Origin of the sequence: Orientia tsutsugamushi (assembly GCF_900327275.1) — a bacterium.
Lineage (GTDB): Bacteria > Pseudomonadota > Alphaproteobacteria > Rickettsiales > Rickettsiaceae > Orientia > Orientia tsutsugamushi.
The window spans coordinates 1384113-1441783 of sequence record NZ_LS398548.1; the positions used below are offsets into that span (position 1 = coordinate 1384113).

44 protein-coding genes and 19 pseudogenes (1 of these 63 only partly in view) are annotated in these 57671 nt (G+C 30.9%); 28 read left to right on the forward strand and 35 right to left on the reverse strand.

The genetic code is table 11. From position 1 onward, the window contains the following. Positions 1-582, reverse strand: the 5' portion of a protein-coding gene (gene ccmA, locus DK405_RS07305) for a heme ABC exporter ATP-binding protein CcmA (protein ID WP_045912587.1). The gene continues 24 nt to the left of window position 1, outside the view; 582 of the gene's 606 nt are visible here — the first part of the coding sequence; its start codon is at positions 580-582; the stop codon falls past the left edge of the window. Between the two features lie 338 nt (positions 583-920). Between ccmA and DK405_RS07310 the strand changes: the two genes are divergently transcribed. Then, positions 921-1781 (forward strand): aconitase family protein, encoded by an 861-nt coding sequence (locus DK405_RS07310; protein WP_064612842.1) that lies wholly within the window; start codon positions 921-923, stop codon positions 1779-1781. A 296-nt stretch (positions 1782-2077) separates the two neighbouring features. Here DK405_RS07310 and DK405_RS15805 read toward each other — a convergent pair whose 3' ends face one another. From DK405_RS15805 to DK405_RS07330, 6 genes and pseudogenes are all read right to left on the reverse strand, one after another. Continuing rightward, positions 2078-2173 (reverse strand): reverse transcriptase N-terminal domain-containing protein, encoded by a 96-nt coding sequence (locus DK405_RS15805; RefSeq protein ID WP_080946459.1) that lies wholly within the window; start codon positions 2171-2173, stop codon positions 2078-2080. 102 nt (positions 2174-2275) lie between these two features. Continuing rightward, a pseudogene (locus DK405_RS14220) lies at positions 2276-2440 on the reverse strand (DNA adenine methylase); the annotation flags it as partial. A 1-nt stretch (position 2441) separates the two neighbouring features. After that, positions 2442-2687 (reverse strand): annotated as a pseudogene (locus DK405_RS07320) (transposase); the annotation flags it as partial. Positions 2688-2692: 5 nt separating this feature from the next. Continuing rightward, on the reverse strand, positions 2693-3229 hold the full coding sequence (locus tag DK405_RS14225; RefSeq protein ID WP_064612841.1) for an IS630 family transposase: 537 nt from the start codon (positions 3227-3229) through the stop codon (positions 2693-2695). Between the two features lie 18 nt (positions 3230-3247). Then, the gene (locus DK405_RS14230; protein WP_045913000.1) at positions 3248-3559 is read right to left on the reverse strand and encodes an IS630 transposase-related protein; all 312 of its coding nucleotides are present in this window, start codon (positions 3557-3559) and stop codon (positions 3248-3250) included. Between the two features lie 49 nt (positions 3560-3608). Then, positions 3609-3778, reverse strand: a pseudogene (locus tag DK405_RS07330) (transposase); the annotation flags it as partial. A gap of 175 nt (positions 3779-3953) precedes the next feature. On the opposite strand from DK405_RS07330, the gene DK405_RS14235 reads away from it, so the two are divergent. The 5 genes and pseudogenes from DK405_RS14235 (at position 3954) to DK405_RS07350 (ending at position 8391) form a co-directional block, all read left to right on the forward strand. Further along, complete coding sequence (locus tag DK405_RS14235; RefSeq protein ID WP_231967696.1) at positions 3954-4754, forward strand: hypothetical protein; 801 nt, start codon at positions 3954-3956, stop codon at positions 4752-4754. Between the two features lie 19 nt (positions 4755-4773). Then, complete coding sequence (locus tag DK405_RS14240; RefSeq protein WP_231967698.1) at positions 4774-5514, forward strand: DnaA N-terminal domain-containing protein; 741 nt, start codon at positions 4774-4776, stop codon at positions 5512-5514. An 8-nt stretch (positions 5515-5522) separates the two neighbouring features. Beyond that, positions 5523-6971 (forward strand): annotated as a pseudogene (locus DK405_RS07340) (replicative DNA helicase). A gap of 239 nt (positions 6972-7210) precedes the next feature. Further along, entirely contained in the window at positions 7211-7840 is a 630-nt protein-coding gene (locus DK405_RS07345; protein WP_109510644.1) for an ankyrin repeat domain-containing protein, read from the forward strand. Between the two features lie 47 nt (positions 7841-7887). Then, on the forward strand, positions 7888-8391 hold the full coding sequence (locus tag DK405_RS07350) for a hypothetical protein (protein ID WP_064612591.1): 504 nt from the start codon (positions 7888-7890) through the stop codon (positions 8389-8391). Positions 8392-8504: 113 nt separating this feature from the next. On the opposite strand, the pseudogene DK405_RS07355 reads toward DK405_RS07350, so the two are convergent. Continuing rightward, positions 8505-8734: pseudogene (locus DK405_RS07355) on the reverse strand (DNA adenine methylase); the annotation flags it as partial. A 337-nt stretch (positions 8735-9071) separates the two neighbouring features. On the opposite strand from DK405_RS07355, the gene DK405_RS07360 reads away from it, so the two are divergent. The 5 genes and pseudogenes from DK405_RS07360 to DK405_RS15810 form a co-directional block, all read left to right on the forward strand. Continuing rightward, positions 9072-9854, forward strand: coding sequence for a sensor histidine kinase (locus DK405_RS07360; RefSeq protein WP_109510531.1), 783 nt, complete (start codon positions 9072-9074; stop codon positions 9852-9854). A 100-nt stretch (positions 9855-9954) separates the two neighbouring features. Next, positions 9955-10533 carry an HD domain-containing protein gene (locus DK405_RS07365; protein WP_109510645.1) on the forward strand — a complete coding sequence of 193 codons (579 nt, stop codon included), beginning with the start codon at positions 9955-9957 and terminating at the stop codon, positions 10531-10533. Positions 10534-10651: 118 nt separating this feature from the next. Further along, a complete protein-coding gene (locus tag DK405_RS07370; protein ID WP_064612593.1) occupies positions 10652-11602 on the forward strand; it encodes an Rpn family recombination-promoting nuclease/putative transposase in 951 nt (316 codons plus the stop codon). 122 nt (positions 11603-11724) lie between these two features. Then, positions 11725-12247, forward strand: a pseudogene (locus DK405_RS07375) (transposase family protein); the annotation flags it as partial. Continuing rightward, positions 12193-12456: pseudogene (locus DK405_RS15810) on the forward strand (transposase); the annotation flags it as partial. The pseudogenes DK405_RS07375 and DK405_RS15810, both read left to right, overlap by 55 nt. 311 nt (positions 12457-12767) lie before the next feature. On the opposite strand, the gene DK405_RS07385 reads toward DK405_RS15810, so the two are convergent. Then, on the reverse strand, positions 12768-16202 hold the full coding sequence (locus DK405_RS07385; protein WP_064612600.1) for a hybrid sensor histidine kinase/response regulator: 3435 nt from the start codon (positions 16200-16202) through the stop codon (positions 12768-12770). 419 nt (positions 16203-16621) lie between these two features. Between DK405_RS07385 and DK405_RS07390 the strand changes: the two are divergent. Continuing rightward, positions 16622-16819: pseudogene (locus DK405_RS07390) on the forward strand (IS5/IS1182 family transposase); the annotation flags it as partial. A 424-nt stretch (positions 16820-17243) separates the two neighbouring features. Here DK405_RS07390 and DK405_RS07395 read toward each other — a convergent pair. From DK405_RS07395 to DK405_RS15080, 5 genes are all read right to left on the reverse strand, one after another. Continuing rightward, the gene (locus DK405_RS07395) at positions 17244-18269 is read right to left on the reverse strand and encodes a tetratricopeptide repeat protein (RefSeq protein WP_052691731.1); all 1026 of its coding nucleotides are present in this window, start codon (positions 18267-18269) and stop codon (positions 17244-17246) included. 301 nt (positions 18270-18570) lie between these two features. Next, positions 18571-19026: a conjugal transfer protein TraD gene (locus tag DK405_RS07400; RefSeq protein WP_064612603.1), complete on the reverse strand. Its 456-nt coding sequence runs from the start codon at positions 19024-19026 to the stop codon at positions 18571-18573. A 210-nt stretch (positions 19027-19236) separates the two neighbouring features. Then, entirely contained in the window at positions 19237-19614 is a 378-nt protein-coding gene (locus DK405_RS13345) for an HNH endonuclease (RefSeq protein ID WP_052691740.1), read from the reverse strand. 102 nt (positions 19615-19716) lie between these two features. After that, positions 19717-20952 (reverse strand): group II intron reverse transcriptase/maturase, encoded by a 1236-nt coding sequence (ltrA, locus tag DK405_RS07405; RefSeq protein WP_197709764.1) that lies wholly within the window; start codon positions 20950-20952, stop codon positions 19717-19719. Between the two features lie 235 nt (positions 20953-21187). Then, positions 21188-21313, reverse strand: coding sequence for a hypothetical protein (locus DK405_RS15080; protein ID WP_269459331.1), 126 nt, complete (start codon positions 21311-21313; stop codon positions 21188-21190). A 339-nt stretch (positions 21314-21652) separates the two neighbouring features. Here DK405_RS15080 and DK405_RS16190 point away from each other — a divergent pair. From DK405_RS16190 to DK405_RS07415, 3 genes and pseudogenes are all read left to right on the forward strand, one after another. Continuing rightward, positions 21653-23173, forward strand: a pseudogene (locus DK405_RS16190) (AAA family ATPase); the annotation flags it as partial. Between the two features lie 243 nt (positions 23174-23416). Then, positions 23417-24079, forward strand: a pseudogene (locus DK405_RS16195) (conjugal transfer protein TraA); the annotation flags it as partial. Positions 24080-24347: 268 nt separating this feature from the next. Then, positions 24348-25247 carry a hypothetical protein gene (locus DK405_RS07415; protein ID WP_064613337.1) on the forward strand — a complete coding sequence of 300 codons (900 nt, stop codon included), beginning with the start codon at positions 24348-24350 and terminating at the stop codon, positions 25245-25247. 13 nt (positions 25248-25260) lie between these two features. Here DK405_RS07415 and DK405_RS07420 read toward each other — a convergent pair. Continuing rightward, a pseudogene (locus tag DK405_RS07420) lies at positions 25261-25804 on the reverse strand (IS630 family transposase). 64 nt (positions 25805-25868) lie between these two features. Here DK405_RS07420 and DK405_RS14245 point away from each other — a divergent pair. From DK405_RS14245 to DK405_RS07430, 4 genes are all read left to right on the forward strand, one after another. Continuing rightward, positions 25869-26264, forward strand: a complete 396-nt coding sequence (locus tag DK405_RS14245) for a toprim domain-containing protein (protein WP_231967700.1) — start codon at positions 25869-25871, stop codon at positions 26262-26264. Between the two features lie 129 nt (positions 26265-26393). Continuing rightward, entirely contained in the window at positions 26394-26525 is a 132-nt protein-coding gene (locus DK405_RS15085) for a hypothetical protein (protein WP_269459346.1), read from the forward strand. A gap of 13 nt (positions 26526-26538) precedes the next feature. Next, a complete protein-coding gene (locus DK405_RS14250) occupies positions 26539-27090 on the forward strand; it encodes a hypothetical protein (RefSeq protein ID WP_064613344.1) in 552 nt (183 codons plus the stop codon). Then, positions 27075-28079 (forward strand): Rpn family recombination-promoting nuclease/putative transposase, encoded by a 1005-nt coding sequence (locus DK405_RS07430; RefSeq protein ID WP_064613346.1) that lies wholly within the window; start codon positions 27075-27077, stop codon positions 28077-28079. Before DK405_RS14250 ends, DK405_RS07430 begins: the two co-directional genes overlap by 16 nt. A 9-nt stretch (positions 28080-28088) precedes the next feature. On the opposite strand, the pseudogene DK405_RS07435 reads toward DK405_RS07430, so the two are convergent. Then, positions 28089-29087, reverse strand: a pseudogene (locus tag DK405_RS07435) (type IV secretion system DNA-binding domain-containing protein); the annotation flags it as partial. A 64-nt stretch (positions 29088-29151) separates the two neighbouring features. Here DK405_RS07435 and DK405_RS07440 point away from each other — a divergent pair. Continuing rightward, positions 29152-29976: pseudogene (locus DK405_RS07440) on the forward strand (IS5 family transposase). Between the two features lie 19 nt (positions 29977-29995). On the opposite strand, the pseudogene DK405_RS15465 reads toward DK405_RS07440, so the two are convergent. From DK405_RS15465 to DK405_RS07495, 10 genes and pseudogenes are all read right to left on the reverse strand, one after another. Next, positions 29996-30605: pseudogene (locus tag DK405_RS15465) on the reverse strand (type IV secretion system DNA-binding domain-containing protein); the annotation flags it as partial. Next, positions 30598-31636: pseudogene (locus DK405_RS12805) on the reverse strand (conjugal transfer protein TraH); the annotation flags it as partial. The pseudogenes DK405_RS12805 and DK405_RS15465, both read right to left, overlap by 8 nt. After that, positions 31633-32349, reverse strand: coding sequence for a conjugal transfer protein TraF (locus tag DK405_RS07465; protein WP_109510747.1), 717 nt, complete (start codon positions 32347-32349; stop codon positions 31633-31635). The pseudogene DK405_RS12805 and the gene DK405_RS07465, both read right to left, overlap by 4 nt. A 4-nt stretch (positions 32350-32353) precedes the next feature. Further along, positions 32354-32617 (reverse strand): Panacea domain-containing protein, encoded by a 264-nt coding sequence (locus DK405_RS14255; RefSeq protein WP_231967701.1) that lies wholly within the window; start codon positions 32615-32617, stop codon positions 32354-32356. A gap of 39 nt (positions 32618-32656) precedes the next feature. Further along, on the reverse strand, positions 32657-32920 hold the full coding sequence (locus tag DK405_RS14260; protein WP_081420611.1) for a Panacea domain-containing protein: 264 nt from the start codon (positions 32918-32920) through the stop codon (positions 32657-32659). Between the two features lie 96 nt (positions 32921-33016). Further along, the gene (locus DK405_RS07475) at positions 33017-33925 is read right to left on the reverse strand and encodes a tetratricopeptide repeat protein (RefSeq protein WP_081420610.1); all 909 of its coding nucleotides are present in this window, start codon (positions 33923-33925) and stop codon (positions 33017-33019) included. 306 nt (positions 33926-34231) lie between these two features. Then, complete coding sequence (locus tag DK405_RS07480; protein WP_081420588.1) at positions 34232-35200, reverse strand: IS110-like element ISOt5 family transposase; 969 nt, start codon at positions 35198-35200, stop codon at positions 34232-34234. Positions 35201-35414: 214 nt separating this feature from the next. Then, complete coding sequence (locus DK405_RS07485) at positions 35415-35819, reverse strand: FoF1 ATP synthase subunit delta/epsilon (RefSeq protein WP_045912186.1); 405 nt, start codon at positions 35817-35819, stop codon at positions 35415-35417. Further along, positions 35816-37252, reverse strand: a complete 1437-nt coding sequence (gene atpD / locus DK405_RS07490; RefSeq protein WP_045912187.1) for a F0F1 ATP synthase subunit beta — start codon at positions 37250-37252, stop codon at positions 35816-35818. The genes DK405_RS07485 and atpD overlap by 4 nt, the downstream gene beginning before the upstream one ends. Positions 37253-37597: 345 nt before the next feature. Next, complete coding sequence (locus DK405_RS07495; RefSeq protein ID WP_052691625.1) at positions 37598-38737, reverse strand: glycosyltransferase family 4 protein; 1140 nt, start codon at positions 38735-38737, stop codon at positions 37598-37600. 35 nt (positions 38738-38772) lie between these two features. Between DK405_RS07495 and DK405_RS07500 the strand changes: the two genes are divergently transcribed. Both DK405_RS07500 and DK405_RS15815 read left to right on the forward strand, forming a co-directional pair. After that, entirely contained in the window at positions 38773-39546 is a 774-nt protein-coding gene (locus tag DK405_RS07500) for an alpha/beta hydrolase (protein ID WP_045912189.1), read from the forward strand. Between the two features lie 10 nt (positions 39547-39556). After that, positions 39557-39773: pseudogene (locus tag DK405_RS15815) on the forward strand (hypothetical protein); the annotation flags it as partial. A 152-nt stretch (positions 39774-39925) separates the two neighbouring features. Here DK405_RS15815 and DK405_RS07510 read toward each other — a convergent pair. Next, a complete protein-coding gene (locus tag DK405_RS07510; RefSeq protein WP_231967708.1) occupies positions 39926-41791 on the reverse strand; it encodes a lytic transglycosylase domain-containing protein in 1866 nt (621 codons plus the stop codon). A gap of 173 nt (positions 41792-41964) precedes the next feature. Here DK405_RS07510 and DK405_RS07515 point away from each other — a divergent pair, with 173 nt between their 5' ends. The 3 genes from DK405_RS07515 (at position 41965) to pheT (ending at position 47194) form a co-directional block, all read left to right on the forward strand. Continuing rightward, the gene (locus DK405_RS07515; RefSeq protein WP_045912191.1) at positions 41965-42903 is read left to right on the forward strand and encodes an ACP S-malonyltransferase; all 939 of its coding nucleotides are present in this window, start codon (positions 41965-41967) and stop codon (positions 42901-42903) included. 821 nt (positions 42904-43724) lie between these two features. Then, on the forward strand, positions 43725-44759 hold the full coding sequence (gene pheS / locus DK405_RS07520) for a phenylalanine--tRNA ligase subunit alpha (protein ID WP_045912192.1): 1035 nt from the start codon (positions 43725-43727) through the stop codon (positions 44757-44759). Next, a complete protein-coding gene (gene pheT / locus DK405_RS07525; protein WP_045912193.1) occupies positions 44756-47194 on the forward strand; it encodes a phenylalanine--tRNA ligase subunit beta in 2439 nt (812 codons plus the stop codon). Before pheS ends, pheT begins: the two co-directional genes overlap by 4 nt. A gap of 85 nt (positions 47195-47279) precedes the next feature. Here the strand turns inward: pheT and tsf are convergent, their stop codons facing one another. The 5 genes and pseudogenes from tsf to DK405_RS14265 all read right to left on the reverse strand — a co-directional run. Beyond that, positions 47280-48191, reverse strand: coding sequence for a translation elongation factor Ts (gene tsf / locus DK405_RS07530; RefSeq protein WP_231967710.1), 912 nt, complete (start codon positions 48189-48191; stop codon positions 47280-47282). Between the two features lie 14 nt (positions 48192-48205). Next, a complete protein-coding gene (gene rpsB, locus DK405_RS07535) occupies positions 48206-49066 on the reverse strand; it encodes a 30S ribosomal protein S2 (RefSeq protein WP_045912209.1) in 861 nt (286 codons plus the stop codon). Between the two features lie 342 nt (positions 49067-49408). After that, entirely contained in the window at positions 49409-50260 is an 852-nt protein-coding gene (locus DK405_RS07540) for a division plane positioning ATPase MipZ (protein WP_045912195.1), read from the reverse strand. Beyond that, complete coding sequence (locus tag DK405_RS07545) at positions 50244-51896, reverse strand: leucyl aminopeptidase (RefSeq protein WP_045912196.1); 1653 nt, start codon at positions 51894-51896, stop codon at positions 50244-50246. The genes DK405_RS07540 and DK405_RS07545 overlap by 17 nt, the downstream gene beginning before the upstream one ends. A gap of 195 nt (positions 51897-52091) precedes the next feature. Further along, positions 52092-52339 (reverse strand): annotated as a pseudogene (locus DK405_RS14265) (transposase); the annotation flags it as partial. 141 nt (positions 52340-52480) lie between these two features. Here DK405_RS14265 and DK405_RS15820 point away from each other — a divergent pair. Then, positions 52481-52603 carry a hypothetical protein gene (locus tag DK405_RS15820; RefSeq protein ID WP_410522057.1) on the forward strand — a complete coding sequence of 41 codons (123 nt, stop codon included), beginning with the start codon at positions 52481-52483 and terminating at the stop codon, positions 52601-52603. Between the two features lie 97 nt (positions 52604-52700). On the opposite strand, the gene DK405_RS07555 is transcribed toward DK405_RS15820, so the two are convergent. The 3 genes and pseudogenes from DK405_RS07555 to DK405_RS07565 all read right to left on the reverse strand — a co-directional run. Further along, positions 52701-54188, reverse strand: coding sequence for an ankyrin repeat domain-containing protein (locus DK405_RS07555; protein ID WP_045912197.1), 1488 nt, complete (start codon positions 54186-54188; stop codon positions 52701-52703). Between the two features lie 437 nt (positions 54189-54625). Next, positions 54626-54811: pseudogene (locus DK405_RS07560) on the reverse strand (IS5/IS1182 family transposase); the annotation flags it as partial. Positions 54812-54848: 37 nt separating this feature from the next. Continuing rightward, positions 54849-54950 (reverse strand): annotated as a pseudogene (locus DK405_RS07565) (IS110 family transposase); the annotation flags it as partial. A gap of 403 nt (positions 54951-55353) precedes the next feature. Between DK405_RS07565 and DK405_RS07570 the strand changes: the two are divergent. Together DK405_RS07570 and DK405_RS07575 are read left to right on the forward strand one after the other, a co-directional pair. Next, positions 55354-56865 carry a YifB family Mg chelatase-like AAA ATPase gene (locus DK405_RS07570; protein WP_045912198.1) on the forward strand — a complete coding sequence of 504 codons (1512 nt, stop codon included), beginning with the start codon at positions 55354-55356 and terminating at the stop codon, positions 56863-56865. A gap of 332 nt (positions 56866-57197) precedes the next feature. Next, positions 57198-57461: a hypothetical protein gene (locus DK405_RS07575; RefSeq protein ID WP_080946433.1), complete on the forward strand. Its 264-nt coding sequence runs from the start codon at positions 57198-57200 to the stop codon at positions 57459-57461. Positions 57462-57671: the final 210 nt, after the last annotated feature.

Consider the following 57671-nt stretch of genomic DNA (forward strand, 5'->3'; position numbering starts at 1 on the left):
AACTTCCAGTACATTTGACCATGGTGATGGAGAATGCGAAGCCCACAAGACTATACCACCAGAATTAGTATGTATAGCTATCAAGTTGTAAACTAATTTACGATTTTCTTCATCTAAATTAGTTTCTACCTCGTCAAGAAGCCATATTTTAGAGTAACATGCCATTAGGCGTGCTAGTGCTACTTTTTTCTTCATACCGCTAGACAATTTATATACTTTTTCTGATAAGAAATCTGTTAATCGAAAATATGTTACGGCCGCTGGAATTAAAGTTACAGAATCATAAAATTTTGCCCACATAACTAAATTGTCTTCCACAGTTAAGTCAAGCTTTAACCCTAGTTGATGCCCTATGTACCCTAAAAAAGGCTTTTGTAATTTATTAGTTTGAATATTATGAATATATACTTCGCCTGCTGTTGGAGATTGTATGTTACCTATTATCTTTAATAATGAACTTTTGCCAGCACCATTTTTCCCTCTTATTATTGCTATAGCTCCAGGTAATAAAGTAATGCTTAGATTGGCAAATATTACTGTATTATTGGATGATATAAGTGATATATTTTGACAAGTGAACACTATAAGCTATATTGATTAGTTTTTAATTCATTCAAAACACTAGTAATTTTATAATATTAAGGTTTTAAAACTTGTGAATTTACTAAATTATATGAAAATCATTTACAAAAATAAATTGAATTTAGATATTGTAAAGAAATTAAAGATTAATAATAAAACATATTCTTTCTTCAGTTTAGTACAAGCTGCTAAAAATTTTAACATCTCTCTTAAGCAAATGCCTTATAGCTTAAGAATTCTTTTGGAAAATATCTTAAGACACAGCCATAATAATAACAATGTAATAGAAACTATTAACAGTTTTTCAAATTGGATAGCGAACCCTAAAGCAGTTAAAAATGAAATTGAATTTATGCCAGGTAGAATTAATGCAGGATTATACAGGTGCTCAATCATTAGTAGACTTAGGTTCTATGCGTGATACTGTAGCACATACTGGTGGAGATATAAATAAAATTAATCCGTTAATTCCAATTGATTTGATTATTGATCACTCTATACAAGTAGATGTTTATTGTACAAACTATGCTAAACAAAAAAACACTGAATTAAAAATTAAACGCAACATTGAAAGATATGAATTTTTAAGATGGAGAGCTAATGCGTTTCAAAATTTTTGTCTATTTCCACCTGGAACTGGTATTTGTCATCAAGTTAACCTAGAATATCTTAGCAAAGTAGTATGGACTAACAATATTAATGGTCAGCTTTATGCTTATCCTGATACCATAGTTGGTCTAGGTAGTCATACAACTATGGCTAATGGATTAGGTGCGCTTTGGTTGGGGATAGGTAGCATTGAAGCAGAAGCTGCTATGCTAGGACAAATGATACTACTTGTCCTACCTGAGATCATAGGAGTAAAGCTAACCAACTCTCTAAGAGAAGGAGTTAATGCTACAGATTTGGTACTTACAGTTACTAAAATACTGCGTGAAAAAGTCGTAGTAGGTAAATTTATTGAGCTCTTTGGAACAGGAGTAGATAATTTATCTTTGCATAATAGAGCTATTATTAGTAATATGTGTCCTGAATTTGGAGCAACTTGTGCTTATTTTCCAATCGATCAAGAAATAATAAAATACCTTACTTTAACTGGTAGAAAGAGCGATGATATTGAATTAGTTGAAAAATATGCAAAAAAGCAATTATTGTGGCATAAAACTAACGATGAAATTATTTTTCAGAAATTATTATAATAGTTGTAATGTTCAAATTAAGTCATTACCATATTTTGTAACAACAAGAATAGAATAAGCAAAAAGAAGAGTAGATAAAATTTGAATTAAGTTTGGAGATAAGAATAACTTGCGAAAGAAGCAATTACATGAACAAAGAAATGTTGCTATTATCTTCTCTACACTAGGAACTCTGTACATGATGGTCTCCAATATACAGCTTAAGGATCTTTAAGGCTAATTTTTATTGTTCAGGTTTCAAACTTTAGTATTGGAATATGAAATTTGCCTAAAGCAATTAGCTCCAATATTCTTTTTCATAGTTTTTTCGTTACTCTTCTAACTGCAATTACTTTACAGCTAAAAGAATTGATAAGCAAACGTTGCAAAGCTTTTACTTTGTCATATCTTATTTACCTGTATTATCTCTTTACGATACGCGTTTGATGACTTCTAACAACTTTAATAAAGTCAGATTATGAGAAGAAACAGATATATAGTCATCTATAATGAGGATTGATCTCATTAGGATTATTTTTAACAGTATTATAGCTAGTAATTAAATCGAGATTGATGTCAGAAAAAACATTTTAAATAAAAAATAAAGTACATCCACCAAGGAATGGCTCATAGTAATTATAGTGTGGACCTTGAAGAAGATGTTCTATTAATTTATTAACGTTAGGATAAGGAGTCAGGAGAAGAAGAAGAGATAAGATGGGGATTAAGTTTAGAGATAGAATAACTAGCAAGAGAATCAATTATATGAACAAAAAAATTAAGAGGAGAAGGGTGTCTAGTATGCTCTAAAAGCATATGTTTTTTTAGTACATTAAAGACAGACTCAATTAAAGAACGTTTATTTAATAACCGATTATCTTGTATGTCCAATAAATATGTTTTCATATCTTTACGAAGATTAGTATAGTCATTTACAATGAAGTTTGAGCATAGAAAAAAGAGATAATAGAATCATAAGATTTAGCAAATTGAGTAATTTGATGTCTAATCCACCGCTTCATATTAGCCGAAAACTTTTCTATCGGATTTAAATCTGGAGAATAAGGTGGAAGAAAAATAACTTTACAACCAACAGATTCTATTAACTCTTTAGTTTTTTTAGACTTATGAAACGCAGCATTATCTATTACTACAAACTGAGCAGGCTTTAACTCATTAATTAATACCTGCTGCACCCAAGCTTCAAATAATCTTGTATTACATGCACCATTAAATATCATAGGTGCGATTGATTTATTATTAACATAACCAGCTATAATATTTGTGCGATCGTAATATTTACCACTCTTTTTGCTGCTTACATGAGTTCCTTTTTTGCTCCACCATCTATCATTGCATATAGACATTTCAATTTCAATGCCACTTTCATCTATGTATGCCAAGTTTTCCTTAGGTATAGAACCTATTACTTGTTGATATTTTTCTCTTATTTCTGGTTTTGCTTCCATGTAGGTAAACGTTTTTTTTTAACTATAGCCGAATTTTTTCATGTAATAACTCGCTACTCTTATTAAAATTCCAAAATGTTTTCCTGTTTGTGCCAGAGTTAGATTTTGATTTAGCGAAATGTATTTTTCAAATTCTATCTTATATATTTTTTCTTTTTTACCAAGACGATCTCTTTCTTTATAATGACCTTCTGATTTATATCTTTTATACCAATTTCTTACTGTGTTTGCTGCTATATCAAATTTTACTGAGGCATCATTACAACTTTTTCCTTGATTAACACATTTTATTACTTCCTGCCGAAAGTCTTGGCTATATGATTTTGGCATTTTCTTTTCAGAATACTATACTCAAACTTCCTTCATTGTAAATGACTATAAATAAATGTAGACCATTGGTCAGCAGTTGATGAAATAACTCTTTAGATATGTAAGCTTTATCACCAAACAATTTACCAGATAAGCCTTTAGAAAACTGAAGCTACAGATAAGGTCGCTTTTATTGCCTTTAGTAATTTTAACTGACATTATTTCGCCTTTATTATTGATTTAAAGATGTTCTATAGGAAAAATTAGTCTTCTAAGGCAGATAGTATCAGTATGAAGATTTATATAGGTTTGGCATAATGATTTTTGTCAACCTTTTGAACAAAAATTTGATGGTAATTTGTAAAAAAATTATTTTCTAAAACACCTACTATAGCTGTATTTTTGGAGATGAAAAATGCGACCTGTAGTATTCGATTTTTTAACTAATAGTTGTAATATTATTAAAAAAAATAGTAACAATAATGACACAATATTTTATAACTTTATTGGAAATATCATTCCACCAGAATGGAGAAAGCTAACTGGAGATAATGGAAAAGCATTAAGTAAAACATCTAAACAGCTTTTATCATTCATAGTATTTAGACTACATATCTATTACAACAAAGATATAGATGAATTACAGGAAAGTTATCAGCTTTATGAAGATAAGCTGAATGTTGGTCAAAGAAGAGTTAGGCAATGCTTAGTAGAATTAAGAGATGCAGGTTTTATTGAAATTGAAAATAGGACAATCATTAAAGACAATGTGAAGTTACGTAATGTCCCTTGCATAAAAATTCTGAAAAATTTTCAGCACTATAGTGAAAAAGGGAAAGAAGAAAATATAGCCTTACCAGAAAAAAAATTTCGTCCCAACATGAAAGAAATTTCAGGTCAACCTGAAACTTTTTTCATGGACATATATAGATATATAAAAAAATCTAAAATATCTAGATCTACTGAAGGTGAGTTAGTAGAGAATAAAAAAAATGAAAATGAAGAACAAAATTTTCAAAATGTTGATGATTTTGAAAATGATATACGAACTTCAACTAAAAATTGTAATCAAGACATTAAATCACTAATAACAAAGATTCTCAAGTCTTCGAATGGTAAAAAAGAATGGTTCAAAAAGTACAGGCTAAAAGAGTTTTACCCACTAACACCAGAAGATGCAGTTGCACTGCAACACAAGTCTGATAAAGGTTTTTAACATATACTTTATCAACAAATTGCTATTAAAGCTAGCAGGTCGATATTCGAATTATCATTTTGGCTGTAAAGCATCAGTTCTAAACTATATAGCAAAAGTGTTAGCGAATGAATTACGAACTACTGATCAGGCAAATAGAGACAACTGTGGATTTGATAACGAATTTAATAAGGAAAAATATCTTACTCAAATTGAAACAAGCGCAAATCTTAGTAAGGAAAGTCAGTTGAAGCATAAAATTGCTGGTTCTTTTGAAGCAGCTATGGCTTATCAAATTTTGACTTCTTGTAGTTTTGGGCCAGCGGTTCGAACTAGGTTTTTTGTTAAGTTGCTTAAAAATATCACACTAACAGAATGTGATGAATCAAAGATATTACAAGCTGTACAAGATGTATATGGATACGAAATTCAAGAATTGCAAGTTACACCATTTGAGCAACCTACAACTGTTTCACAGAAACAAATCAATGAAGAAGAGTATCTCTTGAATCTCAGTAAACAACTGGGCTCTAACTCGACTTGGTACAAAGTACGAGAATCTTTAGTTACATGTTATGGTCAAGCTATCGATAAAGAATGGTTTAGTTCATTAAAAGTTGTAAATGAAGATAGTGTTAATAAAAAAATATTCATCAAAGCAAAAACAGAATTTGAAGATAGTTACATCAGAGAGAACTATCTGAAAGATCTTGAGTCCTCTTTTAAAGATCAGGGATTTTCTTTTGAGTTAGTTAAGTTTAGTAATTTTAATAAAATTTAAAGGGTGATATGGAAAAAGATCTTGCAAAGATTGCTCCAAGTAATATTCAGGCAGAGCAAATGATACTTGTGGCAATTCTGATTAACAATCGTGCGCTATATAACATTAACGAATTTTTACTGCCGGAACATTTTTATGAACCATTACATGGCAAAATATACAAGTCAATTAATCTCATTATTAGTAAAGGAATTAGTGCTACTGTAATTTCGCTCAAAAATATGCTAGGCAATGAACTCGCATTTGAGAAAATAGGTGGAGTGGATTATCTAGCTAAACTTACAACTTTAGCATTAAGTATAGTTAATGTTAATGAGTACGGCAAAATAGTATATGATCTTGCGCTGAGGTGTTATTTAATTGAAATTGGAGAAAAAATAGTAACAAATGCGTATTCTTCTACTTTAGCAGATTTAGCTATAAGTCAGATCGAAACTGCTGAATCTCAATTATATGATCTAGGTTCAAGATGAACTTTAAGTAAAGGATTTACAAAATTACAAACTTCAATTGAAGAATCATGGACATCAATTTCATCTGCTATTAAAAATAAAAACTCTATTAACGGTATTAGTAGTGGACTACTTGACCTTGATTCAAAGCTTGGAGGATTTAAAAATTCTGACCTAATAATATTAGCTGGCAGGCCATCAATGGGTAAAACTGCTTTAGGAGTTAACTTAGCAATAAATGCTTGTAAATATTTTTTATCATCATCTACTCAACAAAATAGCAAAGTTTCTAATATAACACCATCAGTTGGATTCTTTTCTTTAGAAATGTCATCTCAGCAAATCTCAACTCGAATTCTTTCTATAGAATCAGAAATTAATAGCTCTGCATTATTTAACGGTAAAATAGGTGAACAAGATGTTGATAAGTTAAAGACTGTACAAGACGAAATACAAAAGTGGAATTTTTTTATAGATGATGCTCCAGCAATCTCGATATCTGCAATTAGATCTCGAGCTCGTAGACTTAAACGTACTCATAATTTAGCAATATTATTTATTGATTATTTACAGCTAATAAAAATTGATAACAGAGGAAGTCAGTATAATCGAGTGCAGGAGATTTCTGAAATTACACAGAGCTTAAAAGCTCTTGCTAAAGAGCTCAATATTTCAATCATTGCGTTATCTCAATTGTCTAGAGCTGTAGAACAAAGGTCAGATAAAAAGCCTATTCTCTCAGATCTGAGAGAATCAGGCTCAATTGAACAGGACGTCGATATTGTAATGCTTATATATCGGGACGAATATTACTTGTCTAGATCAGAACCGAATCCAGGTACTCCAGAATACACAGAATGGGTTACAAAACAAAATAAATGTTATAACACTGCTGAAATAATTGTTGCTAAACACCGTAATGGTCAGGTTGGTACAGTGAAGTTGTACTATAATAGTAGGTATTCTAAATTTGGCAATATTGTTAAAAACTCTCAGCAATGTTAATAAACGCTAGATTATGCATAAGATGAAAAAATGCTGGTCCAAAAAAAAAATTACAGCAAAATTTTACTCATTAACACCAGAGATATGCAACTCAAGATTAGTTTTTTTTGGCATCGTGATAACTGAATTCAAAAAATTTATAATTTAATTTGCTTCTTTTCCAGTTTTTATCTGGGATTGGAGTATACAAAAAGTTTAAATTATGGTATAATTTATTAATAACCATTTAGAGGTGGCCAATGATAGATTTTTATAGTGAGAGCTTAATAAATAAGCTGTTCAGAAGCAAAGTACAGCAGCTTATTAATAAGGATAGTACACTTGTCAATTCAAAATATAAAGACGGTACTACAGCTTTATCTGTTGCTTTGAAATATAAGAATCTACCTATTGCCGAGATTTTACTAAGCAATGGAGCTAACATAAACGCACAAGATAATGATGGGCACACCGCTTTACATCTTGTTGTGGATACAATTCAAGTATATTATGAATTTTTCGAAAAATATCCTACCTATTGCAATGATCATATAGCATTACTGCTAAAATATAATGCTGATGTAAATATCGAGAATAATCAAGGTAATACACCTTTATCTGATGCTGTTGAATGCAAATGTGTAGAACCTTTAGCAATTATGCTAAAACATAATTCTACTGGTATTAATAAAAAATATGATGAAGGAGAAACACTACTACATATTGCTGTTCGTAATAAAATCATAGATATTATAGAGCTTTTGATTGATTATGGAGCAGATATTGATGCAAAAGATGATAACGGCATGACTACTATAGATTATGCTGCTAAAAGCGGTAATGCAGATATATTCAACTTTCTAACGGAACAATGGGTCCCATGGTATTAGGTTTCAACAGATAGCTAATATGTTAATGCTAATAAAGAGAAGTTAATATGAATGTTTTGAAATCACTTTTACAACCGTGTTATGCTGTTATATTAGCATTCGTTGTATTATCTTCACCATCGATATGTACAGCGAATAATAATGTAAACTTCAATGCTTTCAAAGATAGTATTGATACTTCACAATTCTATATAAAATTTTCAACTGGTATTGCTACTAACTACGACACATTAGAAGCTGGAATTGGTTATAGATTAGATCGGCACAGAATGGATGTAAGATTAGGATTTATGTGTCATCACAAGTGTAGAGATAACTTTATTCAAGGAAATTATTATTACAATATAATTGAAGGTAACAAAGCATCAATTTTTGTTACAGGTGGCCTAGTATCAGCTTTCAATAGTGATAGCGGTACTGGTATAGACTTAGGAGTTGGTACAACAATAAACTTATCAAGAGATACATATTTGGACATTGAATGTAGCACAATGGCTAACTATAGACCACTTCCTATTCATATACGATTTGGATTGCGGGTTCATCTTTAATTGCTAAGCTCAGGTCAAGTAGTTAGTTCGAATAGTTAGTAATGATTAGCTCATTAACAGGATTGCGTTGTTCATTGATTGAGTATATAATCCAATATGAGTAATGAAGAAGTCTTTTTTACAGCGTGATAACTAGTAATTAAGTCGAGATTAATATCAGAAAAAAACATTGTTTAAACAGATGCCTAACTTGAAAAAATAAAGCCCCACCTCCAAGGAATGGTTCATAGTAATTATAGTATGGCCCTGAAGGAAGATGCTCTATTAATCTATTAACAATTCTCCTTTTGCCTCCAACTCAATGGAGAAAAGGCTTTGGTTCATTAGAAATTGCTATTGACACAAGAATTTTTGATTAATTAAATCTCTACTATGAATTATAGCAGAAAATAAGCCTTAAAGCCAGTAATAATAACTGCTACAGAACTTTTTTATAAATCTTTTTTGAATGATATTTTTGTAGCTAGAGATACAATGTGATAATTTCGCATCTATTTTAAAAATTTCATAATTATGACAAAAAGTCATGTACTGATAAAAATCTAAATGATACTGTATACCTGATATTATCTGAGATTCAAGATTTAGATAATGTTCGGATAGAGATTAAAAGCGTAAACGATCAAAATTTATTCTTTAATCTCTAGCTGCTATATAAACTAATACAGCAGGAGGATTCTATGCCTATTGAAGACGAAGGTCAAAATAAAATCAATAAATTAACCGAAAAATTATCCACAGAGGGAATTAATAGCACAACAATAAAACAGATAGATACTGAAATGCAAAAACTATACTTTCAGCTAGAGGAATCTGAGCAAGTAAGCATAAAACTCATAGATTGGATACAATATTTTAGGCTAATAGTAAATAACTACGACAGAAAAAAAGTAAATATAATAGCTTCTCTAAATGGAATGATTTTTTTATTTAGACAATACATAGCATCAACGAATGTAAGACATGAAAATTTATGTTTAAAAAAATTTAGCATACAAAAGCTAGTAAAAAATGCCGTCAGGAGACTAGAAGACATTGCAAAAGAGAAAGATATAAAAATCAATTACAATTTTCAGTACAAAATGAAGGATATTGTGATTGGAAATAGTGATCACTTACAAGCTATATTAAGTCAATTAATAGGAAGCGTCATTAGATTTAATCACAGCTGCCAGGTTATAATTACAGTTCATTTGTTTACTATAAAAAATTATATAAAAAGCGATAACATACTACAATTTAGAATACATGATACAGGAAGCGGTATTTCAAAAGAAAAATTAGGGAATATAAAAGCTAAATTAGCTGATTTTGAGTTGGTAAGAGACTATCCGCTAATGCTTGAATCAGGATTATGGTTTGTAAATTACCTTATTAATCAACTTAATGGAGAAATGGAAATAGAAAGCGAAAAAGACAAGTTTACAACCATTACTTGCAATATTCCAGTACAACTTTTTTAATCAAATTAATTCGCTTCTTTCACACTTTTTATCTGAGACTGAAGTATATAAAAAGTTTAATTTATTGTATAATTTATTAAAGATTATTTAGAGATGAAAAATGATAGACTTTTATAGCGAAAGCTTACTAAATAAGCTGTTTGAAACCAACGTAAGATTTGACACTAAAATTGATCTTGATAAAGTTGAAAAAGCAATATTTTATGCCCAAAAATATCATGGTCAGCAAAAGAGAGATACAGGAGAACTATACTACACACATCCATTAGAAGTAGCTTATATGGTATCAGACTACAGCTTTGAAACAGATACGATTATTACAGCAATACTACATGATACTATCGAAGACACAACACTAACCAAAGAAAAGATTGTTAAGGTATTCGGTAGAAAAATTGCGGAACAGGTTTCAGATCTCACCAGGATTAAGGATAATAAAAAAATCAGTTCTAGAGAGATGATTCAAACATTTTATAGACAAAATAAAACAGAACTATTATTAATTAAGCTTTTCGACCGATTCCATAATATTCAGACTGTTTCAATAAAACCTTATGAAAAAAGACAAGAAATCATACTAGAAACGCAGCAAGAATTTATACCTCTTGCTGAATATCTTAAATTACCAGAAATTGCTATAGAGCTAAATAAATACTGTGAGCTTTATACTACCAAATAAGCTAAAGTTTAATAGGTGGTTAATGTAGTGAATTGCAGAAATTAAAATTCAATAAGAGAATGTTCATGTAAGTTATTTTGTTGTATAATTTAAAAAGAATAGAAAATATGAAAAATATATGCATTTATCAAGATTTTTAGATCCAAAGAATGATGTAGCATTTAAAAAGATATTTGGATCAGAAAAAAACAAGGACATACTAATACATTTTCTGAACGATATATTGTTGTTTGAAGGGAATAGAGAAATAACAGAAGTAGAGTTTTTAGGAACGATATTAGATGCAGACATAGCGTCAAAAAAAGAATCAATAGTAGATGTTTTGTGTAAAGATAAAAATGGAACGCAATATATAATAGAAATGCAAGTAGATCCTACACAAGGATTTGAAAAAAGAGCACAGTATTATGCAGCAAAAGCATATGGCAGGCAACCAAATAGAGGAAAGGAAGGAAAATACTCAGACCTAAAGGAAGTTATATTTATAGCTATAGCAGATTATAAATTGTTTCCAAACAAAGAAGACTATATATCAAGGCATGTAATACTGGATAAAAAGACATATGAGCATGATCTAAAGGACTTTTCATTTACCTTTATAGAATTACCAAAATTTAAAAAAAATAGAGTGGAAGAGTTAAATGATATAACAGAGAAGTGGTGCTATTTTTTTAAACATGCAAAAGAAACAACATTAGATGGATATAATAAAATAATAGGTAAAGATTTAATAATAAAAAAAGCGTATGAGGCATTAGATCAGTTTAATTGGAGTGAAGACGAACTAATAACCTATGAACAAGAGTTAAAGCGTATATGGGATAATAAAGCAGTAGAAGATTATAAACTCGAACGCGCTAAAGCTGAAGGTAAAGCTGAAGGTAAAGCTGAAGGCATAAAGCTCGGTGAAGCTAAAGGTAAAGCTGAAGGTAAAGCTGAAGGTAAAGCTGAAGCAAAAAAAGATTTTGCAATAAAATTATTGAAATCTGAATTATCAGTTGAGACAATTGCTGAATATACGGATTTATCAATACAAGAAGTATTAAATTTAAAAAATAGTGTAAAATAATAATATACTTCTTTCGAAACTATAGTCATTTACAATGAAGTTTGCGTATAAAATATCCTGTTGATAAATCTTATGATGCTATTGTCGCTTTTTTCTATACTCAAACTTCATTGTAAATGACTATAGGTGAAAACTATGGTTAGTGAAAGTTCAGCATATAAAGCTGTAAAATGGATAGAAGGTCCCCTAGTTAACCACGCAAATTTTGCTCTTCCAGATCGTAAAGCTCTAATGAAGAGTGATATGAATTATGTGGTAGACAAGAAAACACACAAAGTAATATGTACAGATTTTTCTAACGGTAAAAAACATGACTTTAGATTATTTAAGAAATCCAAAATTCTTATCCATCCTAAGGTTAAAGCGATTACTGATACAAGATATCAAGGTATACAAAAAATTCACAATAATTCTAAATTACCAAAGAAAAAAAGCAAAAAAAATCCTTTAACCAAAAATGATAAAAAGAATAATCTTAGGTTAGTAGGAGAATGAGTTGTGAATAAAAACGTTATTGGTATGCTAAAACGCTTCAAAATTATTGCTAACAAATATCGAAATAGACGTAAAAGATTCGGTCTTAGATTTAAAATGGTCTACTTTTATTCACTAATCTTCGTAAAGATATGCAAACATATTTATTAGATATAGATGATAAGCATTTATTAAATAAACGTTCATTAATTGAGTCTGTCTTTTAATGTACTAAAAAACATATGCTTTTAGAGCATACTCAACATCGCTCTCCTCTTAATTTTTTTGTTCATATAATTGATTCTCTTGCTAGTTATTCTAGCTCCAAACTTAATTCCTATCTTATCTCATCTTTTTTCTACTCTAATCCATTATCCTAATCTAGCATTATAAAAACTATTAATGGTAAGCTAAAACATCTTTTCCATATTGATCAATAACTCATCACGAAGGAGATATGTTATGTATTTTCAAACTAATGCACTTACCACATTGCTTACTTATGTTTTTTAACCTAACGAAATTTCTGTTTCTTTTTAAGTTTGAATTATTTCTCTATTTCTTTGCTTCATCTCTGTTCTATTAATTATATCCAACTTATGTTACTTGTGTTATCAGAACTTAGACTTTGCATTACTGCTATAATTTATAACTGTGAACTCTAATAGTTAACATAAAAGATGGATATAACCTAAGGGAGATAAGAATAAGGAAGTGGAATAATTGTTTGCTTGAGGTAGTTGTTGATGACATTACGAAGCTGATTATAGGTATAAGGTTTTTCAATGAAGGCTACTACTCCCATGGAATAAAGTAGGTTTTTAGTTTCATAGGTTTGTCTATAACCTGAAATAATAATAGGAATGCCATACATTTTTGTTACTGTATAAATTTCCTGCACAACTTGCTCTCCGGTTTTTTCAGGCATCATCATATCAAGTAACACCAAAGAGTACTGTAATGGATTTTCCTTAATCAACCTCACAGCTTCAAAAGCATTATTAACTGGTTCTGGAGTATATTGTTCAGCATATATATCTAAAGATATTGCATCCAAAACATTTTGATCATCATCAACTATCAAAATGCGTTTATTAACTCTAATATGATTCTCAAGCTCCTTGAGAGAATTAATAGAGTTGCATTCATAACCAAATCCTTTTAATAATTTAGCTATTCTGTCTTTATATATTTTACCAAAAACCTCACTTTTACTATAAACAGCTTTATTGAAGCCGCCTTCTGGCTGTCGTAATGGTAATCTAAAAGTAAATTTGCTACCTCTATTATTAGGTCGATTCTCTGCCCAGATTTCACCATGATGTGCTAATATAATTTCTTTAGCGAGTGTTAGTCCTAATCCACGGCCACAAGCCTTAGATTTAGTTCTGCTACTTTCCTCAAATGGTACAAAGATTGCTTCTAGCTCATTTTCTGGTATTCCAACTCCCTCATCTTCAATTGATACTTCTACTCCTGATCTATATGGCTTTACTGTAATTAGAATCAAACCAGACTGAGAATATTGAATCGCATTTGAAATAAGATTTAGCATCACCGTTTTAATTCTAGTATGATCAAATTCAAACATTGTCTCAGCTTGAGGAACATAGTTTAAACTAATTATATGTTTTTCAGCTACATTTACTTTGTTGCACTCAGCAATTATTTCTTTTAGCATTAATTGAAAGTTATTAAGCTCTATGTCAAATATCATCTGCCCTTGTGCAAATTTTGACAAATCAAACAAATTATTGCTGTACGCTACTAATCTCTCGATACCAGAATTTGCTAATGTCACCATAGTTAATACTCTTTCTTTTTCTTTGAGAATCATCTCGGTGTCCTTATAGTATTTTGGTAAAAATTTGCTTAGTAAATTAATAGTAGTGCGAACGACTGATAATGGTGACTTTATTTCATGACTTAAATTATTAAGTATATGTTTTTGGGTATTAAGAAGTATTTCCATTTTTTGGCTTTTAGTATTTAAACGCAGATTAAGAACATCAACATCATTTTTTAGCTCTAGCATAGATCTAGTGTTATCTACAAATTGATTTTGTCTTAATCTAATGAACAATAGTATAGCGCCCAATAATGCTAATGCCCATATGACATACATTCCTAAATTATTATCAATTTCATTGTAATCAGCTAAGTAACCTCGCCAACTAGCTAGTATGTTAAATACTCTAGCCCCAACTGGCACACCTAACAATATCATAAATAAAGCTGTATGCCATTGTAATAATATTCCTGCTACAACTAGGTTAGATATAAAACACATTAGTAATATTGGAGATGAACCACCAATCATAGTTAATAAAGTATTGCTAAATACTAAAGTATAAAATATCGTAACATGCCAAATCAGCCCTAAATATTTAGTTCTAAAATCCGCATTCCATTTATTGTTATATAGCAAAGCTGTAGTCATCACTAATCCTAAAAGTATAACTGACACTTTTGTAACTAACCAAGCTGAAGCTACATTATGCTCTACCTGTCCACATAATGACATAACCATTAATGATGCAGCTGTAATAACGGAGTACTCAATATAATAATGCCTACCACGGAATGTTTCATTATTGCAGTAAGCACAAATATTATTCCAGCTAAAACTATGATATAAAGACTTAAAGAAGCTTGAAATAGAATTAATCTGTTGCTTGCGTTTTTCTTTAAGAACATTTAGTGGCCTACGATCACTAGGCCCAACCCATCCTCCTGGCTCCCCAAGACAGTAGTGCATTATCATCATTACAATAAAATTTGCGATAGTTGCTGGCATTAGATCACCTATTGGTAATGCTGCATTAAAAAATTTGTTCCAAATAAATGTAGTTGATATTCCAGCAATCATACCTGATACTATAACTCTAGTAGTAGTTCTAAATCCTAAAATTGTAAACATTAATGGTATTCCTACTATTGGAGTATAAAAACTAGCTCCAAATAATAATATACCTATCAAATTTTTTTGTAAAATAGCAATATATAACCCCAATACACCAATAAATATTGCAAATATTCTAACTGCTATGCTCTCTAATTTTGCATTATTTTGAAATAATCCTAAAGGCTTACACAAATCATTAACAAAGATTACAGAAGCTGAATTAATAAATGAATCAACAGTTGACATAATCATTGCTGATATTCCAATTACTACTAATCCCTTAAATCCAGGATATGCATAGCTATCTATTATATATGGTACTAAACTGCTTGCCTCTATATTCTGGTTTGATGATAGCAGTGTTAATCCTATAAATCCAGCAAAAATGCAAAACAATAAATACATAGGTATCATAATTTTAAAAGCTTTAGCTGCTTGTACTGTATTACGAGCTATTAAAACCCTATGAAATAGGGCTGGATTAAAGCAAGGCATTATGCAATAAAAAAATACACCATAATATTGTAGTGTATTGATATTATGATAGTCTAGCAATATTTTAGGATCAAATATAGGATTTGTAGTTAAAGTATTTGCTATAGATTCCCAACTACCTAATATTCCCCAAATAAGTATTGCTAAAGTTGGAATAAATGCTCCAAAAGCTAAAGATTGAAAAATATCAGTAAATACTACAGCCTTAATTCCTCCAAATGCTGAATATATAATAACTACCATACTGCTAATTATAGTTGCATATACACTATCTATTCCTAAAAAATGATTAAACATTGTAGAAAAAACTTTAATTTGCATAGCAATTGTTGTTGCTGATACAATGATAGAACAAACAGCTACAATTACTCTAACATGCATGCCATAAAGATCACCAATTACTTCTGCAGCTGATAACTTACCAAAAAATTCCTGCATTCTTGGAATTAAGATATAAGGATAACAAAATAATCCTAGTATTTGGCCTATAATAGCAAGCAGCGCGAGTATTCCAACTGAATATATTTGGGACACTCTAAAACTAAAAGTACTACCACCAATCCAGGTAGCTATAAGAGTTGAGACAAGAGATGCTGTACTGAAATTTCTTCCCCCAAGAGCATAATCTTTTGTAGACTTCACGTCTTTCCCATACCATAACCCTATAGCTAGATTAGCTATCAAGAATAATCCTACTAAAATTAGGTCTATATTCAATGTAGGCATTTAAAACTTACTCCTTTCCTATATTGCATTTGCAACTAACATAACTAACATACGATCCATATAATCAACTTGACACTGTTGTTTTATGATTTTCTTATCTTATATAAATCTTCTTTAATTAATTATTATATTTTATTAATTTATTAATTTAATTAGTGATATAATGTATTTGCATTGTCAATATCATACTTTTAGTAGAAAGGCTTCCATATCTTAGTATAAACAAGTAGTATAGATAGCTTTACTGGTCCGCAACATAATGAAGCAAATAATTCAAAGACTGCAGAAAGCGTAAAAATATTTCATTTAACTTAATTAGCAAGTATAGCTTTATTCTGAAAGGCAGTTACACATTAGATTTCTTTCTAAACTAGACAATGATGTAGAATGGTGTTATAAAAATCTGATTTGAAGTAATAATGAAATTAGATCATATTAAAGAGTTAGGTGATGAAAAATTTCGTCGATTAACAGGAGTAAGGAAGGAAACATTTTCAAAGATGGTGGATATTTTAAGGAAAGCTGATGGTCTTAAGTAATCAAAAGGTGTGCGTAAAAATAAGCTCAATTTGGAGGAACAGTTGCTGATGGTCTTAGAATACTTTAGAGAATACCGTTAACCCTTTTATCTGATCGAATTTCATTATTACTTTAAAATCAGATTTTTATAACACCATTCTATATCATTCTCTAGTTTCGAAAGAAGTCTAATGAATATACAACACAAAATCTTACCTTTGATGTGTTGTATGCTACTAATTCTGAACATTTGGATGTAAAGATAGCTGGTTCAAAAAAAAGTAGCATTATTTTTTGAACTCTAAGATTTAGCACTATATCTCTTAATATTTAGGAATATTTTTTGATATATAGTCATTTACAATGAAGTTTGCGTATAAAATATCCTGTTAGTAAATCTTATGATACTATTGTCGCTTTTTTTATGCTCAAACCTCATTGTAAATGACTATAGTCTATAATCTAGAATAATAAAACATTCTTAACTTATGAACATGTGACTCTGTACCTTGATTCTAAAAATTAATCAGTTATGATGCGGAGATTGCTTTTTTTAATTTTTTGTGCAAGTTCATTTGCTAACTGGTATGCGTACACATTATCAGAATCATATTTGATAGCCAGGTTACAACTTTCAATTGCTTCTTGATGTCGCCCCAATTCATTCAAAGCAATTCCTTTATTATAGTAAGCGTCTGGAAAATCTGGTTGATACTTAATAGCCAAATCAAAATTCTCTATTGCCTCTTGATATTGTTCCAGTATACATAAAGCAGCTCCTTTATTATTGTAAGAGTCTGCATAATTTGGTCTATATCGAATAGCTTGATCATAATTTTCAATTGCTTCTAGTAGCTTTTCAAGATTTTTCAAAGCATTTCCTTTATTAATATAAGCTTCTACCAAATCTGGTTTATACTTAATAGCTATATCATAATTTTCAATTGCCTCTTGATTGCGCCCTAATTCCTTATAATTTTTTATTGCCTCTTGATGCTGTCCAAGTTCGCATAAAGAAACTCCTCTATTAATATAAATACCTAGATTAGTTGAATCATATTGAATAGCTTGATCATAATTTTTAATTGCTTCTTGATATTGGCCTAATTTGTCGTCTAAAGATATTCCTTTATGATAATAAGCTTCTGCATCATTTGGATTGTATCGAATAGCAGTATCAAAATTCTTTATTGCTTCTTGATATTGGCCTAATTTGTCGTCTAAAGATATTCCTTTATGATAATAAGCTTCTGCATCATTTGGATTGTATTGAATAGCTATATCAAAATTCTTTATTGCCTCTTGATATTGTCCTAGTTCGTATAAAGAAATTCCTTTATTAATATAAGCTTCTACCGAATCTGGTTTATACTTAATAGCTATATCATAATTCTCTATTGCTTTTTGATGTTGTCCTAATGCCTTTAAAGCCATTCCTTTATTAATATAAGCTTCTATACAATCTGGATTACACTTAATAGCTACATCATAATTTTTAATTGCTTTTTGATATTTTCCTAACAGAAAAAATGAATTCCCTTTATACAATATTTGTTTGCTATCATATCTTTACCCTAAAATTAAATACTGATTAATAATACTGTCATATATTTCATATGATTTATAAAAATTCCCCTTTAAATTTTTGATTAGCTGTGATAATTGCTAAATCAAATGTGCTGTTACAAATTTTCTTTTTTACAGCCTTATTTTTAATACTATCAGAGATTTCATCAAAATTCTTTATTTTTTTTTATTATTACCATCAGTTATGTTATTCTAAAATTCTTACTCTATATTTTCTATCAGTACTAATATTGCTAGCTGTGCATATAGTTTGAACTATTATCTAAGATACAAGCTCAAGTTTATACTGAACATTGAGAAGGCCATTCTTTAAGGCCTCAATGTCCTTAACATGACCGCACCATTCTTGACGAAAGCTATTCCATTTTAAGCCATGAAGGCGAATGTGGCGCTTAGTGTTTTCGTCTGGTTCAGAGGTGAATTTTAAAATCACAGCAGCTTTATTTTGCTGTTCTTTATCAAAAATATCTTTACCTATTGTAGTCCAATGATCCTGAACATTTGGATGTTGTGTTAAAGTTTCTTTTAGTGAAACAATTGCACCAAATAAAGTATTTGTTGGTAAGTGATCAAGATTAGCTTTAGCAACTAATCCACCCATTTCGATAAGACGTCGAGTACGCATTTTACGTTCTTTAATTTTAAGGTTAACCTCATCCATGATTAGCTTAGCCTTTTTTTGTTGAAGAGTAATTTTTTGCTGCATAAGATTTGCCATGTTAGTAATTCAGAAAGATAAAAAAATCAGGCAAGAATATATCAAAATAAAATCCCAGTAAAGAAAAAAAACCGCGCCTACCAAACCAACATCAAATAATTATAGTCAAAAAAACGTGAATTCAAGGTTAGAAGCTTCATTGAAAAATAAGCTTACAGCGGGTAGGTAAGCGCAGAAGCGCTTTTCCTCCCAAAGAACCGTACAAGCGAATTACTCCGCATACGGCTCAAGCAATTTACAAACAGCTGCAATAAGTTGTCCGCGATTACTGTGTACTTGTCGATGGCAGTTTTCATGCAATAAGCACAAATTGTTAATATGGTCAGTGCCACCACATCTTATAGGTGTTATATGATGTACATGAACACTTTCACCATTATCTATTAAATCAAAACAAACAAGACATTTACCCTTTTGTCTACGCCAAAGAATCTGCCTAGATTTAAACAAATACTTAGGGCTATCAGCCTGACGTTTATGCCAATATTCTCTAAGTTTTGAATTATCAGGAGAAGATTTACCTTTAACAAGAATATGTCGTTTAATCGTTGTCCATTGTAATTTCCATAGATATAGATCTTTATTCATAAAGACCCAATTATCATTTCTGCCTTTAATGCGACCCCAATACTTTTTCTTAAGCCATTTCCAAGATTTTTTAGGATGTTTTCTACATACGAATCTTGCTTGCTAAATCCACATCCAACAGTCTAAATTGGAAAAAATTTTCTTGGACACAACTTTGTTGAAATAACTGCACCATCCAAATATTTTAGAATTTAGATTATCAATTATTCTATCAATATTCCATGAGAAACTTTTTTTCCATTCTATTGACATTCGTTTTTTAAACGACTTTATAGAGTCTTTAGACGGTTTAACTAGTAGAGCTACACCTCTTCTTGTACTATTGGTTTTATATTGTCGAATATTAAATCCAAGGAAATCAAAACCTTCATTAATATGAAGTATCCTGGTTTTTTCCTTTGACAATTCTAAGCCTCTAATACTTAACCAATCATTAATAATACTTTTGGCTCTGATACATGAGCTTTCTGACTTAGCGCAAACGACAAAATCATCAGCGTATCTCACTAAAGCATATTCGGATTTAGAATATAGGTGATCATACTTATTATAGATAATATTAAGTATATCACTCATTCCATGAAGAGTTATGTTTAAAAGTAATGGAGAAATTAATCCACCTTGTGGAGTACCAGCTGTTGTTTTGATAATTTGATAATCCTGCATTACACCAGATTTAAGCCATGCTTGAATCCAATTACGAGCAGGGAAATTTCCTATAATTTTCAAAAGAAAATTATGATCAATATTATCAAATGCTCCTTTAATATCAGCATCTAATATCCAATTTCTATTGGTTCCATGTCGAATAATACCAGATATTCTCTGTATTGCATCGTGAGCGCTACGTCCAGGTCTAAAGCCATAGCTGCAACCTTCAAACTTAGCTTCCCAATATGGTTCAAGTGCTGATTTTACAACAGCCTGTCTACACCTATCCACAATAGTTGGCAAGCCTAAAGGTCTAGATTCGCCATTACTTTTTGGTATGTATACACGCTTAATCGGTTTTACAGATGATAGATTATTATCTGCTAACTTTTCCATCAACAGACTCCTTTCTTTATCTGTCTTAACAACTATTTTATCAATTCCAGGACTTTTTCGTCCTTTGTTGATTTGAGTAACACGTCTTATAGCAAGTAACCTATTTGCTCTTGATTTTAACATCAATCTTTGTAAGTTACGTACTAACTTCATATTACCATTTGCAGATGCCCTATAAATACGTCTACGAAGATTATTAACCTTTTGTATAATTTCTTTCCAGTCTATTGAATGCCAATAGATTTTCTTGAAATTATCTTTAGTCTCAATTGTTACATTTGCGTTTAGCATCCAACTTTTCCAATTAATTCATAATCTTGTTTACCTATTTAGGGTAAATCACCAGTCTTAAGTTAGCATCATTTCTGATTAGCATATAAATGCCTATACACTCAGTTATTAATTTCTGTAGTCTTTCGACTTAGTGTCATTTGCTTTCTAAGACCTCTCTTACCTACTATCAGTTGCCTAATAATAGGCTTACCATGTTTCACTCATCAGAGAGACGTTAAGTTGGTTATCTTCTTTATACCGAGGAGCTGGCATTTTTAAAGAAGGCTGCGTATTCCTTCTTACAGCTAAGCTTTTCAGCTTTATCCTTATAACAGAATTTATCTGGAGTATCTGCTTCTGCATTGACGATATTTTCCATACGAAGATTCACTTTCGTTTAACCAATTTTAACTTTACCTTGCCCCTATTTCCCATCCAGATTAGTACTTTAGTTAGGCTTTCTATCGCGCTTAGTACAAGACCGTTACCAATCTCGCACCGCAATAGCGGTAACTAAGGTTTAAATGCAACCTTGCTACATTTCTGTAGTCTCTGTTTGAGCGACCTCATGTCGCACTACGCAATATGCAATCTATAAAGATTGCTGCTAAAAAATGAGTACTCATTAACCGATTGAATGTTAAAAAAAAAGAAGTTTATGCTAGCAAAATCAAAAAAACCATGCTAACTTAAAACTCAGGTGAGAATTGGTATTGAGATGGCGATACAGTTTGCAAGGATTGAATTTTTAAGTAGAAGTACAGGAGGTGATAGTTGTCGTAAGGCAGCGTATAATGCAAGAACTATTGTTAAAAATAAGCAGACAGGTATAAGGTATAACTTCTCTCGTAAGAAAGATAACGTATATCATACAGTGCTGATACCGGATTATGTAAAACAAGAATTCAAGAATATTCAAACATTAATGAATGAGGTAGAACGAACCGCAAAAGACCCAAACAGCCAGTTGTTGAAGGATATCGTAATAGCGTTGCCAGATGAGAAGGAGCTAAATTTAGAGCATAGAATAGAACTAACTCATCGAATAGTTGATGCAATGGAATGGGTGCAAAATGGTCTTGGAGTACAGATAGACATTCATAAGCCTCAAATAGGAGATAAAAACTGGCATGCACATATATTGCTCACTATGAGAAGATTTAGAAAAGATGGAACTGGTTTAGGAGATAGAGCAGTAGATTTAAACCCAAAAATCATAACAGTTAATGGCAAAAAGGTTGTTATTAAAGATTCCAAGATGATTCATGAAATAGCAAAAGAAGAAACTAATGCATATTTCGCTGAATTAGGCTTGCCATATAGAGTTGACGAGACAAGCGAAGTGCCTGGAAAGCATATTGGACCTCGTAGAATTAGGAATTTAATTAATGAAGTATTAAATGAAAATGAGTTACGTAAAGAGGCTCATTTGAAGATTATTAATGATGCTGACGTAATAACAGATTCTATAACACATTACAAATCTATTTTTACTAAGGAGGATGTTGAAAAAGCAGTAAAAGATATACCAGATCCAACAGCAAGAGAACAGTTAGTTCAGAAAGTGCTTAGTTCAAATAGAATACTAGAATTATATCATGATGATGGTGAAAGTAGCAAATATTTTACGACAATTGAGGTTCGAAATGAGGAGACGAGAATAATCAGAATAGCTAATAAAATCAATGATCAGGTTTATTACAACAACATTTACAATCTTAAAAGTGATATCGAAGGTCTAGCAAATGTTAGTGAGGAACAGAAACAAGCGCTAAGGCATATTTTGCTTAGCACTAGTGGAGTTAGAGTCTTGAGAGGAAGAGCTGGTACAGGAAAATCTTATGTTTTAGCAAAAGCGCATAAGCTCGCAACAAATCGTGGACAAAAAGTTATTGGTCTTGCTCCTACTCATAAGGCAGTATCAGAGCTGAGGAGCAAAGGTTATACAGAGGTCTATACAGTAAAAGGATTTTTATATAATCGAAAAAAAATTTTTATGCAAGACAGCTTAATAGTAGTAGATGAAGCTGGAATGGTAGGTACTAAAGCTTATGCAGAGCTGTTTAGAGTAGTTAGAAACAATAATTGTCAACTGATACTTGCTGGAGATGAAAAACAGCTAGCTTCAATAGAAAGAGGCGGAATGTTTGAGATTCTGAGTAATATTTTTGGTTCACATGTTTTAGTAAATATTCGAAGACAAAGTGAAAACTGGAGCAGAGAAGCAGCAATGGAGTTTGCTGAGAGTAATATTTTAAGCGGTATAACCTTACTGAGGCAAAATAACTGCGTTAGGTTTGATAATACGTTGCAGGACTCAATGAGTAAGTTAATATACAACTGGAGTCTAAGCAAATTTAAACCACATGAAAAATTGGTAATTACAGTACGTAATAAAGATGTCGACATTCTTAATTCAAGTATTAGATCTTTGTTAAAAGCAAATGGTACGCTACAAGGCACAGAATATAGGCGTTCAATATTGGAGAAAGAACGGACAAAGACAACTGTTTTTAGTAAAGTTTTTAGTAAAGTTGAAAACTGGTTTAAGTCTATAATCAATGATATCAATGATAGATCTCATGTGAATGAAGAATATTATCATTTTACCGTTAAACCAGAGCAAGAAGCTAAAGTAGAAAAAGTCCAGCAAGAGAATAGCATAAAGCAATATCCATTCAAAGATATTTCTACTCCATTGTTTATGCAAATCAAAGAACAAAGACAGTATGATTATGATGTAACCATTCTGTCAGCAGAAGGAAAAACGATATCAAGTTTTCAGGAAGCTGGCATTGATAGCAGAATGGTATATAGCTCAAATGTAAATAATTTAAAGTATTATCAGCCATTTCAAGGAGAAAAGATTCTTATAGCTGCAAATAATGATAAACAAAATAAAGAATATGTAAGCACTATAAACGAGGCTGTAAAAGTACTGACAAGCAAAGGAGCAATTACTAGCATCGTAATTCATTCAGAAGGTGAAGATTTTAACGACATGCTAAAAAATAAAGGAGCCGTAGCTGTTAAGGAGCTTATGATACCTGAAATCATGAAGTTAATTAATACTCAGAACGTAAAAACAGAGTCTGAACAAGTGGTGAAAACTGACATAGCTCAAAAAATTGGACTTAGGAGATAGTTCTTACGATCGAAAATTGAATGTAAGCTATTCATTCACATGGCGAATTACAAAATGAGCTATACATGATAGTTGAGATGGACTTTTGTAATTCGCATTATGTCTATTCGCTAAGGGAATACTGAAAGTTATGTAACTCTTGCAGAATTTGGATCCTACACGAAAACTATCTCAACAATCACTTAGCAATAAAATTATAATTCAAACGGTAAAAATAGCAAATATTTATACCGCAAAACAATTTAGTGACGCGAAGGTGAGGTTTTATATGACTGACAAAATCAATGATTCAAATAATTTCAATAATATTCATAATTCAAAAACAGATATAGAAAATTCTAAAGCTAACAGCTGCAACCACAATGTGGCTGTAAAGTTGATAAATGGTGATATTGCTGATGGTATAGTGCTACTTAGTGATAATAATAGCTTGAGAGCTGATAATACTCTAAAAGAATCAATAAACCAATTAATCAATGATTGGAAGAATAGTAAATTTGAGCTGCAGGATCGTTTGATAATTGCTGGCCATAAAGAAGCTGAAAATATTAATCAACACATCAGAAACTACATGAAGGAAAATGGTGCTCTGAAAGGTACAGAATACAGCATTTTAATTTCAGGAGCTGAATCAAAAAAATATGCTAACTACATGGCTGGAGACCGAATTGTATTTCAAACAAACGATAAGGATTTACAAATACAAAACAGTGAATTTGCAACTCTAGTATCAATTGATGAAAGTAAGTTTGTAGCTAAGACAGATACAGGAAACGAGGTAAGCTTTGATTTGAATAAAATAAGCTTTAAACATGGATATGCTACAACAGTTTGTAACCCACAAACAGCTGTCAAAAAAGATGTATATGTTCTTCATAATAATGGTGTAGGAATAGAAAGTTCTAACATAAGCATGATAGGGAATGCAGAGCAAGTACGGCTGTACTACAATGTGCAAGCTACAAAAAATGTTGCTAACCTAATAGAGCAGCTTAGCACAGCTAAGACAGACTCTATCAATTCAAAAGAGGAGAATAATGATGTTCAAGCAAATGAAGTAAGGCAATATCAATCTGCTCAAAACTATAGAAAAAACGATTATTATTCAAATAGCGAGGAAGAACTACAAAAATTGAGGGATGCAATAGTTGATAGAGCAATAACATAGGAAATAGGTACAATCAGATAAACTTCATTAAGTGTTCTACAGCAATGCTAATATCTTTGAATTGAGCAGTAACTTTTCTTATTTCGTTCTTAATCTTAAACCAATAATGTTCTATAGGAATTAAATCTGGACTATATGTAGGTAAGAATAGAATACTGCAGCCAACCGATTCTATTAATACTTTAATTATAGTGTTCTTATGAAAGTTGATATTATCCATAATTACTATTTGTCCAGGGGCAATTCTTTGATTAATATAGTTTCTACATAAGTTGTAAATATTGCTTTATTACAATTTCCTTCAAATATTACTGGTGCTATAATTTGATTATTACAAAGCCCTGCTATCATACTGACTCTGGATTTATGTTGATAAGCTTCATTGCTATAACATCTAGTACCTTTTATACTCCATCCATATTCTCTACAAGCATTATCCTCCTATATATCGTATTACGACTTATATTGAATATTTTACATGCTTTAACAATTGATGGTCCTTCATCTAGCGCTTTGAATAGATTCATTCTTAAATCATAACTGTATCTTCTTGCCATTATTTATCTATTATTTTTTATACTCTTTTCATATTAGCATATTATGTACCTATTTCCTACGTTCGTGCTATATCTAAATTTGGCAGGAGATAAGGCGAATATTTCAATTAACAGAAGATCTTTCAGTAAAATCAGCGGATCGTTCATAACAATCGCAAAGCGAAATGCGAATGACCCTAATATAACAATTATAGCAGAAGGCGCTGAAACAGCATTGAGCTTGCAGCAATCAGGCATTAAAGGTAATATCATTGCTAGTGCAGGAATTGCGAATTTGAGAAATTATTCACCATTTCCTGGTGAAAAAATCATCATTGCAGCAGATAATGATAGCAAAAATCCTATAACTAATAATACTGTAATTAAAGCTGCAAAAACGTTAGAAATGAAGGGAGCGATAACTTGTATAGTCAAACCACCAGAAAATGGTGATTTTAATAATCTGTTGCAAAGTTGTTGAGACCAGTCAATTAGAGACATTATAGAACCTGAAATTACTAAACTGACTAAGGCAGTTGAAACAACCAAACTTACTCAAACAGAAAATAATAGTATAGCAAAACAAAATGATATTACGAATGTTAAAGAATTGTATAATAAATCATCATCTCTATACTACTTTAAACAAGAAGAGGAAGCTAAGGTGGAAACGATAGTAGTTAATAAATATTCAGAAAACCATACAGGAATTTATAGTTCAAAAATCTTTAATAATTCATAATTTAAGGGCAAATATGGTTTTTGATGAAGAGACTCAAAAATCCTGGCCTGCACTCACTATTTTTGTTAAAAATGAAGCAGGTGAAATTACTGTAGCTAAGATATTAACTCTGAATTCAAAAACCTGTAATAAAGCTGATATTCCAGAAAAATCTATTGGTACAATTAGTGGGTCATTTGCTGAAATTGCTCAACAGAATTCAAAATACTCACCTGTAACAATCATTACAAAGGATATTGAAACAGCGTTAACCATTCAACAAGCTGGAGTCGAAGGCAAAATCTTATGTGCAATTGAAGCCGAAAATTTGCAAAACTATAATCCTGGCCCAAAAGAAAAGATCATTCTAGCAGTTAAAAATGACGTAAATACTGAAAAAGCTGAAAAAGTTCTGGAGGATAAGGAAGCAGTAGTCTGTACAGTCAAAAATGACTTCAATAATGTATTAAAAACTCAAGGATTATATGCTGTTAGAAATATTATCAGCCCTGAAATAAGAAAACTTAATGAAAAAATTGAATCAATACAAACTAATATACAACCAGGATTATGTCTGAAAATTTAAAACACGATGGGCTATTTAAAGATTTAATGAATGATCCAAAAGCAGCTCTGGATTTTACAAATGATTTTTTACCAAATGAAGTTAAAAACATACTAGATTTAAGTACTATAAAAGTTGAACAAGAATCGTTTGTTGAAGCTAATTTACGCCGTAGTATGTGTGACGTGCTATTTTCAGTTAAAACAAAAAATAATAATGATGCATTTATATATGTACTTATTGAAGCAGAATTAAGATCTGATTATTGGATCGCGTTCAAATTATGGCAATACACATTATCAATATTAAAAAGGCATAAAAAAGGACTAAAAAAGCGTACAAAAGAACGTGGTAAATTACCAATTGTTGTACCAATTGTAGTATATCACGGATCTGAAAGATTTAATGCTCCAAGAACTTTATGGGAACTGTTTGATGATCCTAAATTAGCTAAAAAATTGATGGGCTCTGAATACTTATTAATCGATTGGCAAGCAATGCCAGATAGTGAAATAAAAAGAAAAGCAACTGCTGCACTAGTTCATTTTATGAAGTATATTCATAATCAACCAGATATAATAGAGTTATGGGCAAAATTTTTTGATACACTACAAGAAATAGCACAAAAAGATAAAGAAAATGGCTTTCTTTACATAAAAGCGTTATTGCATTATACTATAAGTAAGGTTAGTAAAAATGAGCAACCTAGGTTAAAACAATTACTGGATGAAAATTTATCAATTGAGGATAGAAAAAGGATTATGGGAACAATTGCTGCGCAATATATTGATGAAGGCATAGCTAAAGGCATAGCTAAAGGCAGAGCTGAAGGTATAGAGATTGGTGAAACTAAAGGCAGAGCTAAAGGCAGAGCTGAAGGCAGAGCTGAAGCCGCACAAGAGCTTGCAATGAACTTATTAAAAGCTGGCTTTTCAGTTGAATTTATTTCTGAAAATACCGGATTGTCAAAAGAAGAAGTGGTTAATTTAAAAAATAACATAGAGTATTAATTTTTCGAATTAATACTCTACTAACTTAAGTTTTTTGAGCAATTTATATTCACAAACAAAAGCTGTATTTAAGTTTTGTAGCTGCATAGTTAGTTTTGTGATGGGAAAGTTACCGGCAAGCTTTACATAACATGTAAGGTCTGGTAGGTTCATAATTTCAGATGGAATAACTAAAATCTTTTTACGCTCAACATTATTCATATTTACTCCATCTCGCATAGTATTTGATCCATATGACAAGTTCTCTTGAGTTTCAATAATTTCTTGTTCACCTAGTGTTAATGCTGACTTATAAGCTGTAACCTGATCGCTAACTCGAAAAATAAATTTACTATTAAACAAATCCAGCATAGAAGCACATTCAGCAGCCCCATATATTGCTTCTAATTGATGAATGTTCTGCAATCCAGCAACAAAGCAGCCTCCATACTTTCTACTTTCAGCCAAAGCAACTGGTAAAGACGAAACTTTTTGTAGAGCTGGCAGTTCATCAAGTATAAACCACATGTTTTTGTTATCATGATTAGGATTTCTACACATCAAAGCCTTGATAGCTATGCTTATCCAAGCTGAAATAAGTGGGCATAAAGTAGCTCTTTGATTTGGGTTAGCTGTGATAAATAGCCAGCCAGTTTCATTTGAGTTACTAAACCATTCCTTGATGCTAAAACTACCTCCAGGCTTTAAATATTGTAGCGAAGTAATATTCTTTCCAAGAGTAGATTGAATTCCTGCAGAAGTTTCGAGCGCGCTTTCGCTTATAATACCTGATACAGCTGTGTTTCTAAAAGCTTTTGCAAATTGTCTATTATCAGAGTAAATGATTGTATGAATTAATTTTATGATATCTTTATCATCCTGATATAGCTTCAATGCTTCAGACAAAACTAATTCAGCATTTTTAGCAAAAAAGTCATCAAGTTTAGGAGTATAATTACTAAAACTACTCGCTATATCATGAAAATCAGCTGCTTCAAAACAATCATTCCAAGGCAACCATTGTTCACTAGACTTCTTTTGAAACTAGAGAATGATGTAGAATGGTGTTATAAAAATCTAATTTGAAGTAATAATGAAATTAGATCAGATTAAAGAGTTAAAGGATGAAAAATTTCGTCGATTAACAGGAGTAAGGAAGAGGACATTTTCAAAGATGGTGGATATTTTGAGGAAAGCTGATGGTCTTAAGAAATCAAAAGGTGGACGTAAAAATAAGCTCAATTTGGAGGAACAGTTGCTGATGGTGTTAGAATACCTTAGAGAATACCGTACTTATTTCCATATAGGTCAGAACTATGGAATTAGTGAAAGTTCAGCATATAAAGCTGTAAAATGGGTAGAAGACACCCTAGTTAAACACGCAAACTTTGCTCTTCCAGGCCGTAAAGCTTTAATGAAGAGTGATATGAATTATGAAGTAGTCTTGATTGATGATACTGAGAGTCCTATAGAAAGACCTAAAAAAAACAAAAATTCTATTATTCAGGAAAGAAGAAAAGGTATACACTAAAAACTCAAATAGTGGTAGATAAGAAAACGCGCCAAGTAATATGTACAGATTTTTCTAACGGTAAAAAACATGACTTTAGATTATTTAAGAAATCCAAAATTCTTATCCATCCTAAGGTAAAAGTGATTACTGATACAGGATATCAAGGCATACAAAAAATTCACAATAATTCTGAATTACCAAAGAAAAAAAGCAAGAAAAATCCTTTAACTAAAAATGATAAAAAGAATAATCGGTAGATTCGCAGGAGAAAGAGTTGTAAATGAAAACGTTATTGGTGCGCTAAAACGCTTCAAAATTATTGCTGACAAATATCGAAATAGACGTAAAAGATTCTCTCTTAGATTTAATTTGATCTCTGGCATTTATAATTTTGAACTACTTTAACCAGTTTCGAAATAGGTCAACTATTTTTTTCCAAAGGATTAAGCAGCTTATCACATTTAGGATCAAAAAATCTATCAATAAAAGTTCCAGTTGTGTCTACAATTATTGCTCGATCTTTGTGTAATCGAATTTGTGGTAGCAGTTCATTAAGCATATTGGTTTTACCAGTACCTGTTGTTCCAGTAATCAGAATGTGCAGCCTTTCACTATTCTTTACTAATGGCAAGCCTGCAAAACAGATTTTTGAGGCCTTTTTAGCGCTTTTTAGCATTTTAGATAGGTATTTCAGCGCCTCTAATTTTGGCCTTAATAATCGTGTTTTTGCCTTGAGATGTAAAGAAAACAATTGAGATTATCACACCAATAGCAAAAACAATTAAGCTTTCTAACAATGCTGAATTGATTAGGAATTCCCATAATTGCTGTATTTTAAATCCATGTTGGCCTGTATAAAACTCATGCAAAAAGTCTTGAGCATTGAGGTGCATCCATTTTTTAAACCTTAAACTATAAAACTTAATGCCTATTTGATCGATATCATAAAAATGCTCACCAATTGCTAGCTTAAGCTGCACATATCTTTCAATTACAAAATAATACAAACTGCTCAGAAATACTTTTTGATATACCAGAAATAGATTCTAATGTGATATAATCATAAATTGGAAATATATCTCCAATCGAAGATAAAAAGGCTATTTCATGGTTACTAAATTCAGTATTATAATCAAACTTATTTTTTAGATTAGTCAATTGTTGTTTAGCTTTACCTGCATAAGACTGCTCTGGTGATATTGTTATATTTCGTCGCAAGCTTGGATGCAAGCAACTGACATTATCACAACTGTAAATCGAGGCTGATTCTCCGCCTTTTAAATGACTAATCCAACTTTTTTCATCCTGAGCTAATGAGTCATAAAAGTGTACATTATTGTTTGTAACCACGATAGTGCCAGTCATAGACATGATTGAATCATGCATATCTGATGGTATTCCAACCTTTGCTGCTGCTTTAGTGAAGATGTTATAATCATTCTAGCATTAGCTCTGAATCCTTATTTTGTGCTTGTCGCAGAGCTTGTTTTTGAGCTAAATCATTACGACATTTTTTACTAGCAGCAAAATAATCAAATCCACTTTGTGACTGTATATCACGGCAAACAGCTTCTCTCATAGCCCAGTTTCTTGGTAAAGCTGTAGCAAATAATGCTTTTGTTAATTCACAATCTCCTTTGGCAAATTGATTCATCTCCATTGCTAGATTACGCAAGTCCTTGAGAGCGTTCTCAATCTGTGGAGCAAATGTTTTTAATCCTAATGAAAATGCATAAACTTTAGCTTGAGAACCAATGTTTTTCATTAGTTGAACTAATTCTTCTCCAGAAATAACAGAGAAGCTACCAAGATAGGCGTCAATACCGCTACAGCTCATGTTTAAAGATGGTGGAGTTATAGCAAATGGCTGAAAGGATGTTTGGCTTGTTCGAGCAGACAATCCACCAGCTGCATAATATCCAGCCGCTTGATCTTGATATGATCCAGATCTGGTAACATTAACACTCATTCCTTGAAATACATTTTCGATATTCCAAGCTAGTGATACTGGAGCTTGTAGCGAAAATAATGCTGCAATAACATAAACTCTGATTCTGATGCTCATCTAGTCTCCAACTTATGATAATATCTATCGATTGCTAGAATATTGTCGATAATTTTATCTTCAGAAATTATGCCTCTAGCTACTGCATATATTTTTTTACCATCGCTAGCTACTAGATATAACACAGGTACAATATGCTTAGGGTTTAGTTTATTAAGCAACTCATTATTCTTACTGACAGCTAGCAACTGAAATGCATATTTATTAGCAAAGCCATGAACAATAGGCATAAAGGCCTTACAGAGCAAGCAATCTTCTTTAACTTGTAAAATTAATCCCCAGTTTTTAGCAATGTTTTTAAGTTTTGAGTCATTTTTCTGCTCTGATTTTTCTTGATATAGCTTTCTATGTAAGCTATTAGATGGCTCATTAGCATTAATCAGTTGATAATCAAGTAGAGTAGCTAGTTGCCACATAGTAGCAAACTTATGTGCCTTCTCCATGATTTGTTTCTGTAGCCTTTGAGCTGTAATCACATTTTCGAGCGTTGGATTATCAAGCGCTATACGCTGAGCTCGATTAAATTGCTCCTTTAATTCCTCGATTCTATGATCATGGGCCAAATTTATCAACTTAGAAGTAGAGTCATCAAGCTCATGATCATGTTTATCATTGTACCATAAAAACCCTGTAGGCAAAGAGTTAGCAGTAGCTAATTCTATCGACAAGTAACCAAATAGCACTATTATTACCGATAAGTGTATTGCATTCATTCTCTCAATCCCAAGGGATACCACTATCATAGTTCATCCACCATTGATCTTCAGCATTGGCTATTTCTGCAGTATCTTTTTTTGAAACAGGTAAAAGATAATCTTCAATATTTTTTATATGATTTTTAAAAAATTTTCTCATTTCTTCTTTAGTAATCACACGGCTAGATCGTATAATGGCTTGTTGCCAAATAGAATGCAAATGTGTTAAGTCACGTAAATAAGATGCTGTATGTTCACCATAAGAAGAATATATTTTATAAATCACCTCTTTTTGTTGCCTAGTATAAATACTGAAATCTATTTCTCATGGAGCAGGAATTGCATTAGCTTCAAAGCCGCCAAATAAAGAACGTAAATGCCGTACTACAGGTCCATTTTCCCAGGCTTCAATATCTTCTTTAAAAAGAGGCTTATCAAATAAAGCTAGATGCATACCTTGGGCAAAATACACTAATTTTTGCAGTTTTAATTGAGTTATTACATCTCCTGCTTCTCTATCAACCAATACTAGAAAATAGCTAGCAACATCAAAACAACTCAATAACTCACCCTTTTGTTGTATAGTCATGATTTTATTATTATATCTTATGACTATTTTATAACAATTTGTATCACAAATAAATCATGATAATGCCTTATAATACCTGCTTATTACAGATATCATTTAAAAATCAAGATTACTTTTTAATACCTGCAATTTTTTGTTTGAGATATTTATTAACTGGTATGCCAGTACATTATTATGGTCATATTTAATAGCTAGATTACAACTTTCTATTGCTTCTTGATATTGTCCTAATTCATATAAACCAACTCCTTTATAAACATAAGATACTGCTAAATCTGGTTTGTACTTAATAGCTAAATCAAAATTTTCTATTGCTTTCTGAAATTGTCCTAATGTACCTAAACAAACTCCTTTATAAACATAAGCTTCTGAATAATTAGGTTTATACTTAATAGCTAAATCATAATTTTCTATCGCTTTCTGCAATTGTCTTAATTTACCTAAACAAACTCCTTTATTAAAATAAACATCTGCATGATTAGGATTATACTTAATAGCTAAATCGTAGTTTTCTATTGCTTCTTTATATCGTTCTAATTCACCTAAACAAAATCCTTTATTAACATAAGCTTTTGCATAATCAGGTTTATACTTAATAGCTAAATCGTAGTTTTCTATTGCTTTCTGAAATTGTCCTAATTTATCTAAACAAAATCCTTTATTACAATAAGCTTCTGCCAAATTATGTTTGTACTTAATAGCTAAATTATAATTTTTTATTGCTTCTTTATATCGTTCTAATTCACCTAAACAAAATCCTTTATTAACATAAGCTTTTGCATAATCAGGTTTATACTTAATAGCTAAATCAAAATTTTTCATTGCTTCTTGATATTTGTTTAACTCAAGAAATGAAATTCCAACATTAAAATGTTTTTCTGCTAATATAGCTTTATCCCGAATTAATTTCTGTTGTACAGGTTGATTGTTGTTTCGTTTTGCTGCAATGGTTGTATTTAACAGTGTTAATAATAAAACAGCTGTTATATATTTTACAAATTTCATATGATTATTAATTCCCCTTTAAATTTTTGATTAGCTACTGAACACCAAATAATTACTAAATTATAGGTGTTACAATTAATCCTTCTTTTATATTTTTTTTCAGTCTTATCAATAAGACTATCAGAAATTCTATTAATATTCTTTATTTTTTTTATTATTACAACCAGTTATAACAAATTATGTTGCATTAAATACGTGTGATTTTCTATAGGTAAAGGCATTGATATAAAGTCAATAGATACCGTGATAAGAATCAAGAAAAGAAATAATAATTTTATAAAAAAGATGTAAGTTTTTATAAAATTATTATTTCTGATTGATTAAAACATTAGGATTAAAAGGAGAATTATGCTTTAAAACACCATAAATGATATGTAATAACTTACGCATAGCGGCAATAAGGATAAGCATTTTGGGTTTGCCAGTATCAGACAAACGTTGAGAAAATTGCTTGATAATACAATTATGTCTTAAGGCAGACATAGCAGGCATATAAAAAGACTTACGTAGATCTGAATTACCAGTTCTAGAGATTATACTAGCCCCCCGCACGGAACTGCCAGATTGACGATGCTTAGGATTAAGACCTACAAAAGCTACAACTTGTTTAGCAGAACTAAATTTCTCAATATCTGCTAAAAAAGCAAGAACTACAGCCTGTGTTTTTGCTCCTATGCCTGGTATTGACTCAAGTAACATAGCCTTATTATGAAGATCTTTGTTATTTTTAATATGGTCATTGATTAGTTGTTCAATTTCTTTAATTTGTGTTTCAAGAAATTCAATATGCATTTGAATATTATTAGCAATTGCTTTAGAAGCTCCTTCTAATCTATTTGTTTCTTGTGTTTTATGCTTAATTAAAACATTCAGGCGATTAACTAGCTGCTGTAGTTCTTGAATATAAAGAGGCTGTGGATACCATGCTTCCGGTTTCATTGCTTTGCAAAAATCTGCTATTAATACACTGTCTGCTTTATCTGTTTTTGTACGACTAAGTTTACTCATTGCAAAACCTTTAATACGGGCAGGATTTACTACGCTTACTTTATAACCATAATCGTACAGATATTTAGCTAAATTTTTCCAGTAGATACCTGTTGCTTCCATACAAACATGTCCAGTTCCTCTGCTTTTTAACCATGTTACTAATTTGTTAAACCCTTCAGAATTATTATTAAATTTTCTTGTTTGAACTTTATTATTAATTAACACAGCTGCATCAAATGTCTCTTTAGAAACGTCAATTCCTACAATTATACTATTCATAATCACCAAATTTTATGTTAAATATCTCAAAACCAACCTTGTAAATACAGAATTTTTAGCCTAAGAATACTGTCGGGTTTTTTAGTTATTCAAAAAAAAAGCTAATTCTTATCTTGATTACAGGCTATTAGCCTAAGGAGCAGACTTGTATACTAGCTTTCTTTTGTGTTATTACTATAACTTTTATTTTATTATAACTTCTAGTAATAAATAATACTATTTAACTTAATAATTCTAAATTAGCCATTAAAAATTTATGCTCTTCTTGTAATAAAGTGCTCTGCTTTGAGGAAGTTACAGCATTAATTTCCTCAATTCTAGCTTTTATTTTGAGTATATCTATGTGCATACAATTCATTACAAACATTGAAATTATATCTACTACTTGAGAATCAACTTTTGCTATTCCACCGCTAATAGTAAAACGATCAATATTTCTATCATTATAATGAACCTCTACTATTCCAAATTTTAATACAACTAGCATAGGTAAATGTTGAGGTAAAACTGCTAACACTCCTTCCAAACCTGGAAGTACTAACATGTCAACAGTATTATTGTTGTATATTATTTTTTCTAAAGCTAAAATTTTAACTATAAGCGTTGTTCCATTTATAGGTTTCATAATGTTTTAGATTTTTCAATGGCTTCGTCAATACTACCAACCATGTAAAAAGCCATTTCTGGCAAATCATCATATTTCCCATCAATCAACCCTTTAAATCCATAAATTGTATCTTCTAAACTAACAAATCTACCTTGTTTACCTGTAAACACTTCCGCAACATGAAAAGGCTGAGTTAAAAACCTCTGTATTTTTCTAGCTCTCGAAACAATTCTTTTCTCATCATCTGACAATTCATCTACACCTAATATAGCTATTACATCTTGTAACGACTTGTATGTTTGCAAAATTTCTTGTACCTGAGTAGCTACTGAATAGTGCTCTTGTCCTATTACACTAGCATCAAGAATTTGTGAACTACTATTTAACGGATCAACAGCTGGATAAATACCAAGCTCAGCAATTTTACGACTAAGAACTGTAGTAGCATCAAGATGTGCAAAACAAGCTACTGGAGCTGGATCAGTTAAATCATCAGCTGGCACATAAATTGCTTGTATTGAAGTAATAGCACCAAATTTTGTCGATGTAATCCGCTCCTGTAAACTTCCTATATCAGTAGCTAGGGTAGGCTGATAACCAACTGCAGACGGAATACGCCCTAATAATGTAGATATTTCTGCTCCTGCCTGAGTAAATCTGAAAATATTATCAATAAATAATAGAACTTCACCTTCGTTCATATCGCGAAATGACTCTGCTATTGTTAAGCCAGTTAATGCTACTCTAGCTCTTGCTCCAGGAGGCTCGTTCATTTGCCCAAACACCAAAGTAACTTTAGAATTTTCTAACTTATTAAGATCAATTATATTAGATCCAACCATTTCTTTATATAAATCTCCACCTTCTCTAGTACGTTCTCCAACTCCAGTAAAAACTGTATAACCTTTATAAGCCTTAGCTACATTGTTAATAATCTCCATTATTAACACAGTTTTACCAACTCCAGCACCACCAAAAAGGCCAATTTTCCCTCCACTAATATATGGTGTAAGTAAATCTATTACTTTAATACCAGTAATTAGTATTTTTCTAGAAGTAGATTGATTGATAAACTTTGGAGCATCTTTATGTATTTGCGAAAAGTTGTCGCATTTAATTGGACCTAAATCATCTATTGGTTGTCCAACTACATTCAATATTCTTCCTAAAATTGATTTACCAACTGGTACTTTAATTTGTTCTCCAGTATCAATTACTTCAGCTCCTCTAAATAATCCATCAGTTGAGTTCATAGCTAGACATCGTACTATATCATCTCCTATGTGTTGTACAACTTCCAGAACTATTTTTTCATTATTAATAGTGCACTCTAAAGCATTTAAAATATGTGGTAAGTCTTTACCTGCAAAACTAACATCAACAACAGCTGAAACTACTTGTACAACCTTACCAACTTTGGATTGCTGTTTATATTTGGCTTTTAACTTCATTGGTAAATCGAAATTCGTTTAAAGTATACGCTCAGTATAATATGCTTTATACTATGCTACAATAGAAAAAATAACAAATATAAACAATTGTAAATTAGATTTTCTGCAAAATACAAAACAAAATTTAGGGTATGTATGCTTCTAATAAAGTTAAGGTAGAGAAGAGATTGCAATAACGGTAGCATCTGCAAAATGCCATATGCATTAACTCTATAAATCTGTTATAGCTTACTATCTTTGAAAAGTCTTTTTTATAATGTGTACTCAGACAATATTAATAAAAATCTTTAATTTTAGCTATATCATAACTAGCCCTAGCTAAAAAACTATAATTTTTTATTATAATCATAATTCATTGTAAACACTTAAAGTCTTGCTTTGCATTTGTTGTAAAGAAAATTGCAATAATGTAGATTGCCTTGCTTGCTTGCGCATAGTTTGCATTTTATTACTAGTTAAATTTAGTAGTACATACTTAATTTTCTCTGATAAATCCTGTACATCAGATGCGTTAATATGAAACCCTGTAACTTCATCAGCAATAGTTTCCATGGTACTACCAATATTGCTAGCAATTATAACTTTTTCCATGGCTTGAGCTTCAACTATAACACGACTAAAGGCTTCTGGCTCAATTGAAGGGCAAAGAACAATATCAGCTAAGGCATATAATTCTGGTAAATGAGCTGTAGATCCAAAAATTTGAATTTTGCTTTGCAGCTTATAATGCATAATCTTCTTTTTTATTTCATTAGTAAAATTACGATTAGATAATATATCTCCAGTCATGATACAATAAAAATCGCAATCTTTGATTGCATTTAATGCTTCAATCACAACCTCATGACCTTTTCTCTTAGTCATTTTTGCTGGTAACAATATTACACAAGTATCTTTCGGAATATTATACATTGCCTGGTATTGCTCTAACTTTTTTTGTGAAATATTTTTAGGATTAAAGTATTCTAAATCAATGCCACGATGTATTACTCTAATTTTTTCCTCAGGCACATTGTAATATTTTATAATATGATCTTTCACAAAGTTTGAAACTACAATAACTATATCGCCTTTAACCAGAATACTGTTATACATTTTCTTAATTAAAGTAGAAAAATTATAAAACCCATGAAAGGTAGTAATAAATTTAATTTTAGTCTTACGAGCTGCAAGATATGAGCTAAAAGCTGGAGCTCTTGACCTAACATGTATTATGTCTACTTTCTGTTGTTTTATGATGTCAGATAGTATTGTATGATTATACCAAATAACAAATGGATTTTTACTTGCAGTATTTACTAGATAATGTGTGCTGCCAGTATTATTTAACTGCTCAAGTAGTACTCCACCAGATGATGCTACTAAGGATTTATAGCCACTTTGTACCAAATAGTTAGCAATGTCAATAGTACTACGCTCAACACCAACATTTACGAGTGATGGTACGACTTGTAAAATTGTTTTTTTATGGTAAGTTATACTCATAATATTTTTCAATCTTTAATATTGATACTAAATAAATGCATAAAATTTATACCTTAGATGATGGTAGGTTTATTGCTTACAGGCAACATAAAAGTCAAAAAAACAGTTTAATTAATATTATTTTTCTCCATGGTATGATGTCCAACATGTCAGGTAAGAAGTCTAGTTATTTATATCAACTATGTCAAGAAGAAGATCTCAACTTCTTAGCTTTTGACAATTATGGTCATGGTAATTCTTCTGGTCGATTTATTGATCAAACCATTGAGAGTTGGTTTGATGCAACTCGCGCTATTATGTATCACACTAGCAATAATTTTAAAAATATTATTGTTGGTTCAAGTTTAGGAGGCTGGTTAGCAATACTAGCTGCTATTAAAAACGAAATTGAAATTAGTGGAGTAGTTGCTTTAGCTCCTGCAATAGATTTTACAGAAACTTTAATTTGGAATAAGCTTACTGAAAAAAATAAAAACATTATGATTCATACCGGATATATTGAATTGGGTGGAACAGGAAATACGTGTAACAATAAGTATCATATAAGTTATAATCTAATATGTAATGCTAGGAAATATTTATTGTTAAATAAACCTACTATTAATATTCAGTGTCCTATTGCTATTATTCATGGTATGCAGGATCAAGAGGTGCCATATCAAGGATCTATAGATCTAATTAATAAAGTTCAAACTCATTATTCTACTCTTAAGCTACTAAAATATGCCGACCATTTTCTTTCAGATTCTGTTAGCTTAAGTCATATATCTTATGCTATCAAGGAAATTATTAATGCCAGATTAGTGTAATGAAGAATGATTAGCGAGTAACCGTTCCTTAATTGAGTATATAAAAAAACATCTACATTTAGAGCATACTAGACATCGTTCTCTTATTAATTGTTTTATATATAATCGCTTCTCTTGCTACTTATTCTATCTCCAAACTTAATTCCAATCTTATCTCATGTTCGTTTTCTTCTACTCCAGTATTCTGCTCTAGCATTTATAATTGTATAGTACAACAGAAGTGTTAATAAACGTAATAGAAAAACATTTGCCAAAAATGGTTTATCTTAAACTTATTGCTTTATTTGAGCACGATATAGTTCTAACTAGAATAGTCATAGGTTTTACGTTTACTATACCTAGATTTTAACTTATTTTTTGTATCAAACTCTTGTTTAAATTAAAATAAGAAATCCATATAATATATTTCATTATGCTGCTGATGAAGAATAGTTCTGTATACATGAATATTTTCTAATACCCTTTGTACATAATTTCGTTTGTTAGATGGAATAATTTCTATCCAGTCAATCACTTTATACTTATCATCTTTATATTTACATGGATCACCATAAATTTCTATCCACCCCTTCATTCCTGCCCGGCCTCTAACTCGAGATGGACCAGCATTATACGAAGCAGTAGCTAATACATATGAACCATCATTAATATCTAGCATTCTTTTCCAGTAGTGGCTACCAAGCTTAATATTATAACTAGGATCAGTAATAAGCTTAGTAGCCACATATGGAATTTTTAGAAATTTAGTAGCAACATCTTTTGCTGTTGCTGGCATTATCTGCATTAATCCTTGATCATTAGATGCTCCAATAGCTGATGCATCAAACATTGATTCATGCATAATAACACTGTACAATATGTCCTTATCTATGTAGGAATCTATCATGTTATATGGTGTTGGATAAGAATAGTGAGTAGGGAATAAAGCTTCACATTCAGCGAATTTAATTAATTTTGCAACATAAGAAACGTCTTTTATACCAGTTAATTCTTGTATATTAATTAGTCTGTGTATAATAGCGTACATTTCGGTATTATTACAAGCGTGCCTGATAGCTTGTACTGCATATACTTTTGATAATTCTGGTAAATTATTACTTAGTAACATCTCAGCAGCTGTTACGCATTCAATATCGCTAAACTCAATATTGTCTATGTTAATTTGCAAATCAGAGAATAGTGGCAACACTTTATTCTCAGTTTCAAGAATAGCTAATTGTCCATAAAAGGTATATGGATACTGAGTAGCTTTTTTATAATAATCCTGAGCAATTTGACTGTTTCCTGCTACTTGATTAGCTCTACCTAGCCAATAATATGATTTTGATATATCTATGGGTTTTGTAACTTGTTGTGCCATGTTAGTAAAATAAGTAATAGCATCAGCTGAATTATGTAAAAACCTAAGAGCAATCCAGCCAGCTAGCCAATTATATTCGATAGAAGTATATACATCATCCACTATAGCATTCTTTATAATGTTATATGCAGCAGAGTAATTATGTGTAGCTAGCAATCCTTTTGCAGCCTCTGATCTTAATTGCCACCATAATTTTGAAGAAAATAAAAAATTATCTGTAATTTTTGACTCCAGAACCTGAGAAAAAAGTTGTTCTAGTTCAGAGCTATAATCATTATTTTTCAATTTATATGTTAAAATGCTATACAATACTTCATTTTTATAACGCTGAGTTGTTGGTAACTGTGCAAATAATTTCTCTGTATTATTATCATTACTAGCTGCTGCAATCATAAAATTCAAAACTTGTTGATTTAGTTTTTTTTTACCAGCCTTGCTTAACAAAACTTTAGCATTAGGTATTTTATTTGTTAATATAAACTGTGCGATCTTAGCATAATAATAGTCTATTGTTAACAAATCACAAAAATTATCTAAAAAAGGTATTATATAGTCAGAATCACAAAACTTCCAGGCAGTATGTATTATCTTATTTCTTATGTCCAAATCTGTTATAAGCTTATAAGCAGCTAAAGCATAATAATAATAGCCTTTAGCTGTTTGAGGAGGGGTTTTATTAAACCATCTAATTATTAAGTTTTGATCAGTAAAATGGTTAATAACTTTTTCTGCGCGTTTAGCTATATGATTTTTTTGTGGATGATTTGGATTAGCTTGTAAAAAAGCTATAATATCTTCAAATGTTATGCCAGTGTCAGAATACAGAAATTTTTGTGCTAAAGCTATCTTATATAAAATTTCATTGCCAGAATTTTCAGCTGTCAATACAGCTTCGTTCCACTGTTTATTTCTTAGATGCTGATATGTTATATTTTCATAGGAATCTTGAGCGCATACTGAGTACAATAAATAAATATTGATAATAACAGTAAAAAAGGTTAACTTAATGATTTTCATATTTAATATCCAACTCTAGGAATATATACAAAAGAATATCTATGTATACAGTATTTGTTTTTCCTGGTCAAGGAGTACAATTTGTTGGTATGGGAAAAGATTTATATGATAATTTTCCTGTAGCTAGAGATGTTTTTCATGAGGTAAACGATATTATTGCAGAAAAATTAACAGATATTATATTTAATGGGCCTATCAGTACTCTAACATTAACTAAGAATGCTCAACTAGCAATTATGGCAGTTTCAATGGCAATAATTAGAGTATTAGAGCAACAAGCTACTATGGAATGTTATCACATGGCAGATTATGTAGCTGGACATTCTTTGGGTGAATACAGCGCACTGTGTGTAGCTGGTGCTTTATCATTAGATGAAGTTACGAAGATACTCAAGGTTAGAGCTGATGCTATGCATGCTGTAGCATCTAGATGTGATGGTAGTATGGCAGCTTGTCTTGGTGTTACCATGAAAGAATTAAATCCAATTCTTGACTATTGTTCCACTATAGGAGTCTGCGAAATTGCTAATGACAATATATTGGGACAAATAGTTATTAGTGGTCATACTACTGCAATTAACTTAGCAATGAATATGTTGCATGCTCAAGGCAAGAAAGCTATCAAATTAAACGTAAGTGGTCCTTTTCACTGTTCACTAATGGCAGAGGCTACAAGCATATTTAGGCAAGCTATTGATAAAGTAAATATTAAACCTACCAAAATGATTATTGTTGCTAATTACAGCGCTAATATTGTTACTACGCCTATTGATATTAAAAATTGCCTAATAAGACAGATTGAAGGGAAAGTAAGGTGGAGGGAAACTTTAGATTTACTACAACAAAAAAATGTTAGTAAACTAGTTGAAATAGGTCCTGGCAAAGTTTTAATTAATCTAGCCAAAAAAGGACAATATACTTTTAAATGTAGTAGCATCAATTCAATATTTGAAATTGATGCTTTCTTAAATAATATATAACGCCAGTTTAGGATAAGAAAAAGCAGGGAAAGCATAATGTAAAAGGTCTACGAGAGATAATGCACAATTAAATTATGCGATATATTTAAATATAATTTCAATTAATAACAGTTTATTTATTGCTTATATTTCTACAAGTATTAGTTCATAATACTATACTTAATAACCTGAACATTGACCATTGTAATACTTGTATATATATCTCTTTCTAACTGTTTCTTATTCTAAATTTGCATTTGCAAACATGCGAGCAATAAATGGCTATTAATTAAAACTATATTTAATATATCACATAATTATAATTGCACATTATCTTTTGTATACCTTTTGTATTATGCCTTCCCTGCTTTCTCTTATCCTAAACTGGCGTTATTATATACTTATAGCTGGTGAACTATTAGTGCTAGCCACTGCTTTTCAGTTTTTCTTAAAGCTTTTCCATCAGCATTTGTTCACCATCTCCACTATTCTGAAAGAAAATTCATGACAAAATAATAAAAGATTGTTGCATTATCATTACTATCATTAAATATCAGATATAACAGTGAACGCAGAGCATATTTAGCTTAACAAAAGCAGTTTTTTTGGGGAAATATAGTAGGAAAAACTTTTTTAAAAATTCTTATATATGAAGGGCTTATGGTAGCCTGCTTTAATTTTTTATAGTATATTAGGTCTTTCATTTCCAGCTCTGTTCTTTTCTTTCAACAGCTAGCTCACTTACACTTAGTATCGCACTCAGAAAAGTTTCCGAATTACGTTGACAATCAAAATGAGTTATACTAATTTTTGTATTAAATTTAATGATTTTATAATACTCAATGCTTAATCAAATTTTAGCTAAATTTAAAGAAGAAATTAGCAACATTAATGAAAAGAAGGCATTAAATGATCTTAAATTATCATATTTAGGAAAATCAGGCATTATTACATTACAATTTAAAAAGATAGTAGAACTGAATGTTGAAAACAGAAAGGAGTATAGTAGTAGAGTCAATTTAGTTAAAACTGAGATTGAAACATTAATTGCTGCTAAGCTAGCTAAAATTCAAAAGCAAGAAATGGTGACATTGCTTGATAGTGAGAAAGTTGATGTAACTTTGCCATCAAGAAAAAAATTTTATGGTAGTATTCATCCAATTTCTCAGGTTACTGAAGAACTATTAAGTATATTTTCTATGTTTAATCTTACAGCTGTCGAAGGCCCAAATATAGAAAATGATTGGTATAATTTCAGCGCATTAAATATTGGTAGTAACCATGCAGCAAGACAGATGCATGATACCTTTTATTTAAATAACAGTGATACTAGCTTATTAAGGACTCACACTTCTACTATTCAAATACGAGCTATGGAACAGCAAAAACCTCCAATCTATCTTGTTGCTCCAGGGCGTGTTTATCGTTCAGATTTTGACTCAACTCATACACCAATGTTTCATCAAATAGAGGGGTTAATAGTAGATAAAAATATTCATATGGGACATTTAAAACATATAATTATTAATTTCATAAAAATGTTTTTTGAGCGACAAGATATTGAAATAATGTTTAGACCAAGCTTTTTCCCATTTACTGAACCTTCAGCTGAGGTAGATATTAAATGCTGGATCAACAATAAATGGTTGGAAGTATTAGGATGTGGTATAGTACATCCTAATGTTTTACGTAATGTTAATATTGATCCAGACGAATATCAAGGATTAGCTTTTGGATTAGGAGTTGAACGATTAGCAATGTTAAAATACGGTATTACTGACTTAAGAAAATTCTTTGAAAATGATCAGAGGTGGTTACAGCATTATAGCTTTTCAGCATTTAATATACCTACAATATTACATGGTCTAAGCAAATGAAGTTCACACTAAAATGGTTAAAACAGTTTTTAGTTACTGATGCAAACTTAATCGATATTACTCAAGCATTAACAGATCTTGGTCTAGAAGTTGAATCAATAATAGATCGTTCTGTTGAATTAAAAGATTTTATTATAGCTGAGATTATAGATATCAAGCCTCATCCTAACGCACAAAAGTTGCAAATTTGCAAAGTTAATTCTGGAACAGAAATATTACAAATTGTCTGTGGAGCATCAAATGTAAGAGTAGGCCTTAAGGTAGTTCTTGCTGTACCTGGTACTAAAATTCCTAATGGTAATTTTGTAATCAAAGCAACTAGCATTAGGGGGATTACAAGCGATGGAATGTTATGTTCAGAAGAAGAATTACTACTGAATAGTAATAATAATAATGGTATAATGGAATTACCACCTACTGCAACTGTAGGAGATTCATTTACAGCAGCTTTTGGATATGATGATCCAGTTATTCAAATTAATGTTACACCAAATCGCGGAGATTGTTTAGGAATTTATGGCATTGCTAGAGAACTTCATGCTAAAGGATTAGGTAAGCTACAATTAGTAGATGATAATTTTAAAACCTATACTAACGGACATTTTAAAAGCAATATAAAATTGAAGATATCTGCTAAGGATGCTTGCTCATTATTTATTACTACTGAAATTCAAGATATTAATAATGCTTGTAGTACTCCATCTTGGTTGCAACATTTTTTACGTAATGTTGGTCTTAAATCAATTTCTCCTGTCGTAGATATTACTAATTATATTTGTTATAGTTTTGGTTACCCAATACATGCTTATGCTAAAGATAAGTTGTCAAACAATGAAATTGAAGTTAGAAAAGCTTATGCAAATGAAAGCATAATAGCGTTAAATCATCAAAGTTATAAATTAGATACTGCAGATTTAGTTGTAAGTTGCGGTAATAATGTTATTGCATTAGCTGGTATTATAGGAACATTAGATAGTGAATGTAAGTCTGAAACTAAGAATATAATCTTAGAAACTGGGTACTTTTTTGCAGATAGTATTATGACTACTGGTAGAAAATTGAATATTGAAAGCGATGCACGTTACCGCTTTGAAAGACAAGTTGATTATAATATGGCCAGTAAGGTTCATGCTATTGCCTTAAACTTAATTACTTCAATCTGCGGAGGCAAGATTTCAGAAACTGTCGTATATGATGATGCTACAACAACACCAGCTAAAACCTTAGAGTTTCCAATTAATGAATTTGAAAAGAAAACTGGAATTAGATTAACAAAGTCAACGATAATAAATATTTTAGGTAATTTGGGATTCACTATTTCCAACATCGCTGATGATACTTCTGGTATTTTGAAACTTGAAATACCATCATGGCGTTCTGATATTGCAATTAAAGAAGATATAGTAGAAGAATTATTAAGAGTATATGGCTATAAATTTCTGCCTGAGGTACCAATTAAGAGTAATAACCAATCATTTACAGCATTACCTAGTAAGCAACAAAACATTTTAACAATCAAAAGAGTTGCTGCTGCATGTGGATATAATGAAGTGATCACTTGGTCATTTATGAATAGCAAAATAGTTAAATATTTTAGTACTTATAATGAGGAATTAAAAATTTTAAATCCTATAAGTCAAGAGCTTGATTATATGAGGCCTACAATTATTCCTAATTTACTTGAAGCAATAGCAAAAAATCAAGCAAGGTCACTTAAAAATCAAGCTTTTTTTGAAATTGGGCCAGTTTTTTCTAAAACAGAGACATGCAATGAACAATGCATGCTTGCTGCTGTAAAATGTGGTAATAAGGAATTAATGCATCCACATAGCTCAATATCACAGTGGGATATTTTTGATATAAAAGCTGATTTAGAGGTTATACTACTTGAGTTAGGAATCAATATTGAAAATTGTAAAATTATTGGTACTCCTGCCCAGGAATATTACCATCCTGGTAGATTTGGTAGCATTATGCTAGGTAAAACTTGTATTGGATGTTTTGGTGAAATTCATCCTGAAATTTTATCTCAAGTTAATTTTTGTGGAATTAATATTACAAATAGAGTTATTGCATTCGAGCTAAATATTGATTCGTTACCAATAAAAAAAGCTCAATATGGTCATAAGAAACCAATTATAATATCTAATTATCAACATATTGAACGAGATTTTGCATTTGTAATGGACCAATGTATACCAGCATCAGAAATAGTAGCATCTATTAAGGAGATTGACAAACATTTAATTAAAACAGTTGAAGTATTTGATGTATATACCGGAGATAAAATAGATAATGATAAAAAATCTTTAGCTCTTAGAGTGATAATGCAATCTAATGATCAAACCTTAACTGAACTAATAATAAAAGAAATTAGCAGCAATATAATATCAAAGATAGAAAAGAAATTTAATGCAGTCTTAAGAGATCATTAGCTATTAAAATCGTATTCTCTACTATTTAACGTAATAAGCTTTAACTCTTGCAAGGACTAAGAAATTTTATTTCTTAGTCCTATTATTATTCAACTACTTCTCCAGCTTTTAAGCAAGAAAATCCAGTAATCTTAATTTCACTGCCAAGTTCTTTAGCTGCATTACTCAATACTTCAGAAATTTTTGTTTTACCATCAATAACAAAAGCTTGCTCTAGCAACACAGTTTCTTCTAGAAACTTACTTACTCGCCCCTCAATCATTTTTTCAATTACTTTCTCTGGTTTGCCAGTAGCACGAGCTTGAGCAGTAAAAATTTCCTTTTCTTGCATAATTACACTTTCTGGCACCTCATTTGAACTTAAAAACCTAGGATTAGTAGCAGCAATATGCATTGCTATATTTTTTCCTAGTTTTGCCAGCTTGTCTGATTCAACATTACCTTCTAAAGCTACTAATACAGCAATCTGGCCTAAATTTGGAGCTACGCTATTATGTATGTATGATGCTATAATACCATTGCCAACTAGCTTAACTTGTCTAATTCTGCTTACTTGTATATTTTCGCCTATAACAGCAATATCTTGGCTTATTTGAGATTCAAGAGTTTCGCCTGATGATAATTTAGCATTTTTTAAGTCTGTTAAATTATCATGAACTAAAGCTAGTTGAACAGCTTCAGTAGCTAATTTTTGCAATCTTTCATTTCGGGCAACAAAATCTGTTTCAAACTTAATTTCTATAATTGCACCTTTGTTGTTATCTACAGCTAATGCTACTATTCCTTCGTCAGCTTTACGTTGTAACTTTGAAGACATTTGAGCTAAGTTGGTCTTACGTAAAACCTTAATAGCTTCTTCAATATCACCTTTAGCCTCCTGCAATGCTTGCTTACAGCTAGTCATGGCAGCGCCAGTAGCATCACGTAACTTCTTAACTAGGCTAATACTTATAACTACATCTTCGGATTTAGAGCCATTAGTTTTAGTATTAACCACTAATTCTTTTTCTTTCATAAATCTTTATTATCTTTTTCTAATTTATTTTGATCTTGTCCAACATTTATTTTTGTTAGCTTTTTACTAGGTTTCATTTTAGTAATTTTTTTAGCAGCTTTAAGCCTTTCGCTAGGACTGTCATCATTAATTGCACCTAAATCAACTCCAGAAGCAGCAAGCATATGTTCAATAGCAAGAAGCACAGCATCAGAAAATATTTTACAGTATAAGCGTATAGACCTAATAGCATCATCATTACCAGGAATTGGATAATCAACTAGATCTGGATCAGAATTAGTATCTACTATTGCAATAATTGGTATTTTTTCTCTTCGAGCTTCTTTAACAGCTATATGATCTTTATTAATATCCATTACTATTAACAATGTAGGCTTTCCTCCCATATTTCTAATACCACCAAACGAGCGCTGCAAATTATCTCGCATACGCTGCATGGATAATATCTCTCTTTTAGTATAGCCAGCTATCTTTTCTGGATCTGCTAATTTTTTTTCTAATTGATCAAGTTTATTTATTGCTTTTGATACTGTTACCCAATTAGTCAGCATTCCTCCTAACCATCTATGAGTAACATAATATTGACCACAATTTTCAGCATATTGAGCTACAATATCACGATGTCTCCTAGTATCAACAAACAATATTCTGCCATTTTTTTCTTTAATTTCTTTATAAATGACCTTACTAACAACATCAATCTGTGAAGCTGTATAATCCAGATTAATAATATGAACATCATCTCTTTTACCATAAATATAAGGGGCCATTTTAGGATTCCAGCGTGAAGCCTTATGTCCATAATGGATTCCAGCATCTAGTAGTTCACTTATTGTTACAGAAGATATGGTAGATATGTTATTATTTGACATGTTTTTTTTCCATAATTTTGTTAGTTATACCTCCACAATGCTTGAAAAACACTATTTATTTAGCGACTAACTATATAAGCAATGTGTGCGAATTTACATTTAGTAGTTCAAAAGTAATACTATTAACAAAAAAATACAGCAACTTTGTCTGTTTAATTTTGTTAACTTAATTACAATTAAAACTAGACGTTATAAAAATATTTGCTAGTAATATTTTATTAGATAGATCAGTTATTTATTATAACTACTATACATAATTATTGTATTTTAATTTTTTTAGCAATGAATTTTTTTTGTTATTAATTAAAATTTTTGATTTAAAGCTATTTATACAGCTGCTGCTTTATTTTTAGTTGCATCAATAATTTTATCAATATTAATGCAGTTAAGAAAATCTCGTAATTCCTGCCTAGCAGCTACGTGAGCAATATTCAAACTTCTACTTAATTTAACCTGAGTCAAATCAAGTAAAGTTAAGCCATCCAAAAATAACTCTTTAAATATTACTCTTTCACTAAAACCAGAAACATTTTTAAAGCAAATACGTTTAGCTAATTGTTCTAAAACGTAATTTATATTTCTCTTATTAATAGCATCTAAATTACTTAATCTATTTCTTAGCACTACCCATTCAATTGATATGCCACAACGTTGAGTTTTGCGCATTTTTTGCTCCCAAACCATCTGACTATAAATAGATGGAGTAATAACTTTGAAACTTTTAGCATCAATTTTAGCTAATACATCAATATCCAAAAAACTATCATTCACAGGAGTAATGATAGTATCTGCATATGAATGAGCTAAACATGAAATAGTAGAATAGCTGCCTGGTGTATCAATAACTATAACATCAGATTTTTTTTTCAATTCATTAAGTATATTTTCAAACTGCTGGCATTCATCATTCTCAAATTTATTATCACCTCTAGTTACTAAAAAATGCAATGGAACAGAAACTTTGCTATTTGCATGCTTATCATTATAAGCATTACGATTTTGTATATAAGTAGTAAGTGAATGCTGACGTGAATCAGTATCAATACTTCCAACTTTTAGGTTATTGTCAAGCAAAGCAGCAATTAAGTGCATAGCAACAGTAGTCTTACCTGCACCACCTTTTTCATTTCCTATAACAAAAATGTAAGGTAATGTGATTTCTTTATTTGATGCATTCATAATTATCTTCTACAAACTTGTTAATTAATCTAACTCCAAATCCTACTGCTCCTGCAGGACAAATATTGCCTCCTTTTTTGTTCCAAGCAACAGAAGCTATATCTAAATGAGCCCATGGAATAGGAGCTTTGTTACTATCATGATTCTGCTTAAATTGAATAAATTTTTGTAAAAAACTAGCGGCGGTACAGCTACCAGCAGCACCACGAACATTACCAATATTTGCTATATCAGCAATATTAGATTTAAGCATGTCATCATAATCTTTATGTAATGGCATACGCCACAAATTTTCATTAACCTTTTCGCCTGATATGATTAATTTCTGAGCTAATTCATTATTATTAGAAAAACATCCAGCATAACTATAACCAAGTGCTATAGTTATTGCTCCAGTTAAAGTTGCTAAATCTATAATAGACTCAGGCTTAAATACTTCTTGAACATACCATAATGCATCAGCAAGTATTAACCGTCCTTCTGCGTCAGTATTAAGTACTTCTACTGTTTGACCTGACATTGTTGTTACAACATCACTAGGTCTTTGAGCGTTACTACCTGGCATATTTTCAACTAAAGCCACTACTCCAACTACATTTACTTTTGCCTTTCTACGCCCTAAAGCTTTTATAGCTCCAACTACTGCTGCTGATCCAGCCATATCATATTTCATATCTTCCATGCCAGCAGATGGTTTCAAACTAATTCCTCCAGTATCAAAAGTTACTCCTTTCCCTACTAAAGCTAACGGTGCTTGATCTTTATCAACTGCTCCTAGATAAGATATTGATACTAATTTTGATTCTTTTTGGGATCCTTGTCCAACTCCAAGTAATGCTCCCATATTTAAATCACACATCTCTTGTGCACCTAAAATCTTTACATTTACTTCAACTCCAAACTCATTTTTTAATATCTTAAATTCTTCTTCGATCTTTTGAGCGTAAGTAGCAGGATATAATTTATTTGGAGGCTCTGAAATTAGATTTCTTGCTAACACAACCCCTTCATTAATTGGTTGTAGAATATTGTTAAAATAAGCTTTAGCCTGCTCAATATCGTTAGCATCTTTTAAGCTGATAAATAAATGCATTTCGCTAGTTTCTTGCAACTTATTATCATTATTATTAACATTCTTTTTAGTAAAATACTTTTTAAATTTATAAGATGCTAATTCAGCTCCTGACGCAATCAATGATGCAATTTTAAATCTGTCGTAATTACTAATATCATAATCCACCAAAATTATTACATCCATTATTGCATTTGCAGCAATCGATTTTTGTATAATCCCTCCTAGTTCCTGAATTTGAAACTCCTTCAGTTGATTACTTTGACCAATGCCTAACAAAATTATATTTTTAATCTCTTCACCGTTAGCAATAGTTAAAAATCTAATTTCACCAAACTTTCCACTAAAGACTTGATTATTCTTCGTATTTTGTTGCAAAAATTTTGATATAATTCCACCACATTGCTGATCAAGCTGTAACATGCTATCTGTTAACACTAAATTTGAGCCAATCAATAAACATATAGACTGACTATTGGATATAGCTGTAACATCTGTTTTATTTATTCCTTCTAAGCAATTAAAAAAATTTTGACTATCAGTTTGTATAAATTTTATAATCATTTTGACTCACTAAATTTAGAATAATAACTTATTATTCTTTGATATTAAAGTTTATGGTACAGATTTGCAAGTCTCGCCATTATTACTAAAACAATAAAATTCATAATCATACGAATTATGTGATTAATAACTCAAACTAGATGTATAGCTTAATTAGGAAAAGAAGTTACAGATTGTAAAGTAAAAGAGACATGATCAAAAAAACGTTGCATTAAGTGAACTACTTATACGTATTTCATTTTTTACTTTAAACCAGTAATACTGAATTAGATGTAAATCTGGAGAATAAGTTGGTAGATATAACAAATTACAACCTACAGGTTCTATATTAAAAACTTAACCATAACTGTTTTATGAAAACTTATATTATCTAATATTACTTATCTACGTGTTAACACTTTAATCAATATAGCTTGTACGTAAAACTCAAAAATCCTTTTATTGTGTATTTACCTCCTTATTACTCTGATTTAAATCTTATTGAAAAAAATGTTTCAAGCTAAATCAAGCAGAATGAAATATCACTGTGACTTAGACCATTTTTTGAAAAGTATATAACATAACTGTTTTATGCTGGTTTAGCTATACATCATATTATTCTAAAGTCAAAAGGTAGTGATAATATCAGCTCTAATTTAATGATACTGCATATTAATTGCTATAAACAAATTCACAGCCTAAGGTTAAAGCGTGGCCCAGCTTTTTGATTTATGCTATATAATATAACTCTTCTAACTCTTAAGTTAGTACAATAAATTTTATTTTGTCTTTTTAAGCCGTTAATTTTGTGATTAATCTATTAAATTATATGCATCTGTGACCTGAAGGCTGAGGATCTTTTTTCTTAGCTTCGCTTGTCTTATTTTGTTGAATTTCTGATAAATCTTCATTACTCAAATGCTTTAGTATATTGAGTTTGACTTCCGGTGGTATAACATTCCAACTTACATTGCTTTCCGTAGAATGCTCTTTAGACTGTTCTTTACATATATCATCCATTGATTCAAGTGCCCCATGTAGCAGCTGGTTTCTAGTGCTTCCTGCATCTATATGTTCTTTGAGGGCAGAGGAATATATAGGAAATTTTGCTTCACAACATTCATAAATTTTTTGAACTTTAGGATCATGTATATATCTTGATGATTCATTATCATTTGTTGTATTAGCAAGAAAAGCACTCAACATACTTTTTTGGCCACCACCAACTTTGATGTTACTTAATTCTTTTAGTTCTTTTTCACACGCCAGCTTATACTCACTAAGAGTTGATGATTGTTGTATAAGTTGCTGATTTGTTAGGCTACCTGCTGAACTAGTCTTTTTATCACTAGAATATTCTAACTTGGTAATATGAGAAGTTAAAAATTCAGGAATTCCTGTTTGCATATTGATGATCAAACTAGATGAAATAGCATTATTTAGCGGTGTACAATTTCTGTTATCATGTGCATCAATATCAGCGCCATGCTTTAATAAAATTCGAATAGCTGGTAATGGATCATGTATTTTTTCAGCAGCATGATGTAACGGAGTGCTACCATCATCGTTTCGTGCATTAACATCAGCTCCATGATGTAATACAGCTTTTACAATTTTTTCATTTGGACCATGGCCTTGCTGCGCAGCACAATGTAAAACACTGTTACCATTTTCACCTTTTAAATGCACGTTTGCGCCACTTTTCAATAAACACAAAACAGTAGGGACGAGTCTACTTTTTGCAGCACGATGCAAAGCAGTATCACCTACATTATTTTGCGCATTAACATTGGCACCATGATTTAACAATATCTCAGTTATCTCTAGGTGGTGAAAACTGTTTGTAGCGTAATGTAAAGCTGTATTACCATCACCATCTTGTAAATTAACATTTGCACCATGAGTTAATAATGCTTGAGCAATACTTAGTGATTCTTTACTTAGCAATGCAGAAGCACCTTGGTAAGTGTGCGGTCTTGTTGATGCTAGGTGTAAAGAAGTCTGCCCATTGTTGTTTTGCATATCAATAATAGCATTACCATAACTTAACAGTATTTCAGTCATTTTTAAATTGTGATCCCTAGCAGCAAAATGCAATGGTGTGTTTCCATCCTTATCTTGCAGTGTGACATTAGCACTACGCTCTAATAGCACCTTAGTAATTTCTGATTGTTTATTCTCAACTGATGTATGTAGAGGAGTTTTGAAATCACCATCTTGTTGAAAATTAACAAGACCAGGATGTTCATTTAAAATATCTAGTACAGCCTTTACATCACCACGCTTAATAGCTGAACTCAAAGCAGTATTCATATTGATTACCTCTTAATCTTAGTTAAACCAGTATTTTCAATTTTAAATTGAGATCAATATTAATTTAATTAATTAAATTATACAATTATTTTTTATTACCAAAGTTCGATATAAGGAGAATATAGCTAAACTACTATAAAACAATTATAGTAATAAGATGTAATGAACAAGTAATTAGTATGACATATACTATAGATTTTGGAAAAAAGTGCTGAACACAACATAAAGAAAGAAAATTAGTTTTGAATCAGTATCAAAACGTTTTGGAATAGGAAGGAATACAGTATTTGTATGGAGTAATAATTTACGTATAGAAATAAGGATAAGCATTTTATGTCTACCACTATCAGATAAACGTTAACAAAATTGCTTGATAATACAATAGACCTCTTTCGAAACTGGTTAAGGTAGTTCAAAATTGTAAATGCCAGAGATCAAATTAAATCTAAGACCATCAGCAACTGTTCCCCCAAATTGAGTTTATTTTTACGCCCATCTTTTAATTTCTTAAGACCATCATCTTTCCTCAAAATATCCACTATCTTTGCAAATGTTCCACTCCTTACTCCTGTTAATCGACTAAATTTTTCATCCTTTAACTCTTTAATCTGATTGAATTTCATTATTACTTCAAATCAGATCTTTATAACACTATTCTACATCATTCTCTAGTTTCGAAAGAAGTCTATTATTAATTAATACAGCTGCATCAAATGTTTCTTTAGAAATATCAATTCCTACAATTATACTATTCATAATCACCAAATTTTATGTTAAACTTAATATATCAAAACCAACCTTGTAAATACAGGCTATTAGCCTTAGGATCACTACTGTATACTAGCTTTCTTTTGTGCTATTGCTATAATCTTTTATTTTTTTGCAATTTCACTTATTTTCATCATACAAGGAATAGGTGGTATAACCAAAGCTGATTATGGTAAGAAGTTGAAAGCAAATCTGCTCTCCCTTCTTACTAGGCTTTGAAATGGGAAATATCAAGCTAAACATGTACGAATGTTGATGAAATTTCTAAGAAAAGAGAATATCTGACAAGAAATTTTTAAGACTAGTTATGAAACTGATTGTAATAATAGAATTATGTTACTATGCTGTGCTAGTATTACAAGATGTGTGATTAAAATAACTAACTTTGATCAGTAATATGGTAACACGAATTTCAAGTGTGACATGGAGTGGTATTAATGTGCTTGATGTTGACATACAAGTTAAAATTTCTACTGGAATACCATGTTTTACAATAGTAGGTTTAGCAGACAAGACTGTTACAGAAGCAAGAGAAAGGGTAAAAGCTGCTTTATCTTCCATTGGGTTAGCGTTACCTGCCAAGAAAATATTAGTTAATTTAGCTCCAGCTGATTTAGTTAAGGAAGGAAGTCATTTTGACTTAGCTATCGCATGTGCAATATTAACTAGTATGAATATTTTGCATTGTAACGAAATGGCAGAATATCTTATTCTAGGTGAGTTATCATTAGATGGAGCATTATTACCTGTAGCTGGAGTTTTGCCTGCTGCTATTGGAGCTGTTGAAAGAGATAAAGGAATTATCTGTCCTGCAGCTAATGGTAAGGAAGCTGCATGGTCTGGCAATAAAAAAATAGTTACTCCAATAGATTTATTATCATTAGTTAATCATTTTAAAGGTACTCAAGTAATACGGCAGCCAGAAGTTGATATTAGTTCTGTGAAAGCTAATTATCCTGATTTAAAAGATATTGTTGGCCAAGCTGTACCTAAAAGAGCTTTAGAGATTGCTGCCGCTGGTAGGCATCATATGTTAATGTCAGGTCCACCAGGTACTGGCAAGTCAATGTTAGCTGAAAGATTGCCTGGTATACTACCTGAAATGGTTCCAATAGAAATTTTAGAGTGCAGTATGATAGCTAGCGTTGCTAATCTTATTAAGGAAGGTAACTTAATTCAACATAGACCATTTAGATCACCTCATCATACTTGTTCTATTGCTGCTATGGTTGGAGGAGGAGTTGGAAAACGAGTTAAACCAGGAGAAATTTCTTTAGCTCATAATGGAATACTTTTTCTAGATGAACTACCTGAATTTTCAACTAATACTATTGAAGCTTTGCGTCAACCCTTAGAATCAGCTGAGGTGCATATTTCTCGTGTTAATTTCAGTGTAAAATATCCTGCTAGGTTTCAGTTAATTGGAGCTATGAATCCATGCAAATGCGGATATTTATCTGATGCTGCTAAAGCTTGTAATAAAGCACCAAGATGTGGAATTGACTATCAAATGAGAATTTCTGGTCCTATGAGAGATCGTTTTGATATTTATGTTGAAGTAGCAGAAGTTACATATAATGTTGATGATAAATGTTCAATATCTGAGTCTTCAACTGAAGTCTTAAAACGAGTTAACAATGCTCATACAATACAACTTACCAGGTATGATGGATATGGTATAAGCACAAATAGTCAGCTATTTGGTCAGTTATTAACAGATTTTGCTTCTCCGACTAATGAAGGACAGAAGTTATTAAATGATGCTGCTATAAAATTTAAGTTGTCTATGCGAGGATATAATAAAGTATTAAAAGTTGCACGTACAATAGCAGATTTAGAAAATATTAAAATGGTAAATAAGTTTCATATAGCTGAGGCTTTAAGTTATAGACAACTAAATTTAAATTAGGATGCAGATATGACATTGTAAATTGAAAATTATTGATCTTGCTACAATAAAATAGAAATTAGAGAATTAGGAGAATGAATCAAAAAAAGTAGTAAGGTAGAAATTTTATTTGTCTTCATGCAAGGATTTTAAAAATTATTATCTATATAGCTAAACCAGTATAAAACAGTTATGTTATATACTTTTCGAAAAGGATGTCTAAGTTACAGTGATATTTCATTCTGCTTGATTTAGCTTGAAATCATTTTTTCAATAGGATTTAAATCAGGAGAATAAGGTAGCAGAAAAATAACTTTACAACCAACAGATTTTATTAATTTTATTGCTTCTTTTTGTGCTCAAACCTCGTTGTAAATGACTATATATATGTAAATACTATACCAAAAATTCAAGAATTTATTAATAAATGCAGTAACATTAGCACATTAAATGTTAATATTGATAAAATGAGTAAAATTGCCGTGCTAATAAATCTTATAGAATTGACTGTTATTCTTAGTAATTTTGTCTTAATGGATTATGGTACTGTGGCATTATTTGGATGTCCAACACGGGATGAGAAGGATTATGCTGAAGAATTTTTGCACAACACATAAATTCTTCTAATTATAATTAGACATTATCTCTTGTAGACTTTTCATCTTTTTTCTTATCCTAAACTGACATTAAAAGTGATTTTTAATTTTTTACTGAAGTTCTTATTTTGAGCAAGCGCTCAATTACAGATTGATTTAAAAAGAATGGCATGATATACATTACTCGATTAATGTATATCATATTCTTTATCAAAAGACGTATTTAGTATT

Excerpts from the sequence above, each read along its gene's own strand:
- DK405_RS07310 (WP_064612842.1), top strand. The coding sequence starts at position 921 with ATGAAATTGAATTTATGCCAGGTAGAATTAATGCAGGATTATACAGGT.
- DK405_RS14225 (WP_064612841.1), bottom strand. The coding sequence starts at position 3,229 with ATGGAAGCAAAACCAGAAATAAGAGAAAAATATCAACAAGTAATAGGT.
- DK405_RS14230 (WP_045913000.1), bottom strand. The coding sequence starts at position 3,559 with ATGCCAAAATCATATAGCCAAGACTTTCGGCAGGAAGTAATAAAATGT.
- DK405_RS14235 (WP_231967696.1), top strand. The coding sequence starts at position 3,954 with ATGCGACCTGTAGTATTCGATTTTTTAACTAATAGTTGTAATATTATT.
- DK405_RS07345 (WP_109510644.1), top strand. The coding sequence starts at position 7,211 with ATGATAGATTTTTATAGTGAGAGCTTAATAAATAAGCTGTTCAGAAGC.
- DK405_RS07350 (WP_064612591.1), top strand. The coding sequence starts at position 7,888 with ATGAATGTTTTGAAATCACTTTTACAACCGTGTTATGCTGTTATATTA.
- DK405_RS07360 (WP_109510531.1), top strand. The coding sequence starts at position 9,072 with ATGCCTATTGAAGACGAAGGTCAAAATAAAATCAATAAATTAACCGAA.
- DK405_RS07365 (WP_109510645.1), top strand. The coding sequence starts at position 9,955 with ATGATAGACTTTTATAGCGAAAGCTTACTAAATAAGCTGTTTGAAACC.
- DK405_RS07370 (WP_064612593.1), top strand. The coding sequence starts at position 10,652 with ATGCATTTATCAAGATTTTTAGATCCAAAGAATGATGTAGCATTTAAA.
- DK405_RS07385 (WP_064612600.1), bottom strand. The coding sequence starts at position 16,202 with ATGCCTACATTGAATATAGACCTAATTTTAGTAGGATTATTCTTGATA.
- DK405_RS07400 (WP_064612603.1), bottom strand. The coding sequence starts at position 19,026 with ATGGCAAATCTTATGCAGCAAAAAATTACTCTTCAACAAAAAAAGGCT.
- DK405_RS13345 (WP_052691740.1), bottom strand. The coding sequence starts at position 19,614 with ATGAATAAAGATCTATATCTATGGAAATTACAATGGACAACGATTAAA.
- ltrA (WP_197709764.1), bottom strand. The coding sequence starts at position 20,952 with ATGCTAAACGCAAATGTAACAATTGAGACTAAAGATAATTTCAAGAAA.
- DK405_RS15080 (WP_269459331.1), bottom strand. The coding sequence starts at position 21,313 with ATGGAAAATATCGTCAATGCAGAAGCAGATACTCCAGATAAATTCTGT.
- DK405_RS07415 (WP_064613337.1), top strand. The coding sequence starts at position 24,348 with ATGACTGACAAAATCAATGATTCAAATAATTTCAATAATATTCATAAT.
- DK405_RS14250 (WP_064613344.1), top strand. The coding sequence starts at position 26,539 with ATGGTTTTTGATGAAGAGACTCAAAAATCCTGGCCTGCACTCACTATT.
- DK405_RS07430 (WP_064613346.1), top strand. The coding sequence starts at position 27,075 with ATGTCTGAAAATTTAAAACACGATGGGCTATTTAAAGATTTAATGAAT.
- DK405_RS07465 (WP_109510747.1), bottom strand. The coding sequence starts at position 32,349 with ATGAATGCAATACACTTATCGGTAATAATAGTGCTATTTGGTTACTTG.
- DK405_RS14260 (WP_081420611.1), bottom strand. The coding sequence starts at position 32,920 with ATGACTATACAACAAAAGGGTGAGTTATTGAGTTGTTTTGATGTTGCT.
- DK405_RS07475 (WP_081420610.1), bottom strand. The coding sequence starts at position 33,925 with ATGAAATTTGTAAAATATATAACAGCTGTTTTATTATTAACACTGTTA.
- DK405_RS07485 (WP_045912186.1), bottom strand. The coding sequence starts at position 35,819 with ATGAAACCTATAAATGGAACAACGCTTATAGTTAAAATTTTAGCTTTA.
- atpD (WP_045912187.1), bottom strand. The coding sequence starts at position 37,252 with ATGAAGTTAAAAGCCAAATATAAACAGCAATCCAAAGTTGGTAAGGTT.
- DK405_RS07495 (WP_052691625.1), bottom strand. The coding sequence starts at position 38,737 with ATGAGTATAACTTACCATAAAAAAACAATTTTACAAGTCGTACCATCA.
- DK405_RS07500 (WP_045912189.1), top strand. The coding sequence starts at position 38,773 with ATGCATAAAATTTATACCTTAGATGATGGTAGGTTTATTGCTTACAGG.
- DK405_RS07515 (WP_045912191.1), top strand. The coding sequence starts at position 41,965 with ATGTATACAGTATTTGTTTTTCCTGGTCAAGGAGTACAATTTGTTGGT.
- pheS (WP_045912192.1), top strand. The coding sequence starts at position 43,725 with ATGCTTAATCAAATTTTAGCTAAATTTAAAGAAGAAATTAGCAACATT.
- pheT (WP_045912193.1), top strand. The coding sequence starts at position 44,756 with ATGAAGTTCACACTAAAATGGTTAAAACAGTTTTTAGTTACTGATGCA.
- DK405_RS07540 (WP_045912195.1), bottom strand. The coding sequence starts at position 50,260 with ATGAATGCATCAAATAAAGAAATCACATTACCTTACATTTTTGTTATA.
- DK405_RS07545 (WP_045912196.1), bottom strand. The coding sequence starts at position 51,896 with ATGATTATAAAATTTATACAAACTGATAGTCAAAATTTTTTTAATTGC.
- DK405_RS07555 (WP_045912197.1), bottom strand. The coding sequence starts at position 54,188 with ATGAATACTGCTTTGAGTTCAGCTATTAAGCGTGGTGATGTAAAGGCT.
- DK405_RS07570 (WP_045912198.1), top strand. The coding sequence starts at position 55,354 with ATGGTAACACGAATTTCAAGTGTGACATGGAGTGGTATTAATGTGCTT.